Consider the following 40,778-nt stretch of genomic DNA (forward strand, 5'->3'; position numbering starts at 1 on the left):
GACTCATCCACGAGTATCAAAGACTCGTCCACGAGTATCAAAGACTCGTCCACGAGTATCAAAGACTCATCCACGAGTATCAAAGACTCATCCACGAGTATCAAAGACTCGTCCACGAGTATCAAAGACTCGTCCACGAGTATCAAAGACTCATCCACGAGTATCAAAGACTCATCCACAAGTATCAAAGACTCATCCACGAGTATCAAAGACTCGTCCACGAGTAAAAAACGAATTTTAATTTACACGAAATTACAATTACAAATCATTTTCCCCTGCCTCCCCTGCCTCCCTTGCCTCCCTTACCTTTCTTCCTCTACACCTCTAAAATGTAAACTGCGAACCGAGAATCATCGTCCCAATCCCAACATCAGTAAAGATTTCGAGTAACAGCGCATGAGGAATGCGACCATCGATAATATGTGCTGCACGGACTCCTTGAGCAAGCGATCGCACACAACAATTCACTTTGGGAATCATCCCACCGCTGACTATACCATTCGCAATCAACTCGCGGGCTTCGCGGATATCTACTTTCGGAATCAAAGTAGATTGGTCTTTGTAATCTTTTAAAATTCCACTGGTGTCGGTCAGTAAAATTAACTTTTCTGCCCCTAATGCTGCGGCGATTTCTCCCGCTACAGTATCAGCGTTAATGTTATAAGCTTGCCCTGTCTCGTCTGCGGCGACGCTAGAGACTACCGGAATATAGCCATTGCTAGCGAGGGTTTCCAAAATCTTGATATTCACATTGCTGACTTCCCCCACAAAGCCGATGCCTTCTTGACCTTGGGAACGGGCTGTAAATAGATTACCGTCTTTACCACAAAGTCCGACAGCCAATCCACCAGCTTGGTTAATCAGGGAGACAATTTCTTTATTAACTCGACCGACTAAAACCATTTCCACCACATCCATTGTGGCGGCATCAGTGACTCGTAGACCATTCTTAAATTGTGGTTCGATTCCCAGTTTATCTAACCAACTGTTAATTTCTGGGCCACCGCCGTGGACTACAATTGGACGCAAGCCCACGCAGGATAAGAATACAATATCGCGGATAACTTTGTCTTTGAGTGTGCTATCTTTCATCGCTGCGCCACCATATTTGACAACAACAGTGCGACCGGCGAATTGTTGAATATAAGGTAGTGCTTCGCTTAGTACACGCACACGAGTGGCTTCAGCTTGCCTGATGTATTCAGAATCGTTGACCGTCATGAGGAGCCTAACAGAGAGAGTTAAAACCTATTTCAGTCAGTGTAGAAGACTTTGTAACTCCTCACAATCTCTGATGCCAAAGTCGAGTATATTTGTACTGATCAGCCATAGGTGTTTGGTTCAGTTAGGAGTTCACCATCTGGCATAACCGTATTGTAGAAATAAGCCCCATACTTTTCCGCACCGCGCCAGTTAACTTCCAATAAGTTAGCATTTTCAAGATTAACGCCTTCCATACGAGTAACTCTCAAATCAGCACCACGTAAATCAGCACCGCTCAGATTAGCGTCTCTTAAATCAGTACCCCATAACTTAGTTTTACAGAGGATCGCCCCACTCAAATCAGCACCACTAAGATTAATGCCAGACAAGTCAACTTCGCTTAGGACTGCACCACTAAGATCGACTCCTGAAAAATCCTTTTCCCCAGTATCTAAACGACTGAAAAACTCTTCAATATCCATTGAATTTTTTGGTGACAAAGGAGTAAAATTTCAAGCTTTAGAGTCAATCCCATAAATACGACGGATGAGACAGGTTAACTATTCCCACATTACCCCATACAACAAGCAAGCGATCGCTCCTTCAAGCCTCTAGAATTGAAATCATTCGGCTGAAGCTAGGGAATGAAAATGACCACGCTGCTAATACAAACTGAAAGCATACCTTTGAGAGTCAATTTCCCCTCGCTGGTGCAGATGACAAATGAGCAGTTTTACGAATTTTGCCAAGCTAATGGAGATTTGCGAATTGAGCGTACTGCCAATGGGGAAGTCATCATCATCTCCGCAGCTTTTTCAGATACGGGCAACCGTAACTTTAACATTGCTGCACAGCTTGGGAATTGGACTGAACAAGATGGCACTGGCATAGGCTTTGACTCCAGTACAGGTTTTACGCTACCTAATGGAGCGATGCGTTCCCCTGATGCTTCTTGGATTGAACTGGAGCGCTGGAACGCCTTAACAGATCCACAAAAAGCCTCATTTGCACCAATTTGTCCCAGCTTTGTGATTGAGTTACGTTCCTCTAGCGACCGCCTGATAAAATTACAAGACAAAATGCAGGAGTACATCGATAACGGTGCATCATTAGGCTGGTTAATTGATCGGCAAAATCGAAAAGTCTACATTTACCGTCCTAATCGAGAACTTGAAGTTTTGGAAAATCCCGAAGCAGTTACAGGTAATCCAGAATTACCAGGGTTTGTCCTACGGATGGCCAAAATTTGGTAATTAGAGTCTTCCTAATGAGAAACTTGTGTTTTCAGAACGCTAGGAATTGCTTCAAGTATTCGCTGAGAGTAAAGTGATGTTGGTTGTTCGAGGAGCGATCGCATTACGCTACGCCATAATCTGTATACTGACGCTTGTAAGGAGCTTGCAAACCCAAGACAATATTCTCTGGTGGTACTCCCATCATCACTAATTCCTCTGCTGGATTGCGATCGGTTAAGTTCTGTTGCAACCAGATTTTGCCATCTTTAATATCAAAATGGATCACGCATCGATAAATACGATTAAATCCTTGCCAACCGACATTCATCCATTGATAATGATTGCGTTCTGTGTCTAAAATAAGTTGGACTTCGACATTCTTATCCGAGACATCATCACTGGCAGAGTTCGTCAACAATGTTTTAACATACTCTTGATATTTTGTTAGTTTATCCACTCTACAATCACCTCGTCTACTGGATTGTAAACAATTAATAGCACCTGATACTGTTTGATCGCAGTTTGAGTAAACTCCAGTTGAAAAAATGTTTTGTACGTATCCAATGGAACTGCTAAGTATAATACTCGCTCTGGTTTCTATCCTGCTAATGCTAGACGGTAACTCAGGAATTGTCCCAAAGCAGAGTAAAAATCTGTAATGGCCAAGGGGTTTAAAAAGCTTTTGATTTCAATTGCTATTTTTTCATTTCCTTTTTCTGCAACAATTATTTTCTCTACGCCTAAATCAATTTGGAAGTTGACTTCCCCAAATTTAAATTTTATCGATCGCTCGTAATTATCCATTGTTCTTTTTGCAAAGCTTTTTTAACTGATTCATAAAAAATATCTTTTGCAGATACAGTTAGATTAATATTCCCCATTAATGAGAAACAGTTTTTTTTAGTACACCAGGAATTGCCTCAAGTACTCGCTGGGAAACGTCTTCAGGCATATCTCCCTCTTGCTCGGTGATGTGCAAATCGGCTTGAGAGTAAAGTGGTGTTCGTTGTTCGAGGAGCGATCGCAACTTACCTTTAGGATCGGCATCTTGCAACAGTGGTCTTGTGGTATCCTCAGCTAAACGGCTGTAAATTATCTCCACTGGCGTATCTAGCCACACTATCAAACCGTGGTGTAAGTAACCCCAATTTTCTCGCCGCAGTACAATGCCTCCACCAGTTGCTATAGTCAACTTTGTAAAAGCACAAACTTGTGAAAGTACGTCGCTTTCTAACTGGCGAAATCTGGCTTCCCCCTCTTGGGCAAACAACTGATTGATAGATTTACCTGTTGCTTGGGCAATGACATCATCAGTATCTACAAACCCATAACCCAGTTCCTTTGCTAGTAAGCGTCCTACTGTCGTCTTACCAACGCCCATAATACCAATTAAGTACAGGTTGACTCCTTGTAATAAGCTGCTCACCAGTTGCTTTGCTCCAATTATAAGTTTTGAGGCTGAGTCACAGTTTTAAATTATAAACTTAACAACTCAATCTAGGATTTAAAAATACAGAGTTTTGCACCTATCGGGCAACTGGACAAAATTATTTGATTGGCGAGCGCTAATCAGGCGATAATTAAAATATAATTTGTTTTTATAAGAGTGTTTCTTGGATAAAATGTCTAAGATACCAGTAATCTCAGAACACATTGAAATTACTCCAAATGGGAGTAAGCTGCGCATTGCTGGACACCGAATTAGAGTGCAAGATATTGTTATTTGGCACGAACAGATGGGGCTTTCCCCTGACGAAATCGTTTATCATTATCCCAGTATACTTTAGCTGATGTCTATGCTGCTCTAGCTTATTACCACGATCATCAAGATGAGATCAGGCAAGAAATTGCAGAAGGAGAAGCCTTTGTCAGAGAAGTACAGGCTCAAACTCCTTCGATTTTGCAAGAGAAACTAAAGAATCGAAATGACACAAAAAGTTCGATTCCATTTAGATGAAAATGTCAGTAATGCTATATTCGTCACAAGTTAAGGCTGTAAGGTAGTTGTCAAGAGATTTTGAGAAGGCGCTCGGAAGAAAAATTGGTCGCAGCCTCGCTGTTTTTCCGGGAAGGGTACGACAATTAACTGAATGTTCTGTTTTCACTGCCGTTTAACAATACCTAAATCTTGATTTTCCGAAGATGCGAAATACTTAACTGGATCTGTTGCATACCCTTTTTGATGAGCAACATAAAAATGATTTTGACCACGATAAATCATCTCTAAAGAAATGGAGTCAAAAGGTAGAAAAAGCTCGTCAGCTACAGCATCACCTAAATCAACTAACACTGCATAAAACAACCAAGTTCCCCAAATCTGTAGCTGAATTCCATTAATGGACCCTGTCCATAGATAACTGAGACCTAAGAGCCTTTTGATTGTATTAAAAGCATGTTCAATCCGCCACTGTCTTCGATATAAATCAGCTACTACGTAAGGCGGTAAAACTGTTAGATCGAGCACGCTCGTTAAATAAGAGTGCCAAGTTTTTCCTGAATGAATTTCGATGAGACGTAAAGTAACTAATGGGGTGTTCTTCGTGCCAGAACCCAACCTTATTAAACGGTCTTGCAGGGAATAGCTGTCTGTAGATACCCGCTCAACCTTGATTGCAGCCCCTTTCTTTAACCTAGTAACAAAGTGGACTTCTGCTCAATTAATTGTAGCCAAAAGCTAAAATGATAAAATCCTCTATCCAGCAGCAGTAAGGTCTTCGCTGTCACTAAATTCAAAATCTTTGATTCTAATTTAGTATTAGAAGCTCTGGGATTTTCTTGAAACCAAATCTCTACAGGTAATCTGGTCATTAAATCAATGACTGTTGCCATTTTCCCTGCTAATTGTCCAGTGTGAACATCCTCCAAGCTTTTGATCTGACAAAATAATGCCTCTAAAGTTGAACTGTCCACTATCTAAATTCGAGAAAATTTGGTTAGAGTAAATTGAATACTTTCAAGTATTGGTAGTTTATTTCTGCTGTGCCAAGCCGTTATCAAACTGGGTAATAAATTTTTAAAGACTTGCTCAAATAATTCGGCAGGAAAACTCAAAAATCGTTGTGAGATGGCTTGATGAGTGATGGCGGTGGGTTTGCACCATAAAAAACCTTCTCGCACTAACATCCTTGTCAACTCCGTGACTCCCGCCACGTCTCGCCAAAGTAGGGTTAATACTGCTGCAACCATCAATGGTAAGTTGAGGATTCTGCTTCTTAATCCTAGTTTATGGTAGTAGTTTTCTTGACTTGTGATTGCTAGTGTAAGTAATGCGGACAATTGCTCTGCAATGACTTCGTCTTCTACCATCGGTCTTTGAGTCTTTTTGGCATGGTCTCAGTTAGTATTTCGGTTGCCGCTCACAGTTGGTCATCCACAATCCCTTAATTACTTATCTAGTCTGAGTTTCACATGATTTCTCCTCAAGGCGAATATTACTTAAAAAGATATTAATAATGATAATCGCGATAGGAGGGGGAGAGGCAGCCAATGGCTGCCTCTCCCCCTACCCCCTTTTTATGATTATTATTCTCTTATAAATTTATTTCTACATTTAGACGTATTGACAAAATACATTTATTTTAAAATGTGATGAATGTGACTCATCAGACTCTAAGCGATTACTTAAGCTAATAAAGTCGTTAACAATATATCCTAAATTTTCAGAAAATTGGACAGTATAAGAATGAATAAGGTGATTGTCCTAGGTTTAGTAAACCTTAAGTGATATCCCACAAAAACTTTAAAATCACTTCCACAATTTCAATAAAATCGGCAATTGATACATATCCTCAAAGACTAGCTTTGCTCCTGCGGCAATCAAAGCATCGTGATGCGAAGAATTGCCTTGATTACTTCGTGGAGTATAACCAAATACCTGCATTCGGGCGGCAGATGCTGCTTGCACCCCCGTTACCGAGTCCTCGATTACCAAACAATTTTCTGGAGTCTTACCCATTTGGCTAGCCGCATACAGATACACATCAGGAAAGGGCTTAGGACGTTCAACATGATGAGAGCTATATAGCTTGCCATCAAATTGATGCAACAATCCCGTTAATTGTAAAACGAATTGAATATGCCGAGGACTGCTGTTCGATGCTACACACCTTGGCAATGTAATCTGTTCTAAAACGGCAGCAATTCCCTCAGTTGCTTGGAGTTCTTGTTGCAATGCAGCGATTTCTCGTTCCTTACAGCGTTCAAGCAATTTAGCAGGAACTGGTCTTCCGTAGGTTTTCTTAATAATCTCCAAACAAGTTGCCAATGACTTCCCCATAAATTGTTGGGTGACTTCTTCGTAGGTGATTGTCAATCCACTTTCAGTTAATGTTTCGGCAAAAATACGATTCACTATCGGTTCACTATTTACCAACACACCATCGCAATCAAAAATGATCAATTCCAAATTTGTCATAGCTTAACAAACAGTTACTTTTTTCAGTAATCCTAATCTAGACACTTAATTGATTCTTTAACTCAAAACCGCAACTAAATACATCCACTGCAAATATTACCCCACGATTTCTTCAAAATCAGCAGATGATTTCTATCTTTGGAGGTATTGTCAAATTTTCCACAATTTTAACTTGTTACCAATGTGCATAGCTTGCTTCCACGTTTGTGCAGCATCCTGTAGGGAAGGAGTACAGTAAGTTTTCCTGGAAAATGAATGCTACGTGTAGCTTGCTTAAGAGCAGGGATACGCTAACGCATCTTGGGCGGCTCCAGTTTTTAACCTTCATTGAGTAATCTGGTTTGGTTACTCAGCATTTATTCTATGTATTTATATAATTCATTAAAAAGATATACTCTAACAAGATTACTACTAGGACTTTGATGCCGATATTAGCAATTTCTGCAGGAAGACGACTACAAAATAAACCTCTGAGAAATTTATTTTTAACAGATTCAAGGCTTTTCGCGTTGCATTTATCAAATTTACTTATAACTTTCCTAACTTTCAATTATTTTTAAAATCTGCAAATTCATCTTCTATTTAAGAGGAAATAAATGCCAAAATTACTGTTATTAATGTATTTAAAGTAACTTAGGCAATAGATTAAGGATTATTCTGGGAAATTACCATAAGTAATAAACGATGAATTTCTTAGGCATGTAGTGATTTCCCTGAAGTAACTTGGTAATTGCTGCATAGTAATCGCTATGCTTAACCAAAAAATTAAAGTAGCTTGTTTGAAACTTTATCCAAACAATATCTGTCTATCTAAATAACCAGGGTTTTTACTCTGGTGGGTAATTTTAAGTATATACAATACTGTGTTTCTAACATCACATGGTCGTTATTCTAAAAGTTCAGTTATAACAAGACCTGCTCAATTAAATGTTTCTGATAAAGGTGTAAATAATGACTGATTTACCGCGATCGCCCAAAAAAGCTTGCAAAGAAATTGAAGTTTCGACACAAAGACTACTGCATATTCCACCCCGATAAGCCTGAATGAATAAATATATTATGAATGAGGCGTCAACCATGACTCGAATTCGTGACGTTGTAGAAAGAGCTTTAGTAACTGGCTATTTGACAGTTGAAGCTGAAGATCAACTACGACAACTGTTGACTACCCGATATGACTTGGAAGATTTTAATGCTTTCATGACTTTGCAGGAAGCTGCGATGACTGGTAAGGTCAAGCAGGAGTCTAGAGAGCAGTGTGGCATTAAATAGAGATGTAGCCTGCTATATCTCACTTACGGGGGCGTTTACCATCATCTTCAAAATCATCATCATCTTCAAAAAATTCCCAATCATCATCATCCGCTTGATTGGTAGTTGGCGGCTGGTAAGGGGGGATAATTACCCGGTAATCAGCATCGTAAATTGATTCAGTTTTTCCCGCAGCCGTATTTTTTGGTTCGCGGTAGCTGTAGGAGTAAACTGAACCAGACTGAGAACTGCTTTTGGCTTCTGATTGACGTTCGTAAGTTGTTGAGTCTCTAGGTTGTTGAGCTTGAGAATTAGGAATAGGCGCTGACTCTGACTTTTCATCAAAGTTCCAATCATCATCTCTACTGCTATTTGTCTCCCAATCATCAAATCCCTCACTGCTAGACTCTTCATTTTTACTAGCTGGTGGTGGAGAACTCGCAGGGCGAGATGTAAATTCTTCTCTTTGGGTTGCTTTGGCACGAGTTGAAGTGGCGGTTCTTCTGTTAGAAGTTTGGCGTTCTCCTGCCACAAAATAATTGGATAAGTTAAACAAGGTAGCAATCAATATAGATGTGAAAGCACCAGTGGCAGTACTGAACAAAATCCATATCGCTAGTGGTAATGGTTGAGTTCGCACGCCCAAAAATACTAGCGATAGGGCAGGTGAGAAATTTTGGACTAATAACAGTGTTAGTCCTCCCAGTACTGCCACCAATAGAATTAAGCGAATTACAGCCATAGCAATTTTGTCAGTTGTCAGTTATCAGTGGTTAGTAGTCAGTGGTCAGTTATCAGTCTGATTATTCTTAGCTAATTACTGTTCACTGACTACTGACACTATCAGCCATCTCTATCATTACCTTTTTAGGACTATTGTGAGATTTACAATAAATCCACTGAGGGCGTTAGCGACGACCTTGCCACCGCTGAATTGGAATACAGTCAATATCTAGTTGATCTAAAGCACGGGCAACTACAAAATCAACTAAATCCTCAATGGTTTGGGGATTGTGATACCAGGCGGGAATAGCGGGGACAATTCTCACTCCAACTTCTGCTAAAGAGGTTAAGTTACGCAGATGGATGAGGCTAAAAGGCGTTTCACGCGGGACAATGACCACCTTTCGCCCTTCTTTGAGTTGGACATCCGCTGCCCGTTCTAGTAAATCGGAACTCAAGCCAACTGCTAGCTTTGCAACTGTACTCATGCTGCATGGAATAATTATCATCCCCAGAGTGGCAAAGGAACCACTAGCAATCCCGGCTCCAACATCACTCCAAGGATGGCAGCGGAGTTTACCGGCAAGTGCAACTCTAGCTTGCTCTCGCCAAAATTGTTCTTGCCCAGTTGGTTCTGGTGGCATCCGAATTTCCTGTTCTGACTGCCAAACCATGTAAGTTGATTTAGAGGCAACTAATTCAATGCTATACTCCGCTTCTAGCAAAAATTTGATCGCGCGAACAGCGTAAATCAGACCAGATGCGCCCGATACGCCTAAAATTAAAGGTTTAGTGTTATTTGACACGTAAGCTGTAATGGATTTTACTCATCCTCAGAGTAAGGATCTAGGTCATCAGGCTCCATATCATTTGGTAAGTAGAGGTCGGAAAGATCGTCACGGGAATCATTGCCAGTTAAACCTTTGGGGATACCATCGCTGCCGACTGTTACCAGATCAATTTGCTGACGGTAGTAATCGACACTTTTAACTTGGACGGCGACGCGATCGCCTAGTCTATAAGAAGCGCGATTTTTGCGACCAAACAGTGCCTGTTGTCTGGCGCGATATTCATACCAATCATCTTTGAGAGAACTGACGTGTACTAATCCCTCTACCCGCAAAGGCACACCAGGATTACTGCTAGACTCCACCTCAGCCGCGGGCACTTCAATTTCCACAAAGAAACCGTAAGATTGAACCCCGGTAATCACGCCTTGAAATACCTGACCGATGCGTTGCTTCATCAGTTGAGCTTTTTGCAGTCCGGCTAAATCGGCTTCGGCTTCTTGGACTTCTTTTTCGCGGTCGTTGATTTGGACAATTACCCTAGTCAAATCGCTTTGGAGTTCTTGTTGCAATTCTGGGGGTAAAACGTTCCAGTTAATTTCCTCGTGGCTAGAGGAGTGGCGTAGGTTAACCCGCTCTCTGACACGGGTATTGCGGCGATCGCGTCCGTTTTCGAGTAGGGCGTAATACACTCTCTGCATGAGCAAATCTGGGAAACGCCGCAAGGGAGCGCTAAAGTGGACATATTGCGGTAGTGCCAGACCAAAGTGAGATCCTTTGGTGGTACTGTATGCAGACGGCTTCAGTGTATCTTGTAATAAGTAAGTAAGAACTTGCTCAGAGGGAGATTCAGCAAAAGCTGTAGTCAAATGTTGGTAATCTAAGGGTTGGATATCAACTTCTGGATCTAATGTGAGGTCAACGCCTAAATTGACTGCCAATTTCAGCATTTCCTGGACATCTTCAACATCAGGAGTACCTTGGACTCGCCAGATAGCGGGAACACCAAGAGCATTTAAGTGAGTTGCAAACAGTTGATTAACTAATAGTACCAACTCCGTAAGTAGCGATCGCACTGGTAAATCATTCACCACCACAGCGCCAAGAATCCCTTCATCATAATAGGCGTTTTGGCTAGGTGGCAGATTCAACTGGAGGCTACCACGAGTCAAGCGTACCTGTTTCACAGCTGTTTGCAAGGCTTGGAGGTTTTGCAGTATTTGGGAAACCTGTGATGATTGATCTTCAGCTTCACCTGTGAGAATTGCTTGGGCAAGTTCAGTAGTCAGTGCAGTTTCGACATTAATGACGCTGGGTTGAATTTCCCACTCCAGCACTTCTCCCGATTGGGGATCAATGGTAATTAAAAAAGAGATGGTTAAGCGATCGCTCCCAGGTACTAAAGAACAGCGTTCTGCCACAGCTGGGGGCAAAATTGGCAGCACCAATTCTCCTAGATACACTGATTTGCCCCGTTTGAGTGCTTCTCTATCTAGGGCTTCGTCAGGTTGGACATAGTGAGAAACATCGGTGATATGAACGCCCAAAAGCCAATTTCCGGCTAAGTTTTTTTCTAAACTAAAAGCGTTTTCTATAACTTTGGTATCGCCATTTACCCCTTCAATGGTGAAGGTAAATAAATTACGTAAATCCAGCCGATTTTTCAGGTCTGCTTTTAGCAGTTTTTTGGGCAACCTAGCGGCTGCTTCTAGAACATTATCTGGAAAAGTCCGGGAAAGGTCGTGTTTGCACGTAACTAAATCTATATCAGCAGCAGCTTCGGCATCACTACCGAGGATTTGCACCACTCGACCAAGGGGAGGATATTGTGCCAACGGGTAACGCAAAACTTCCACATGAACCAGATGATCGATCGCTTCTTCCAACTTTGCCCCGTTAGGCTGGATTTTGAGTTCAAACAGCAATCGATCATCTAAAGGCACAGCCCGGAAACCAGCTTCCACCTGCTTAATTCGTGCCAGTAAAGTGTGGTTAGAACGTTCTAGAATTAGCTTCACTTCACCTTCAGGAGAGCGACGGCGACTGCCTTCTTTGAGAACTCTTACCAAAACGCGATCGCCATTCCAAGCATTACTCAGATGACTTTCGCGGATGTAAATATCCTCAGCGCCTTCCACATCTTGAATAGCAAAGCAAAAGCCTTTACTAGAACAACGGAGTTTTGCCTCGATTATTCCCTCTTCTGAGACACGCCGATACTTGCCCCGTTCCTTCACTAAAATACCGATTTTTTCGAGAACATCTAAGGCAATGTGAAGTTTTTGTAAACTTTTTTCATCTTCACAGCCAAGTTTCTTTTCTAAAACCTTCCGAGCTACCAATTTATCATCGGTGAAATTGGCAAGGAGTGTAGCGATTGAAAATTCCATGCAGTGAACCGACCTTTGGTCAAAACATCATTTTTGTTTAACAAAACAGAATTCAGGAGTCAGTCGCCAGAATTGAGAATTGAATTCTGTGTTACTGGCGGATAACGCAGCAGTAGCGAGTCCGCAAACGTTTAAATCAAGGAGTTTAAGTCCCCCACAAAAATTTTCTTGTTTTGTGTTCAACTTTTGTAGTGGCGGGTCTGAATTCCCCACTATCTTGATTCTGAATTCTGAATTCTGAACTCTTCTTCAATCTGGTTCTTTCCTGTATACCCTCACGGCTTACAGAAACAAGCTGGAAACTAATTGCCCTGAAGCAAGGCTTCCTAAGTTCTAAGGAAAGGAAGCCAGACCCAGCAAGAGCGGGAAACTACCCCACAGTTCCTTTGCAAAGGAAGCCTACCCACAGACAACTCTGGGCGTCTACGAACTTCTCACTGCACGATGTTCTCAGAGTTCGCCTGCGTTCAAGTCTCTTCACCTAACCAAACTTAGAAAGCACACCTGATTAACATTTAGCCCCGCTAGTTAATTACGCGACGGGTTTTTGAGAAGTTGGGTTTAGAGAATCCATACTGCCCAAAAGCGCTATGCAGGGGAGCCACTGCGGTCTTGGGGTCTCCCCAAGTGGAGCAAGTGGCGTGGAAACTACAGGTGTTTGATTGTCTAGAGAGAAGGTAATTTTACGCCATTAGACTCTGATTGTTAACTAGGAGGAACTGCCGATGAACCCAATTTTCCCACATGTAGAATCGGTAACAATTAGGTAAGCAGCTTAATAAGCAGTGAGGGCGAACCTTATCTCCATTATTGTAGATTTAGAGCGCACTTCCAGAAAATAGTTCTAGATATCGAGTTGGGTAATCAGTATAGCATTGCAAGCAAGACTACCCAGATAAGTTAGCACTGACCAAAAATTTCGTCAAAAAAGAGCTACTGCTACAATTGGGACACCAGGCAAAGCAAGAATATCACCTTGACGGCTCAGAGCAGAGAATTATACCTACTCATCGCCTGCCAAAAAACTGATGACACATAGTGAACAATTAAAAATGAATAAATGCAATCTTGGCAGGCATCCTGGGTATCGAGTGGATGTAAATTAAAGTAAGGGCAGCTGATCTCGCTTGAACATACAGGCAGTATCAACCCCGTTATTAAAAATATTTAGATTGGTAGCAGTATTATGTTGGCTCAATTCCAGAGCTTGTATCCCAAAGGCAGTTTGATTTCTGAATTAGTGCAAATTTTTCAAGGAAAATATATTGTTCGGGCAAGCGTGCAAATTGAAGGCGTAACCCGTGCTACGGGTATGGCAGCAGCAGAAACAGTAGAAGCCGCAGAAGACCAAGCCAGAACTAGGGCGCTGATAGTTTTGGGTATTACAAACGCGCCACCAGAATCAGTGGCGTTGACCTCAAATCCAGTTTCCCCGGCACAGCTAAATCCTTCCTTGAATACTAAAGGTGGATTGAGTGAGCCTACTGCTTATTCCTCTGCAAAAAATGAGGATTTTGTTAGTAGTCAGTGGTCAGCAGTCAGCGATAAAGAAATATCTATACCGCCTTCCAAAGAACGGAACATCAAACCAGAAGTAGTAACAAGCAGTAACGAACAATACGAGTACAGCAATGCTGCGCCTCTAAACGATACCTATAGCCAGGATTTAGGTCAAAACTTTCCGATGACTGCCAACCGGGAGCTAGAATTTGATCCTCCAGTTGAGAACTTGGAAATAAATTTTGATAACCAGCCAGAAAATCAAACCTTTCCGGCAATTTCTGCTAATAATGTCACGCCATTTACACCCCGGAGTTACAGCCCTCAAGAAAATGTCGCTACCCCGTCAGTGACAGGGAAGAGAAAGAAAAAAGCTGAACCCGTGGATTTATCAGATGTAATTGCTAAAACAGATGTCGAACTTCAGCGTTTAGGCTGGACACCAGAACAGGGACGGGAGCATCTGATTGAAACCTACGGTAAGCGCGGGCGGACTTTGCTGACTGAAGAAGAATTACACGGATTTCTCAAATACTTACAATCCCAGCCAGACCCAATAGCAGGATTTTAGTTAGTAATTAGTCATTCGTCATTTGTAATTAGGACTTACGCACACTCTACGAATTCTCGGCGCTCTTCTCTTCGATACGCTGTGCATTGGCGAAAGCCTCTCGCAGAGAAGGCGGTTCGATAAATTAAGCTTTTTAGCAATTTTTGCATAACTTCTAGTAATAACTAATACGAAGTTGCCAAAGATAGTATTATTTGAGCGTAAATAAAAACTGTCATTCACTATGCCTCGTGTGCGAATTGAAATTGTGCCGCACCTGGGCTATCCAGAATTGACTCGTCTAGAACTTATGCATTGACAAAGTAGACAATTAGTGAGTTAGGGTTAACGAGGGAAAAATACCCTCCTGAGTTGAGAAAGATCAAAAGCGCGATCGCGCTTTTAATCGGCGAGTTTACAGGATTGACTACACCCGTGCATCTACACTGACTTGATACTGAACTTTATTTGAGCTAAACTGTCTGCTCCGGATAATGACGAAGTAATTTCCTGCAGCTAGATTCTGGCGTGTAATTTGGTGGGAAAATGAGTCGCGACTTTGGCCAATCACTTCACCTTGATTGCGATCAATTTGACCATTGTTGTTTGAATCCCTAACTAATAATAAATCTGTCTGTCCTCCGTTCGGGGCAACGCCTTCCAGTTTTAAACGTAAGTTAGAGCGCCCCGTGAGTAGCACTTTTCTAAAGTCTTCTAAGTCATCGGTGGTGGTCACATCGCCTTTGATCTGAAGAAATCCTTGACCACTATTCAAATTCCCCTCGAAATCCGCTGCAAAAATGCTATTGTCGTTATCGGGTGTCGCAAAAGCTGGGGAAACCAATCCAAAAGTCAATAAAGTTAGCAACGTTAGCTTGAGGCTCGATTTTAAGTAATTCATGATGTTTCTTCCTGAAGATAAATGATTGATTTTTGGTATTACACACTGTACAAAATGACTTGGTGTCTTTGTAACCTAAATCTAAATTAAGCTTTTAATAAAAAAAGTACAGTCTGAAAAAGACTTTAATAGTATGAAGTTGAAAATAAAATTCAAATTGCTTGGTATTATTTAGTCACAAAAAGTCTGTTTTGATAACATTGATCTACTCTAGCAAACTGGTTTTGAGGCTATTGTAGAGCGACAAATTATGGTTATTCCCAACTTTTGATAATCCTATGTCAGGATGGAAATGTGTATCTTCAGACAATTAAAAGTTGGAATTTCTTCAATATCTGCTACCGGATCAAGACTACCTTCATCTCGACAAATGGGAGCTTGACCCTTTAAAATCGAGTTTTGAAGTTCTAAATCAACTTTTGAACTCAAATAACCCCTCTTCAGTTATGAAGAAGGGTTATTTTTAGGGTTTAAAGAAATTAAAAGTGGTAAATCACCATTTACTATTCGTGACTATTAATTAAGAACAGCAACTGCTGGGCGACTACCAGCGGAGTGACGGTCAATCACTTGGTCAATCAAACCGTAGTCCCTGGCTTCCTCTGGCGACATGAAAAAGTCACGTTCAGTATCTTCAGCAATGCGCTCAATTGGTTGACCTGTATGTTCAGCTAAATAGTCGTTTAGCCGCCGCTTATGGTACAGAATTTCCCGCGCCTGAATTTCAATATCAGTCGCCTGTCCTTGAGCGCCACCTAAAGGTTGGTGAATCATAATCCGAGAATGGGGTAGACTCATCCGCTTACCCTTAGCACCGGCGCTGAGGAGAAAAGCACCCATACTCGCCGCCAATCCGGTACAAATTGTACAGACATCAGGGCGAATATGTTTCATAGTGTCAAAAATGCCCATACCAGCCGTCACCGAACCACCGGGAGAATTGATGTACATATAAATGTCTTTCTCCGGGTCTTCAGCATCCAAATACAGCAGTTGGGCAACAATCAAGTTGGCAATATTGTTATCAACTTGTTGTCCCAAAAAGATGATGCGCTCACGTAACAGCCGTGAGTAGATGTCAAAGGCGCGTTCACCTCGACCCGATTGTTCAATAACGATAGGAATCATGGAAGCGTGTTTGTGGCTACTTTAAATACATTTTATCGGTGACAGCACGAAACTGGGGCTGATCTCTACTATTCCCAGGTAGATATAAGTAAATCTTGGCTATTCTGTCTGATTCAACAAAGGAGCAAAATATGCTTTTGCAATAGATTTATACTCCAAGGGCACTTTTTAGCGACAAAAGCTGTCTAAGAGAATATCCCGATTTAGGGAAGAATAAATCAAAAAACTTCAATTGTCGCCAATCTTATATCTCGGACTTTGCTGCACAACCTTGGCGATGTCATGTATTGATTAGACCGATAACCGAAATCCGACTTGCTTAGGGAATTCTGTTAACTCTCAGTAACATTTTAAACATTTTTTTAGGATTTCCTTCGGCATTTATCAAGTTATTTTTGTTAGATTCGGTAAATCGGGAGTACGAGGTGTATTTAGAATAACTAGTCATAGTTGAAATGCTATCCATTCAGAGAGAGACGTGCCATGCTGGAAAAACTTATACAAGCCGCCATCATCACCTTCTTGCTCCATCTGATAGCAGGACTTAGCCCAAATACTTTAATGCAAACAAAGACAGCAGCACCTATGCAAGAAACGCCACCAAATATTGTTAGCTTGCTATTGCGACCTTTTCAATAAGAATGTTTCAGAGAGTTGCACAGGTATAAGTAAGTCGGCGTAAATAAATTCAATTATATAGATGATTCCCTGACTATAAAACTGCAATTTTTTACACCAACTTACTTAGGCGAGATTAAAAACAAAGGGATAATTCGCTCATTGAGTTTCTTAACCTAATGTACATAGCTGTCTAGGCTAACACTCCTGAGAACAGGGTAGACTGAGCAAAGAAGGCAACTACTCGCGTTTGATCATGACTAATCGCCTTGCTGAAGCTAAGAGCCTCTATCTCCGCAAACACGCCGAAAACCCAATTGATTGGTGGCCTTGGTGTGATGAAGCACTTGCAACTGCAAGGGCGCAAAATAAACCGATTTTTCTCTCCATTGGCTATTCTAGTTGCCACTGGTGTACTGTGATGGAAGGCGAGGCTTTTTCTGATATTGCGATCGCTGACTACATGAATAGCAATTATCTTCCCATCAAAGTAGACAGGGAAGAAAGACCTGACCTCGATAGCATCTATATGCAAGCTTTGCAGATGATGAGCGGTCAAGGGGGTTGGCCTTTAAATATTTTTCTTTCCCCAGAAGATTTAGTGCCATTTTACGCTGGGACTTATTTCCCTGTAGACCCGCGCTATGGTCGTCCGGGATTTTTGCAGGTGTTGCAAGCGCTTCGCCGTTATTACGATACAGAAAAAGCGGACTTACAACAACGTAAAGCCTTAATTGTTGAGTCCCTGCTTACGTCTGCGGTGTTGCAAGACGGTACAACAACCGAGCTTGAAGACCATGAATTACTCCGCCAAGGTTGGGAAACCAGTACAGGCGTAATTACTCCTAGTCAATCTGGCAATAGTTTTCCGATGATTCCCTACACAGAATTAGCACTGCGGGGAACTCGATTTAATTTTGAATCTCGCTATGATGGCAAGCAAATTTGTACCCAACGGGGACTAGACTTAGCGCTGGGCGGTATTTATGACCATGTAGCCGGTGGTTTTCATCGCTATACTGTTGACCCGACTTGGACAGTACCCCACTTTGAAAAGATGCTCTACGACAATGGACAGATTGTCGAGTATCTGGCTTCTTTATGGAGTGCAGGAGTACAAGAGCCAGCCTTTGAGAGGGCGGTTGCTGGGACTGTACAATGGCTGAAGCAAGAAATGACTGCGCCTGAAGGTTACTTCTATGCTGCTCAAGATGCCGATAGCTTCACTGAATCCACGGCGGTAGAACCAGAAGAAGGAGCCTTTTACGTCTAGAGTTACAGCGAATTACAACAACTGTTAACGCCTGAAGAATTAACCCAATTACAACAACAGTTTACGGTGACGCCTAACGGCAACTTTGAAGGACGTAATGTTTTGCAAAGACGCCATTCAGGTCAATTAAGTGCAACGCTGGAAACGCCACTGAGTAAACTGTTTACCGCTCGTTATGGCGTTAATTCTGAGTCACTAGAAACTTTTCCTGCGGCTCGGAACAACCAGGAAGCAAAAACTACTAACTGGCCAGGTCGCATTCCCTCGGTGACAGATACGAAAATGATTGTCGCCTGGAATAGCTTGATGATTTCTGGGCTGGCTAGGGCGGCTGGGGTTTTCCAACAACCTTTGTACCTGGAATTAGCAGCACGAGCGGCGAATTTTATCTTGGAAAATCAGTTTGTCGATGGGCGTTTCCAGAGACTCAACTATCAAGGAGAACCAACCGTTTTAGCGCAGTCTGAAGATTATGCTTTGTTTGTTAAAGCTCTGCTAGATTTACAAGCTTCCAACCCTGAGCATGAGCAATGGTTAGAAAAAGCGATCGCTATCCAAGATGAATTTAACGAATTTCTCTGGAGTGTAGAATTAGGTGGCTACTATAACACATCAAGCGATTCTAGTCAAGATTTAATTGTTAGAGAGCGTAGTTATGCTGATAATGCCACACCATCAGCTAATGGAATTGCGATCGCTAACCTTGTGCGTCTGGCCCTACTCACCGATAATCTAGATTATTTGGATTTAGCTGAACTTGGTTTGAAAGCTTTTAGGAGTGTAATGCATCGCGCTCCCCAAGCTTGTCCCAGCTTGTTTACAGCTTTGGATTGGTATCGTAACTCTACCTTGATTCGCAGCACAACTGAGCAAATCAACGGTTTGATCCCCAAGTATTTACCTGCGGCTGTGTTTGCCATCACAGCTGATTTACCAGAGGGAAGCGTTGGGTTAGTTTGCCAAGGTTTGAAGTGTCTTGCACCAGCAGAAAGTGTAGAGCATTTATTGCAGCAAGTCCAGAAAAGTCTAAATAGGGCATAGGGCATGGGGTAATGACGAGCCGAAGCAAATTAACAGCGATTGTGTTAGCTGGCGGTAAGAGTTCTCGCATGGGTCACGATAAAGCCTTGATTCCCATTCAAGGGGTACCATTGTTGCAGCGAGTTTGTGGGATTGCTCAAAGCTGCGCTGATACTGTTTATGTAGTAACTCCCTGGCCACAACGCTATCAAGATTTACTTTTGGCTGGTTGTCAGTTTATCGAGGAAGTACCTTTATCTGGAGAATCTCTAGCCCACGGGCCTCTAGTTGGGTTTGCTCAAGGATTAGCTAAAGTTAAGACAGATTGGGTGCTGTTGCTAGCTTGCGATTTGCCGAGGTTGCGGGTTGAGGTGTTGCAAGATTGGGCAAGTAAACTTGATAGCGTGGAGGATAATGCGATCGCAGCTTTAGCTTGTCATCCAAAAGGCTGGGAACCTCTGTGTGGTTTCTATCGCCGTAGCTGTTTGCCACAACTTCTAGAGTTTATCAACCAAGGGGAGCGATCGTTTCAGCAGTGGCTTCGGCAATATCCGGTAGAAGTTTTGCCCTTAGCAGAACCCGAAATGCTGTTTAACTGTAATACACCAGAGGACTTGGCTTTAAGTTGAGTTGGGGAATGCGGACTTAATTGTGAACTGAACCTGCGGAAACTCTGGTAATAAAGTCATTTTTCGGATGATTTGAATTCACCTCTATAGTTCAACACAGTTCAGATCAGCCCAAAACCCTGATGTAGAGACGCGATTTATCACGTCTTGGTTGTTTTAGATTTAAACTCATTAAAATTAGTAGATAATAAAAACTTTTATTACATAACCACTAATGCTATTTCCTGAAAATGAAAGCCAAAGGAGTTTTAATTTACTTTTCTCTAAAAATCCCAACCCTATGTGGGTATATAACCAGCATAATCTACAATTTTTAGATATAAATGAAGCTGCTGTTGTTCACTACGGCTACTCACGAGAAGAGTTCTTGCAAATGCGAATAACTGACATTCGCCCTTCCGAAGATGTGCCTATCTTCCTTGAATATTTAGAACGAAAGCACTCTAACTTAGATTTTACTGGGCGATGGCGACATCAGCGAAAAGACGGACAGATTATTGATGTTGAAATTTTCACACAGACAATAGACTATGGCAGTTATAAGGCTTGCTTAGTTCATATACGAGACATCACAGAACACAAACAAATAGAAAGAACTCTTCAACAAAGTGAAGCTAGATTTCGAGTTATTTCTGAAGCAATTCCTGTTCCATTCATTATTTCGCGTGTATCTGATGGGTTGATTTTATACGCTAATACAGAGTTGCTTCAAACATTTCAGTTTTCTCCAGAGTATTTAGTTAATCGCAAAAAATTTGGAGACTTATATCATAATATGACAGATTTAGAAACGCTATTAACAGTTCTTAATCAGCAAGGTTTTATTCATAATTATGAACTGCAATTAAAAAAAGCAGATGGAACTCGTTTTTGGGCGATCGCTTCTTTACAATATTTAGTTTTTAACAATGAATCAGCAATTTTAACAGTTTTTAATGATATTAATGATCGCAAAAATGCCGAAACAAAACTCCAAGAACAAAATGAGTTTTTGCGAATAATTTTTGAGAGCATACCATTGATGATTGCCCTGATCAATACCAATGGTGAACTCCAGTGGGTGAATCAAGAATGGGAAAATATTCTCGGTTGGAAATTTCCAGATTTCCAAACTCGTGATGTCTTGGAAGCGCTATATCCTAATCCTGAATATCGACAGTATGTCGTTAATTTTATTCAGTCTGCCAAACGCAATTGGGCTGACTTTAAAACTCAGGTACACAATGGTCGTTTACTGGATACATCTTGGACTAGTGTTTACCTTTCAAATGGTCAAATTATTGGTATTGGGCAAGATATCACAGAACGTAAGCAAACTGAATTAGCTCTAAAAGCCCAAGCCGAGCGAGAGCAATTGATGCGAACTGTTGCTCAACGGATTCGTCAATCTTTAAATCTCCAAGATATTCTGAATGCAACAGTTCGAGAAGTGCGAGATTTACTTGGAGTTGATCGAGTAGTAGTTTATCAGTTTGACTCAGAGATGATCGGCACAATTATGGCGGAATCAGTGGAACCTGGATGGACGGTTTCTTTGGGTATACAGATTCATGATACGTGTTTTCAAACAAGTGCAGGAGTGGAATCTTATCAGGGAAGCAAACGAGCGATCGCTAATATTTATGAAGCTCGACTAACTGATTGCCATATTAGCCTGTTAGAACAGTTTGAGGTGAAAGCAAATTTAGTTGTGCCTATTTTACTAGAAGTAAGCTCTCAAAACCCTGGCTCTCACATTTGGGGTTTACTGATTGCTCACCAATGCTCTGGTTTTCGTGAGTGGGAAGAAAATCAATTAGATTTGCTCGATCAAGTGACAGTCCAATTAGCGATCGCAATTCAACAATCCAGCATCTTAGCGCAAGCTCAAACTGAACTATTTCAAAGACAAAAAGCTCAAGTCAAGTTAAAAACTGCCTTAGCTGAAAAAGAAGTTCTTTTAAAAGAAGTTCATCATCGAGTTAAAAATAATTTGCAAATTGTCTCCAGTTTATTACAACTTCAGTCTCAAACACTCAAAGACCCGGAAATAATTAAAGTTCTTCGAGAGAGTCAAAATCGAATTGAGTCAATATCTCTAATTCACAAAAATTTATATACTTCCGCTAATATAGGACAAATTGATGTTGCTGACTATATCAGTAATTTAGCAGCCAGCTTGCTCATTTCCTATCAAATATGCCCTGGTAAAATTTCTCTAGAAACTGATATAGATTCAGTAAGCTTGAATGTCGATCAAGCTATTGCCTGTGGATTGGTGATTAACGAATTAATCTCCAATGCCCTCAAACATGCTTTTCCCAATCAACAAGTAGGCACAATCAGTATTGCTTTACACAATGCTGGCAATAGTATCGAAATGACTATCCGAGATAATGGGATTGGTTTACCAGATAATTTAGATTGGAGAAATACTGATTCTTTGGGTCTGTCGTTAGTACATGACTTGGTTACAGAACAACTAGAAGGCGATATTACTCTAGAAGGCAATTATGGAACAGTATTCAAAATAAAATTTACGCAGTTAACTTTGCATTAATAAATATCAAATGGATCAAGCTAGGATTTTAGTCGTTGAAGATGAAGTGATTGTGGCTAGAACTATTGCTAGTCAACTCAGTCAACTAGGATACATTGTTACGGGTACAGCTTCATCTGGAAAAGTTGCCATTGCCAAGGCATCAGAAACTCAACCAGAACTAGTATTAATGGATATTATTCTTAAAGGTGATATGGACGGTATTGTTACCGCCACTCAGATTCGTGAGCAGTTAGATGTACCTGTAATTTATTTAACCGCTTATGGCGATGATCATACTTTAGAAAGAGCCAAAATTACCCAACCTTTCGGATACATCGTTAAACCATTTACTACAAAAGATTTAAAAATCGCGATCGAGATCGGTCTGTTAAAACATCGGTTAGAACGTGAACTGCGGGAGAATCGAGATCAGTTAGCAACCCTTTTAAACTCAATGAGTGATGCTGTAATTGCTGCAAATGAGCAGGGAAAGATGACATTTATGAATCCTGCAGCGGAGGCGCTGACTGGCTGGCAGCAAAAAGATGCTTTAGGAAATGAGGCAGCGAAGATTTTTCATATTGTCGATGAAGTGACAGAGACAACATTAGAAAACCCTATTACAAAAGTGCTGCAGGAGCAACAAGTTGTTTATTTAGAGGCATTCACATCTCTAATTACAAAAAACGGCAAAAGAGTTCCAATTGGCGACAGTGCTTCACCACTAAAGCGAGGTTCTGACCACATAAATGGTGTAGTAGTTGTTTTCTGGGATCTCAGCGAACGACGCCAAACAAAATTGCTAGAGCAAGCATTAGAGAAGGAGCAAGAACTTAACCGTCTCAAATCCTTATTTATCTCTACTGTATCTCATGAGTTCCGTAATCCCCTAACTGTTGTTCAAACCGCAGTAGAACTCATGGAAATGAAAGGAGCAAATTTGACAGATACAAAAAGAGGCATCTATTTAAAACGAATTCAAGGTGCTGTGCAATCAATGGAAAAACTTATGGAAGAAGTACTGTTTATGGGTCGAGCGGAAGCAGAAAAACTCATATTCAACCCTGCTCCTTTTAACCTAGAGCAATTTTGTCGAGAGTTAATCGAAGATTTTTTGATTGTTAAAAGCAGTGTGTGTGAAATTGTTTTTACCTGCCATAGTGAGAATACGTCCGCTGTCATGGATGAAGGACTTTTACATTACTTGTTTGCAAATCTTCTCTCAAATGCGGTTAAATATTCTCCCAAAGGTGGCAAGATTCAATTTGATTTAATATGCGACCCAATTGAGAAAGTAGCAATTTTTTACATTCAAGATCGAGGTATGGGCATTCCCAAACCAGACCAAGCTCGACTTTTTGAATCATTCTACCGAGCCTCAAATGTCAAATCAATTCAGGGTACTGGGTTGGGGTTAGTAATCGTTAAAAGGTGCGTTGATGCTCACAGGGGTCAAATCAGTGTCACAAGTGAAGTTGAAGTTGGTACTAAATTTACAGTAATTTTGCCCTTAAATTCCGAATTATCCTTGACTGAAGCTTCTGAATTATAAATTGCAAATTCTTCTTCAACTCACATCCTGATTTTTGTTACCAACTTGAGTTTGGTAGTGGCGCCATTTTTCCTGCTGACGCGCTCTTTTGTCTTCGTTAAGGCTATCAAAACAATAGGGACAGGAGATACCTTGCTCATATTCGGGAGACGCTTTATCTTCCTCAGAAATCGGACGCCCACAACTGAAGCACCGCTCACAACTTCCTTCTTCTAATCCATGACTAACGGCTACCCGCTCATCAAAGACAAAACATTCTCCTTCCCATAAACTTTCTTGTGCTGGAACTTCCTGCAAATACTTAAGAATGCCGCCCTTGAGATGATAGACTTCTGCAAAGCCTTGGGCAAGCATGAAGGATGAGGCTTTTTCACAGCGAATGCCACCTGTACAAAAGAGAGCAACCTTTTTGTGTTTAGTTGGGTCGAGATGGTGGCGCACATAATCGGGAAATTTGCGGAATGATTCAGTTTGGGGATTTTCTGCTCCTTGGAAAGTACCGATATTCACCTCATAATCATTGCGGGTGTCAATCACGGTTACTTCTGGATCGGAAATTAAATCATTCCATTCTTGAGGATTGACATAGATACCAACTTGCTCACTAGGGTCAATTTCTGGCAACCCCAAAGTGACAATTTCTTGCTTTAACCGCACCTTCATCCGCTCAAAAGGTGGGGTTTCGGTATAGGACTCTTTGGATTCTAAGTCTGCTAAACGGGGGTCAGAACGCACAAACCAGAGAACTGAGTCAATCGCCTGACGCGAACCGGCAATTGTACCGTTAATCCCTTCAAGTGCCAGCAAAATCGTCCCCTTGACACCTTGCGCTTGGCAGTAAGACAGCAGAGGATCTCGTTTATCGGCAAAATCTGGCAGCTTAACAAATTTATACAGTGCTGCGACAACTTGGATATTTTCTGGCTTCATCCCTTCGGTAATAGAACAATATAAGTTACAATAACAACGGTAATCAAAGTTATCTACTATTTTAATTTTATGGGGGTTTAGCTCAGTTGGTAGAGCGCCTGCTTTGCAAGCAGGATGTCAGCGGTTCGAGTCCGCTAACCTCCATTGGAAATGTTTGATTAAATGGGAATGCATCCATTACACCAATTCAAAGCCGTACTGAGTTAGAGGAATCTTTGGATAAGGAGGTAAACTCTGATTTGACAGCACTCAGGTAATTTTGCTCGTTCAAAATTTGACTTATCTATACTTAGGGGGTTATTTGGAAAAGCGTCCATTGGGGTTAGTGGCAATTGTTATCTACAAATCATTTGCTGCCTTGCTGCTTATGGTTACTTCGATCGCTTTATTATTGACATTAAAAAATTATCAAACTCTAGAGGCGTTTTCAGAAAATTATGTTTTAGAAGGTAAATCGATAATTATTGATTGGCTTTTAAAGAAAGTTGTCAACTTAAATCCTACAACTCTAGGATTTAGCGGCATCGGAACCGGAATCTATGCTATCGTTACTGCTATTGAAGCCGTTGGTTTATGGTACGAAAAGCGTTGGGCACATGTCTTAGTATTGGGACTTGTCGGTATCAGTATTCCACCAGAGATTTATGAATTAATTCGGGGAATATCTCCGATCAAAACATTAGTGTTTGTGTTGAATTTAGCTGTATTTGGCTATTTACTCCGAAACTTTCCTAAACATCCAAACTAATTTTTGATTCGATACTTAGGATCTATCGTTGAAAAGTTAAGGAGTGCTGAGGAACCAACAGAGCGAAACGTAGTGATTAAAAAGCTTAACCACAAAAGGCTCAGGGTTTACGTAAAACCAAGACCTCACGTTGTACAATCGCTAGAAATACAATCTGGAGAGCAACTTGCCTAGATCGATTCAGTCTACCCAACCACCACTAAAATTTATTCCCCAACGATTGAATCCTTTGGTACTCCAGATTGTTCGGTGGTTACTGCCGATCGCACTACGGTTTCGTACTCGCCCTTGGCTCCCGGCTGGGATTGTCAAGATTGAAGCCAAGAATGTTGAAGTATTAGCTGAACTCTATCAACAATTTCAGGCTGGAAAAATTCGCTTTTTGTTGGCATTTCGCCACCCAGAGGTGGAAGATCCACTCTGTATGCTGTATTTGCTTTCTCGGATTGTGCCACAAGTTGCCCGTCAAAAAGATATTACACTAAAATCCCTCGTTCACAGCTATTTTCTTTATGACCGAGGTATGACAGTTTGGGCTGGAAAGTGGCTAGGTTGGCTGTTCTCTCTGCTGGGGGGTGTGCCGGTTCGTCGTGGTAGGCGACTAGATCGGCAAGCTATCCAAAATGCACGGGAGTTGTTTGCTAATGGCGCACTACCGATCGCAGTAGCGCCGGAAGGCGGTACTAATGGTCATAGTGGCATTGTTAGCCCCTTAGAACCTGGTGTTGCTCAAATGGGGTTCTGGTGTGTAGAAGACTTAGAAAAAGCTAACCGTTCTGAGACTGTGATCGTTGTACCAATCGCTATCCAGTATCGCTACGTTGAGCCACCTTGGTCTAAGATAGATTGGCTTTTGAGTAAGTTAGAAGCTGATAGTGGCTTGAAAGTTTTGGAAATTGATTCGGGCGATGCCTGCGGCGGGCAAAGCCTACGCGAAGAAATTTACCATCAACGCCTCTGTAGGTTAGCTGAATATCTGATTACCGAGATGGAAGAGTTTTATCGTCGCTTCTATCATCAAGATATCCCCAAAACCATCTCAACTGATGAATCTGCTAGTGCTAATCAGGTATTAATTGCCCGACTCCATCGCCTACTGGATAAGGCTTTACAAGTTGCCGAGCAATATTTTGGAGTTCAAGCACAGGGTAATTTTATTGACCGCTGTCGCCGTTTGGAAGAGGCTGGCTGGAGTTACATTTACCGAGACGATTTGCCAGATATCAATGCTTTAGCACCCTTCAAACGCGGTTTGGCAGACTGGATTGCTGAAGAAGCCGACTTGCGAATGCGGCACATGCGGATAGTGGAAAGTTTTGTTGCAGTCACAGCTGCTTATATTCAGGAACAACCAACGGCGGAACGGTTTGCAGAAACAGTTTTACTTGTATTCGATATGCTTTCTAGAATTCAGAATACAACACTTCCGGGGCGACCTCGGTTAGGTTTGCGACAGGCACAAATCACTGTGGGGGAGCCAATTTCAGTTACAGAACGCTTCAGAAATTGTCAGGGCGATCGCCAAGCCTCTAGACAGGCTGTGAGCGATTTGACAAAAGATTTGCAAATCGCTTTAGAGAAGATGATTAGATAACGGAAATTCTAAGACTTTTTCGCTCGAATTTTGTCAAAGATTGCACCTTCATCAAAGAATTTTTTCTGAATTTCGTCCCATCCTCCTAAATCTTGAGCTTTGAATATCGTTTTAATTTTAGGAAATTTGCCTTCCGTTTCTTTTGTAATAGTCAGGTCAACGGGACGAAATCCTAATTTAGTAAACTCTCGTTGCGACTCTGGGGTGTAAAGAAATTTGATAAATGCTTCGGCAATCGGACGAGTACCATGTTTATCAACATTTTTGTCTACAACAGCAACAGGATTGTCGATGGAGATATTAATATCAGGTACAATATATGAGATTTTTTTACCATTTTTTGCTAGTAAAATCATCTCGTTTTCGTAGTTGAGCAGAACATCACCTTGATTATCGTTGAAGAATAGTTCAGTGGCATTTCGAGCCGTTTTAGGTAACAAAGGTGCATTGTTATAGACTTTGGAAGTAAAGTCTATTGCTTGATTTTCATTTTTGCCAGTTTCTATTACAGAACCCCAGAGACTAAGGAAGTTCCAGCGAGCACCGCCAGAGGTTCTAGGATCAGGTGTAACCACATTTACGCCATCTCGTGCCAAATCTGCCCAAGTTTTGATATTTTTGGGATTACCTTCACGAATAGCGATCGCGTTTAGAGATTTGGTAACAATTGCATCATTAGGCGCTTCTTTTTCCCACGCCGATTGAATAAAACCTGCCTGAACAAGTTTATTAATATCAAGAGCAAGTGACAGGTGTACCACATCAGCTTCTTTACCGTCAATCACAGCAAGAGTCTGGGAACCCGATCCATCATAGCTTTGATTGAAAGTGACATTTTGATTATGTTCTTTCTTCCACTGTTCGATAAATTTGGGAATGATCTGCTGGTATGCTGCACTAGTAACTGAGTAAGAAACAAACGTTAGTGTGACATCATTCTGGGAAACTGCGCCAGTATTACCAGTATTATTGATATCACGTGGAGAGCAGGCAGCCATTATTACACTCAAGCTAACTCCGACTAAGAATAGGAACGCAACACCCAATGAAGAATACTTGTACAACCAATTTCGTATTAGTTGTACGCGCCACTGTCTTCTAGCATGTAAAGCTTTAACAATATAAGTCTGAACTAATTCAGTCAAATATCTCCTTGATTTAAAAGTACGTTGCCCCTGGTTCATCAAATTTTTCCCTTAATATGCGGTAACTTGATCTGGATGCTGTAGTTAAGGGGCATTATAAAACAGTGGTTAAGGATAAATAATTTTTTATTAACCTAAATTTAAACAAATTATCTCCGTACCGAAATCAACCAGCCAGAAGCGGACGCTGTTCAACTAACCTTGATGCGACAACAAGCATCAATTGACTTGCGTCAAACTCTTCAAATCGTGACTATACGCAATGATCTTCAGTTTTTGACATTGCTAACTTGGTCTGAACTACTCCCGTCTAGTAATTTGCTTCGTTCTATTAGAGCTTGGTGCCCAACTTGTTATGAAGAACGACGCACAACTAGTCAATTAGTTTTCGAGCATTTACTTTGGTCGCTGGATGTAGTTAAAGTTTGCCCGCATCACCATCAAAAGTTGAGTCAAAAGTGTCCTCATTGCTGTCAGACAAATTACCTTTTGGCTTGGCGATCGCGGCCAGGATAGTGCTCTAAATGCTTGAAGTGGCTTGGAATGCCATTGGACACTCAAATAAGCGACAAAATCTAGAAGCAGTGCTTGAGAGTAATGATTCCCCATCACCATAAATGGAAGAGGTTGCTAGAACACCGATTCAGTAATCGAAGAACAAAAGAAAAATCAGCTCATAGTGAAGTAAATAATCAATGAGAAAATAGAGTAGACGCTTACCAGCTAATGCTTCTAGCGACAAGCAAGCCTTGAGAGATATTTAACAAAGTCTCAAGGATAGGTGCAACCTGAATTGAGGTAGATTCAGGTAATAAATATGCTAGTCAATTAACCCCTGCTGGTCGTGCCAAGCTCCGAGAACCTGTTGCTGCCCTTGCTTCCTTATCTCATATTGGTCGCTGGCAAGGAGATCAAGTTCGTTACGTTGGTTATCACAAAAATCTATTTGATCTCTGCCGTACCGCTGTCGTTCATAATCTTCATGTCCTTGCAAAAACTTTTACTCATGCTACTGAGAAGTCTGCTACTCCATCCTGATTACTGAATCGGTGTTCTAGTGCTTGTTGTCGCAGACAGGTTTTGAGTAAATAGGTTTTAATAATGGAGCTAAGCGGATTCGAACCGCTGACCCCCTCAATGCCATTGAGGTGCGCTACCAACTGCGCTATAACCCCAGAACTCTTAGTACGCAAGCTAAAAAAGCTTACTAATTGGTTCTATAAATTGTATTAGCTTAATTATTATGCAAGTTTATGCAAGTTAAGTCAAGACAACTATATTAAGTTATATACCAGCTAGTAAGCTAAAACACATCTAATTTGCATATTAAAATTTTCTTAATATCTTGTGGGGTGGACATATTATCCGCTCTGATTATGCAACTTGAATGCTGATTAGTTTATGTCTAATTCAGCTGGACGTACCTTAATTTCAATAACTACTCTATTTTCAGCAGTGTCAGCTAAACTTAAAGATAAGTATTTCTGATTGCCATTGAATAAAAGTTTATAAAATTTTAATCTTAAACGACCTTTCAGGGCTTCAATTCCAACTTTCATGACTATCATGCTGTTGAATAAGCATAGTCATTTGATAGTAAAAAGAGCCTTATAGATAAATTAAGCTCCTTAGCAATATTGATGACTAGAAGCTGAAAGCTTTATTTTATCCTACTTTTAAAGTGGCTCAGGTCGGAGTTGAACCAACGACCCCAGGCTTATGAGTCCCGTGCTCTAACCAACTGAGCTACTGAGCCAGATTTATTTAAATCATTAACTAGTATAGCATACAAATTTGCTCAATACTAAGCCCTTTTGGAATTTTGTTATAACTTCTATTCCTATTGAAGTAATAGGAATCAGAAAAGGGAGGTAAACTCCCTCAACTAACAAAGCAATGATTTAGTTAAAGACAACTAAGAATTACAGGCGTTGTGGTAGAAAGGCTATTGGGTTAACAGCACCCTTGCCTGATGGATGAATTTCAAAGTGGCTGTGTGGGCCAGTGCTGTGACCAGTAGTACCCATTAAAGCAATTGTTTCTCCTTGATGTACCTGTTGACCCGGTTGCACCAGAATCTTGCTGTTATGAGCATAGCGAGTACTACTGCCATCAGGATGATGGATTTCGACGAGGTTGCCGTAGCCACCATTGTTCCAGCCAGCTTTCTCTATTGTACCGTCAGCTGAGGCAACAACTGGCGTGCCAGTGGAGTTAGCAATATCAATTCCCTTGTGCGGTCTTCCCCAGCGCATACCAAAGCCAGAAGTGAGAGTACCCTTCGTCGGCCAGATATAAGCCAAGGTTGAAGTAGATGGAGGAGGTGTAAGCTCGTCAATGGGTCTGGGTAGATATTGATCCACTGCTGCTAAAGGCGGCATTATCTGTGGAGAAACTGTAGTTCCTCGCATCTTTCCTAAAGAGTCAGAGGCATTTACTCTTCTAGAAGGCGTTGCAACCCTTGTGGCAGATTGAGTGCGAGAGGGAGTCCACTGACTAGCAGAACCTAGATTAGGCAAGAACTCTGGGTTTACTGCTTCGGTAGCACGTACAGTAGTCTGGAATTGGGGCTTAACTGGCTGAACGCTATAGTTACCTCGAATCGGTGTCGGAACTGGAATTGGTATTGCTATACTATTTGGTCTAGATGCAGGGTTAGGTACACTGAAATTATTGGGCGTAGAAATAGGAGTGAGCATAGCAGCATTATTAGCTTCAATCGCTGCTGCTGGCACAACTAAATTACCAGACTGTTGAGCGCGATATTTCTGCTGTAACCTCTGAATTTCCGCTTGTAAGCCCCGCAAACGGTCATTATTACTATTGTTTACCCTTGCTACCCTATTTGCTGGTGTATTAGGCTGTTGCATTTCGGCAAAAGCTTGTGGCGCTGGAATATCACCACCGACGCCATAAGACTTAGCTGTAGGGGGGGCAGTTTCTAAGTCAGTCGCACTGTTTGCCTGAATCTTTACAGTTACTGGTGTAGGGACGGCAACACTACTGTTGTCAGCAATAGTTGGTGATTCTGAACTAGGTAGATATGAGTTGGCACTACCAATATTCAAAGGGGAGGTGGCAACATGAGGAGTTTTGCTAGACTCTACAAAAGTGGGCTGACTCGCTACAGTTGCCTCAACTTTAACAGCAGGAATTTGAACAGCAGGAATAACTAGTTTTTGACTAATTTGCAGCTCATTGGGATTATTGAGGTTATTTGCTTTAACTAGTTCTGATACTGAAGTATTGTATCTGCTAGCGATCGCTGCTAGTGTATCTCCAGGTTTCACTTCGTAGGCTGTATGTGTCGAGGAGGCAATCACTATTGGCGCCGCTGCTACAGATGCACTTGTCTGTGTCTTCTGTTTTAACCTCGATATCAGGTTCGCTTGGCTTGCATCGCTAGAAGTGTCTGACTGGGCTGCTAATGCAGTCTTCTCAACCACAGTTATCGGCTGCGCCAATTCTATATCAGCTTGTGATAAATTTTTGGTTTCTCCAGACTGTAACTGCGCCAGACTCTTTCTTAAACGGTTCGATTTTTCTTGTAAGCGATTTAGTGCGAACTCTTGTTGCGCCTTAAGTTGTGCATTTATTTCACTGTTGACTGCGCCAGATGTTGCCACTATTTGTGGCTGGGCAGTTAGTGATGCATTTGTACTATCAACACTATAGTCAGACAGATTATTGACTGTTGGAAAACTAGTTTCGGCTAAGGTATTGTTCAATCCCTGTGCCACTTTGGGCTTTAGGTAAGTGGAATTTTTATAACCTGCGTTTGTTTGAGAAAACGTGTTTGATGCAGGAACTTGCAAAGATATTCCACTTGCCGCGACTTGCCATTTAGCTTCAAGCCCAGGCACTTGTGAGACTGCCGTTGGTTCCACGATTACAGGATTTTCCGGCACGCTCGCTGATGAGACTGCTTGGGACTCCAGCTTAGTGGAGGCGAATTTCACCTTGGTGTCAGGAACAGCAGGAATTGTTGAAGTTGCCTTTTGGCTGCCTACTGGCACCGCTGCTTGGGCTTGATCGCTTTGTCGAGTCACCAAAAGGCTGGTTGCTCCCATAGAGATTGCCAAGCCAATCATCGCCGCTTTTGTCCGCACCCGGCTGTTAACTTTTGGATTCATCACATTTAGCAGTTCTACCGGGGCATCATCGCTGCTGGGGGTATTGTTCAACACAGCTTTTACTCTCTTTTTCAATGCTCGTTTCAAAGACGACCTCCTATGATCACTAGCGCTTAACTGACCTCGATTTTTCAGTTGGATACTAGTCAATGATTTAGATCACAACAAACGATAGATCGAGATCACATTCACCAGAGATGCTTACGCAAGATTAACCTGCTTCTCTGATTTAGACAAGTTCACATCTGTTAGCAAAACTTAAATTTTGCTGTGTTTACTTATCCGAACCACTCCTAACACCACTTAGGATGATTTGACTCTTTACCATTATCCGCGCTTGTCTTGCGTCAATCGCGGGGATTGGACAAACTATTTGCCAAGTCCAAGTCGCTGCTGAAAATTAAATTGCGGCGACTTCTGGAAAAGTTATGCCCCCTGCTGTAGATATCTTCAAGATATTTCTACCCCATCCGTCTTCTCAACACGAGACTTTACGTTGATTATTCCCTAAAAAACAACCGTATTAACTATCGACTACTTTTGGGCTGATTTCTGTCCTTTATTGAGCCAAAATAGCTCAAATGTAAGACATGACTGGATTTTAGCAATTTCGTTCCTAGTTTAGGATGTTTTAAATTCATCAAAATCTATCATTCAAATTTGGCAATATCCCAAGTTTCATATACAAATTTCTTATAATAACCTTACTATACTTGTAAGTATCTTCCACTACATTTTGCGAATAAATCCAATTTTTGGTATATTGTTTTACACATTTTTGCTGTCACAAAGAAAATTTTTGTAGTCACAAATAATTTGTCTAATAGGTTTCTGAACAGGTTATAAGTAAATACACTTATTCTCATCAATGTAAACAACTATTGTAAATAGCCTAACTGACGACGGGTTTCAAATAAGCCAATTGCTACACTTACTGACAGATTCAAGCTGCGAACCCCCGGTTGGCTCATGGGAATATAGAGAGTAGCATCGCAATCGGACAGAATTGCTGGTGGTAAGCCCGTGGTTTCACTACCAAACAGTAGCCAATCATCAGATTGAAACTGAAAGCTTACATAATTACAATTTCCACCAACCGTATAACCCAACCATCTGCCGCCACGCTCCTGATGTACGGTTTTAAAGGCTTCGAGGGATTCGTAATAGTGTAGTTTGACATAAGGCCAGTAATCCAAGCCTGCTCTTTTGAGGTAGCGATCGCTAATTTCAAACCCCAAAGGCCCCACCAAATGCAACTCTGTATCCGTAGCTGCACAAGTACGGGCAATATTACCTGTATTAGGAGGTATCTGCGGGTTAACTAAAACTACCTGAGGCATTATCCGTACAATTTACGTATTGTATAAAACAATTTATTGTCAATGTTAAATCTACCAAAAGGTAGAGGCTATTCATAGGTTTTGTTAATAATAATCAAACATCATCTATCGATTAGATTTTTAAAACGAAGTACAAACTATCCCAGAGCAATGCCTGAGTGGATATTTGGCTACAATCGGTAAATATTAAGTTTTGTGTAGAAAAAGTAAGTACTTGTGTCTTTTACGGCTGGTAGTACCTGCAATAAAATCTACCATTTGTATGAAGACAAGAGTGAGAAGTGGGAAGTAATAAGTGGGGAGGTGAGGGGACAAGGGGATAAACAAAGTGTTTTCTCAATGCCCAATCCCCAATGCCTTTTGAGTTAACCCAGCAGAGACGAACATAATTTGTCTTCGAGTTCAATTTCGCGCTCTTGGGTGGCGACAATAGCTTGAGTGATGACGCGCTGGCTGTCAAAACCGACTGTGTGTAATTGCAACCACTGTTGAGCTTCATTGCCTTCACGGAGGATTTTGTGCAAAGGGGAAAGGAAACAGCTAAAACCTTGTTGCTTGGCGATCGCCCAAACATCTTGGTACATTTGAGCAATCCAATCTCTCGCTACAATGCTTCTACCATCTTGCCAATGCCTCAACTGAGCATCGAGACTACTAGCAGCAGCAGCAGCTTCATTGTCAGTAGTGAGGGTGACGAGTTCTTCAGGAGAAAAGGTACTTTGGGTTAACGGATCGATGCTAGGATTTTCGATTATTTGCAATAGACGCGCTTCTAATAAGGCAGTAATAGCTAGCAAGGCAATGGGATCTGTGACTAAATCACAAATTCGCAATTCTAGGCGATTTAGGTCATAAGGACGGCGATCGCCATTTGGTCGCACTGATGCCCACAAATGCCGCACGTTTTGCATGGTTCCGGCAACAAGTTGATCCTCCACCCACTGGATATGATCGGCGTGGCTGGCAAATAAGGGGACATGACTAGGCGTTTGTGGGAAGACGCCCCAACGGGTGGAGTGATAGCCAGTAGTTTTGCCATCCAAGAAGGGAGATGAGGCACTCAAGGCGAGAAATAAGGGTGCTTCCATACGGATCACCCGACAGGCCCGCATTAATACTTCTGGGTCGTTGATGCCTACATTGATGTGTACGCTGGCGGTGACTACTTTTGTCCCGTAGGTGTTCTCAATGTAATCATGATAGGGGTTTGCTGGATCGGAACGGAGAAAGCGATCGCCCCCACCTAAAGATAAAGTACTCCCTGGTATTAAGGTGTAATCGCCCAAACGATTGAGGTAGTTTCGCAACTCCCGCCGGGGACGCAGCAAGGCACACAATAAATTTTCATAATTAGGGGATGGTTGAGTTATGTATTCAACGTTGCGGCTATCTGGTTCTCGCATAAATCCATCTAAAGCCGCAACAATTTTGTCGGAGAGACCGACGATTTCACCTTGAGGCGTGCCAGTATACATCTCAATCTCAAAGCCTTTTAATAAGACCACCTTGTTCTCCTCGCCTCTCTCTACCTATAAATTGTATCGAACAAGACGAATCTCTGGATCTATCTTTAAGTCAATCAAAGGTTAAGAATCATTTAATTGCCAATCCCTGCAAAATCAAGACGGCATATTTCTGGGCTGTCTTCCGATAACTTATTACTATTGAAGTATGAAAAATATCCTAGTGTAGGTTAAATACGGTACAAAATAAAATCATTGGCTGAATCACTCTCTTGAACAATCTTAAGACGTATAAACTGCGCCCATACTTGATCACTAAGTAAGTTTAAAGCAGTTTCGGGATTGTTAATTGCGATCGCGCCGATAACTTTACGCCATTTTTCTTGTAATGACTCAATAAAAACTTCTTCAAGAGAAACTTGACTCAGCAACGAAAGTGCTGTTTTAAAACTTGCTGAATCAGGTTGTATATTCTTCGATCTTAATCCTTGAAGTGCTACATTCAACCATACAGGCAGAAGTTCTAGCCAGTTATTTTGCTCTATCTTTTGGAGTGCAATATCTTCCATACCTAGCGCACCCCACACACATAAAGACTCTACAGCCAGTTTATAATCGCGGTTTGCTAGAGCATTTTGCCATAATTTTTTAGCGTGATTTTGGAAGCGATTAGCAAGAAATTCATAAGCTTCCTGGACTTGATGGGGAATTGTAACTTTATAAACTGACTCGCCTCGTGGTAGGTAATCACCGCGATAAGATAGCCAGTTATGAGATCCGCAAATATGGATTTCTTTATCAACTATTACTTCTTTAACATGGGAATCTCCCAACCAAAAAATCTGTACAGATGGTAAACCATCAGGCGTTTTTATCGCTCGAAGTTTTTTCTCTACTTCTGGTGTAATTGATTTATCTTCATCTTCTTGTCGCTGCAAAATTCCATGTCCAATTAAAATCCAAACTCCGCGATTCGCTAATTTCTGTAATAGAGCTATAAAATTTTCATTTACAACAGCCTGATTCACCCACGGAGAATAAATTAGAAGCTGACTTTTAGCCAAATTTAAAATTTCTGAAAAAGCTTGGCTAATTTGTCCATCTCGTAACTGTACGGCTTCACCTAGCGCTTTATATTTATCTACTTCACCACTGGCTTTTGTGGCAGTTTCTAGCGCCTTTTTACGAATATTTTCGAGTCTAGCCTCTATTTCAGTATTTTTCTGCAAGAGATTGGCTTCACGTTCCAAATGGATGGTTTCAATTGATAATTTGCATAATGATTGCAAGGATATTTTACCTTCAGTGTGTAGAACTTCTAACCAATTTGATGCTGACTCTAAAATTTGCTTTCCATTTCTAATTTGGATACTCAACTTATCTTCAAGGGCATCGAAGATAATGAAAAGAGATATTTTTCTCCAAATTTTTTGAGTCAAACTTAGTACCTTAAAAGAAGTGACGATTTTTCCCTCTTCTGGTACATGAAGTGCTAAACCTGAAGCTTGAAGACTTTTTTTGATTTCCTCAAGTGGTAAGGAAGCAATATCAGCAATCGTATTATCAATAGTTATAAAGTCTGCTAAATCAGGCAAAGTTATCGGTGTTTCATTTAAGGATTCAGATTGAAAGGTTATCTTGTCGCTTAAAGGGTCTATGATAGCATTAATTTGTATAGGATATGGCGGCTGTGGTACAGACCCTTTTTCATAAAATGAGCGACCTTCAGGAGTAACTGTTAGTGGCGATGTTGCTGATAGAGTTTGTAAGGAACGAAGAGTTGCAGTAGTAGTTTTAATAAATACAGAATCAAGCCCAAGTACAGAGGCTAATTCATCCTCTGTTGGCGAAGGTTGAAATTCAATAGCAGCGCGGATAATAAATTCTTCGAGTACGTTAAACTGGCGGGGTTCTTTTATATTTACTTCTACCTGAGTTTGACGCAAACTATAACGGAATTGACGCGCGGCTAAAACTGACAAACTAGGACTATGTGCTTCTATTTCGTCTACCAATTTTTTGAGATTGTCATCAATAGGTTTAGTAGAATAGGCGAGAAACATCAACAAAACCTCCATGTAAACGCACGATGTTTGAAACATTGGAGTACATACTCCCAACTTGTCCACGCTGTTGAGTAAATAGCGAATGACAACCCACAATTATTAGTAATTCTTGAGCGTGTGAAAATGCAACGTTAACTCGTTCTGGTTTCTTGGCAAATCCCACATCTCCTCTACTATTATTGCGAACCATACTCACAATTACAAGAGGTCGTTCCATGCATTGAAATCGGTCTACTGTACCAGTGGTGATTTGCAGCGATGGGAAAAGTTTAGATTGCAGGCGTTCATCAATTTTTCTGAGTTGAGCGCCATAAAAAGTAATCACAGCGATTTATTTTTTTGGTTCACCATTAGTAACTCTAGAAGCCCAAGTAGTCTCGAACTGCTTACACAAAATTTCAATGGCATTAATTTCTGGAATATTATAGAATGAAGTTCCTGTACGTTTCTCTTGAAACTCATTAGCTTCAGGCGTTTTTACCTAGATAAGATGCTTAGATTGTTGGATGATTTCGCCTGCTAAATTATGTTCGCGTTTTGTATCCGGCTCTAAAATACCACATTCTAGTTTACCATCATAAAACTGATTTATTGCCCCCATAATTATGGGGTACATTCGATATTGAATATTTAACATTCGTTTGATGCTATCATTAGCGGTTTCAAACTGAATTTTGAACAGTGACTCTTGCAATAATTATAGTTCTGTATTTGTGCTGCCAATCTCTTGAGAAACTTCCTCTAAAGTCTTAGTATCAAGCATGGGTGGTAATTGTCGATGGTCGCCTACCATGACTATTTTTTTGCCTTTCAAGGCGGGGATTAATAACTCTGGAAGAGTACATTTACTAACTTCATCAATAATGACGACATCAAAATATTTGAATTCTTCAGAAAAATCTCTTTTTGCAGCTTGAACACAGGTGATACCAACGACGTTGGCATTATTTAGATAAATCCTCTTTAAATCAGTGCGTAGGCATAGCCCAGTGCAGGCATCGCCTTCCGTTGGCTGTCTTAATTTTCCTATCCAATCTTGGACAAAGTGCTGATATCGATTGAGATAAATTTCTTCATTTTGAAGTTGCTATTGCCAAGATTCAAACTGAGTCTTGATATTGCGTAACGATTCCAGATTAAATAAGTCTGTAGAATCAATTTCAGGCTTGAATTTACCAGGAATAGCTTCCCAAATTGACTGCCACCAAGTTCGCTCATTTGAGATATATTCTAATTGCTGCTGTAAATGTTCAACAATATTCTGGATTTTACTTTGAATTTCTATAAACTTGCTTTTGTATGTTTCAGTTGTTGTCTGCAAGCTATAAATGCGAATTACCAGCAGGTCTTTGATAGTCGAAAGTGTAATAAAAGGATCGATTAAGGAAATCAAACTATCAAGTTGTTCTAGCCGATTTTCCCAGTTCCGTATTTTTGCTGTAAATTGTGGGGATTCAGTCAGAATATTTGATGAATTATTGAGGTATCGTTGCACTAAAAGTCTTAATTCATTCGGTAAGTGGGGAAATGATGAAAGTTCTTGCAAGAGTGCGATCGCTCTTTGAAATTTGAAATCAGCCTGACTGCGATAAGTTTTTAGCTGCTCTTGATTAGCAGATATTTTTTGCTGTTTATTAGTCGCCAACCTTGTCTGTTCATTTAATTCAACATCAAGCTGCTTTTGCTCTTTTTCTGTTTCAGCCTGTAGTTGCTTCAGCCATGTATGCGCACTCGTAATTATACCATTAACCACTTCATCTGTAATTTGGGAGATAGCGGATTCACTTTCAACAGGTTGAACTCTTTGACATATAGTCTGGGCTTGTCTCCTAATAGCCTCAAGAGTTCCCGCCGCACCATAACGGCGGCTATACGGACGTAATTTTTGAGCTATGGAATCCAAACTTTGCTGGTTGACAGCAACCGCAAGTATCCATTCGATAATCCGACCCCAGATCCCTAATGGTTTCTCAATGTCATCGATACTATTTTGTGCTACTTGCTTCAGCTTTATGAGAGATTCCACAGGGTCTAGCGGGTTACTAACGCTCACCTGAGAAATGGCAGCTTCATCAATTGAGCGATTACCTAGTATATTTCGTCCCCGCACGAGTAAATCTCTGATTTCAGTAACCCGACTGCGTACCCTATCCCATTGGCGATAATTTGGAATTAATTCATTGACTTTCAACTGACACTGATCAATACTCTGTTGCCAGGGTAGATATTGATCTGCGATCGTCATGCTTCGTAATCCCGAAGGTAATGAGATTAAGTTAACTGTAAAGTCTTGACGATTTTGTAAGCACTGTGTCAATACATTGATAATATTTAAATTAGCTGTAGATAGCCATATATCAAGGTCATTTATTGCTAAACTGACTTCAGATTCACGGTTGTGTAGATTTCTAACTCTTGATTGGAAGCTTTGCTGGTTAGCAAGCAATTGTTGGTGATTTGACTTTAAGCGAGCAAGAGATTCTGAATTTTGCGTGTAACTTTGTGCAGCTAACTCCGCTTCGGTCATTGCCATAGCTATATTACTAGCGTAGGCTAATGCTGTGCGGACTTCAGCAATCCAAGAAGCTACGGTGTTCTGCAACCAATCAGCTAAACCAAATAAACTATGATTTGGTTGAACCATACCAAGTTCAGAAGCCAAATTAATTGCTAACCGAAGATTTGCAGCAAAGTTTCGCAATGAAGCGTCTGTAGATATGTATTTATTCAGACCAGCCCACAAATTAAGAAGTGCTGGATCTTGCCAGTCTACTGAAGGTGCTTGATTCAGCAATTCCTCTAAAGCAGTTTTCAGAGATTCAACCTCGCCTAGTTGAGATGCAGCTTGATTGTATTCATTTTTTTGGGTCGTACAAGCTGACTCTAAATTTGCTTTACGTGTCTGTAATAAATTCTGCTCTCTATTAAATACCTTTTCTACTTTCAGGTATGCTGTGAAACGTTGTGATGCTGACAGCAATTCACATAAAACTCTTACGTTATCGAGGTGCTGGGTAAGATTTTTTTCGCAGTTAGTAGCAGTATTTTCTAACCATGTACCAATCACTCGATCTTTTAGAAATGGCTGTCCTTCTTCCCCAACTCTTTCGGCGTTTCCCTTTTGCACAGGTCGGATTATAGGGTTATGAACTAATCGACTCAGGGCATTATCTACTGCTAAATTGGCTTGAGAAGTAATTAGAGTGCGTCCACCCCGTAGAGCAACTTGATAGCAAATCTCGGCAATTACAGTAGTTTTCCCAGTACCCGGTGGCCCTTGAATTAAAACTAAATCTTCAGCTGCCAGCACCATTTCTACTGCTGCTTTCTGGCTAGGATTAGCTGAGGATAACAACAAATCTTCTGGTCGCAATTCGACGGTTTTTTGTATAGGTCTTGCTTGGGAAGCGTCGAATAAAAAGTTTCCTAAATAGGGATTTTGAGTATGTCCCTGTTTTAATTGTGTCAAGGCTGCTTTTTTGCGTCGAATCTGTTGGATGTCACCAACTGCCTCGAAAAACAAAAATCTGGTAGCTGGTAGCTGATAACGTCCTGCTGCCATGTAGTCGCCCCTTCTACCCACACCTAAAGGATTTTGGCATGCTGTAGAAGTAGATTTACGAGAAATTTTGAATGCCATTTTCTACGTGTAACGGACTGGAT

The 40,778-nt window shown here is 41.2% G+C and carries 34 protein-coding genes, 3 tRNA genes and 6 pseudogenes; 14 read left to right on the forward strand and 29 right to left on the reverse strand.

What is annotated here, in order from left to right:
• The 3 genes and pseudogenes from V7K60_RS29245 to V7K60_RS29255 all read right to left on the reverse strand — a co-directional run.
• A pseudogene (locus V7K60_RS29245) lies at positions 1 to 221 on the reverse strand (hypothetical protein); the annotation flags it as partial.
• Positions 222 to 324: 103 nt separating this feature from the next.
• Positions 325 to 1,221: an acetylglutamate kinase gene (gene argB / locus V7K60_RS29250; RefSeq protein WP_334930874.1), complete on the reverse strand. Its 897-nt coding sequence runs from the start codon at positions 1,219 to 1,221 to the stop codon at positions 325 to 327.
• 101 nt (positions 1,222 to 1,322) lie between these two features.
• On the reverse strand, positions 1,323 to 1,685 hold the full coding sequence (locus V7K60_RS29255; protein WP_334930876.1) for a pentapeptide repeat-containing protein: 363 nt from the start codon (positions 1,683 to 1,685) through the stop codon (positions 1,323 to 1,325).
• 168 nt (positions 1,686 to 1,853) lie between these two features.
• Here V7K60_RS29255 and V7K60_RS29260 point away from each other — a divergent pair, with 168 nt between their 5' ends.
• Positions 1,854 to 2,456, forward strand: a complete 603-nt coding sequence (locus V7K60_RS29260; RefSeq protein WP_334930878.1) for a Uma2 family endonuclease — start codon at positions 1,854 to 1,856, stop codon at positions 2,454 to 2,456.
• A 103-nt stretch (positions 2,457 to 2,559) separates the two neighbouring features.
• On the opposite strand, the gene V7K60_RS29265 is transcribed toward V7K60_RS29260, so the two are convergent.
• The 3 genes and pseudogenes from V7K60_RS29265 to V7K60_RS29275 form a co-directional block, all read right to left on the reverse strand.
• Positions 2,560 to 2,895 carry a XisI protein gene (locus V7K60_RS29265; protein WP_334930880.1) on the reverse strand — a complete coding sequence of 112 codons (336 nt, stop codon included), beginning with the start codon at positions 2,893 to 2,895 and terminating at the stop codon, positions 2,560 to 2,562.
• Positions 2,883 to 3,319 (reverse strand): annotated as a pseudogene (locus tag V7K60_RS29270) (XisH family protein). Before V7K60_RS29270 ends, V7K60_RS29265 begins: the two are co-directional and overlap by 13 nt.
• A complete protein-coding gene (locus V7K60_RS29275; protein WP_334930882.1) occupies positions 3,319 to 3,864 on the reverse strand; it encodes a shikimate kinase in 546 nt (181 codons plus the stop codon). Before V7K60_RS29275 ends, V7K60_RS29270 begins: the two are co-directional and overlap by 1 nt.
• A gap of 196 nt (positions 3,865 to 4,060) precedes the next feature.
• Between V7K60_RS29275 and V7K60_RS29280 the strand changes: the two genes are divergently transcribed.
• Complete coding sequence (locus V7K60_RS29280; protein ID WP_334930884.1) at positions 4,061 to 4,225, forward strand: DUF433 domain-containing protein; 165 nt, start codon at positions 4,061 to 4,063, stop codon at positions 4,223 to 4,225.
• Between the two features lie 200 nt (positions 4,226 to 4,425).
• On the opposite strand, the pseudogene V7K60_RS29285 reads toward V7K60_RS29280, so the two are convergent.
• The 3 genes and pseudogenes from V7K60_RS29285 to V7K60_RS29295 all read right to left on the reverse strand — a co-directional run bounded on the left by V7K60_RS29285 (position 4,426) and on the right by V7K60_RS29295 (position 7,931).
• Positions 4,426 to 5,744, reverse strand: a pseudogene (locus tag V7K60_RS29285) (IS4 family transposase).
• 439 nt (positions 5,745 to 6,183) lie between these two features.
• On the reverse strand, positions 6,184 to 6,852 hold the full coding sequence (locus V7K60_RS29290; protein WP_334930886.1) for an HAD family hydrolase: 669 nt from the start codon (positions 6,850 to 6,852) through the stop codon (positions 6,184 to 6,186).
• Between the two features lie 923 nt (positions 6,853 to 7,775).
• Positions 7,776 to 7,931 carry a hypothetical protein gene (locus tag V7K60_RS29295; protein WP_334930888.1) on the reverse strand — a complete coding sequence of 52 codons (156 nt, stop codon included), beginning with the start codon at positions 7,929 to 7,931 and terminating at the stop codon, positions 7,776 to 7,778.
• On the opposite strand from V7K60_RS29295, the gene V7K60_RS29300 reads away from it, so the two are divergent.
• A complete protein-coding gene (locus tag V7K60_RS29300; RefSeq protein WP_334930889.1) occupies positions 7,930 to 8,124 on the forward strand; it encodes a hypothetical protein in 195 nt (64 codons plus the stop codon). The two genes, V7K60_RS29295 and V7K60_RS29300, sit on opposite strands and share 2 nt — an antisense overlap.
• A 19-nt stretch (positions 8,125 to 8,143) precedes the next feature.
• Here the strand turns inward: V7K60_RS29300 and V7K60_RS29305 are convergent, their stop codons facing one another.
• From V7K60_RS29305 to V7K60_RS29315, 3 genes are all read right to left on the reverse strand, one after another.
• On the reverse strand, positions 8,144 to 8,845 hold the full coding sequence (locus V7K60_RS29305) for a LapA family protein (RefSeq protein ID WP_334930890.1): 702 nt from the start codon (positions 8,843 to 8,845) through the stop codon (positions 8,144 to 8,146).
• Between the two features lie 166 nt (positions 8,846 to 9,011).
• A complete protein-coding gene (locus V7K60_RS29310; RefSeq protein ID WP_334930891.1) occupies positions 9,012 to 9,632 on the reverse strand; it encodes a flavin prenyltransferase UbiX in 621 nt (206 codons plus the stop codon).
• Positions 9,633 to 9,649: 17 nt separating this feature from the next.
• Positions 9,650 to 12,004 (reverse strand): ribonuclease R family protein, encoded by a 2,355-nt coding sequence (locus tag V7K60_RS29315; RefSeq protein WP_334930893.1) that lies wholly within the window; start codon positions 12,002 to 12,004, stop codon positions 9,650 to 9,652.
• 1,186 nt (positions 12,005 to 13,190) lie between these two features.
• Between V7K60_RS29315 and V7K60_RS29320 the strand changes: the two genes are divergently transcribed.
• Entirely contained in the window at positions 13,191 to 14,075 is an 885-nt protein-coding gene (locus tag V7K60_RS29320) for a hypothetical protein (RefSeq protein ID WP_334930895.1), read from the forward strand.
• A 406-nt stretch (positions 14,076 to 14,481) separates the two neighbouring features.
• Here the strand turns inward: V7K60_RS29320 and V7K60_RS29325 are convergent, their stop codons facing one another.
• The 3 genes from V7K60_RS29325 to clpP all read right to left on the reverse strand — a co-directional run bounded on the left by V7K60_RS29325 (position 14,482) and on the right by clpP (position 16,083).
• Positions 14,482 to 14,955 (reverse strand): hypothetical protein, encoded by a 474-nt coding sequence (locus tag V7K60_RS29325; protein ID WP_334930897.1) that lies wholly within the window; start codon positions 14,953 to 14,955, stop codon positions 14,482 to 14,484.
• A gap of 276 nt (positions 14,956 to 15,231) precedes the next feature.
• Positions 15,232 to 15,384: a hypothetical protein gene (locus tag V7K60_RS29330; RefSeq protein WP_334930899.1), complete on the reverse strand. Its 153-nt coding sequence runs from the start codon at positions 15,382 to 15,384 to the stop codon at positions 15,232 to 15,234.
• 87 nt (positions 15,385 to 15,471) lie between these two features.
• Positions 15,472 to 16,083 carry an ATP-dependent Clp endopeptidase proteolytic subunit ClpP gene (gene clpP / locus V7K60_RS29335; protein WP_292873561.1) on the reverse strand — a complete coding sequence of 204 codons (612 nt, stop codon included), beginning with the start codon at positions 16,081 to 16,083 and terminating at the stop codon, positions 15,472 to 15,474.
• A gap of 483 nt (positions 16,084 to 16,566) precedes the next feature.
• Here clpP and V7K60_RS29340 point away from each other — a divergent pair, with 483 nt between their 5' ends.
• The 5 genes and pseudogenes from V7K60_RS29340 to V7K60_RS29360 all read left to right on the forward strand — a co-directional run bounded on the left by V7K60_RS29340 (position 16,567) and on the right by V7K60_RS29360 (position 23,696).
• The gene (locus tag V7K60_RS29340) at positions 16,567 to 16,722 is read left to right on the forward strand and encodes a hypothetical protein (protein ID WP_334930901.1); all 156 of its coding nucleotides are present in this window, start codon (positions 16,567 to 16,569) and stop codon (positions 16,720 to 16,722) included.
• Positions 16,723 to 16,957: 235 nt separating this feature from the next.
• A pseudogene (locus V7K60_RS29345) lies at positions 16,958 to 19,015 on the forward strand (thioredoxin domain-containing protein).
• An 11-nt stretch (positions 19,016 to 19,026) separates the two neighbouring features.
• On the forward strand, positions 19,027 to 19,623 hold the full coding sequence (locus tag V7K60_RS29350; protein ID WP_334930903.1) for a molybdenum cofactor guanylyltransferase: 597 nt from the start codon (positions 19,027 to 19,029) through the stop codon (positions 19,621 to 19,623).
• 214 nt (positions 19,624 to 19,837) lie between these two features.
• On the forward strand, positions 19,838 to 22,162 hold the full coding sequence (locus V7K60_RS29355) for a PAS domain S-box protein (protein ID WP_334930905.1): 2,325 nt from the start codon (positions 19,838 to 19,840) through the stop codon (positions 22,160 to 22,162).
• 10 nt (positions 22,163 to 22,172) lie between these two features.
• Positions 22,173 to 23,696 carry a hybrid sensor histidine kinase/response regulator gene (locus V7K60_RS29360; RefSeq protein WP_334930907.1) on the forward strand — a complete coding sequence of 508 codons (1,524 nt, stop codon included), beginning with the start codon at positions 22,173 to 22,175 and terminating at the stop codon, positions 23,694 to 23,696.
• A 15-nt stretch (positions 23,697 to 23,711) separates the two neighbouring features.
• Here the strand turns inward: V7K60_RS29360 and trhO are convergent, their stop codons facing one another.
• On the reverse strand, positions 23,712 to 24,626 hold the full coding sequence (trhO, locus tag V7K60_RS29365; protein WP_334930909.1) for an oxygen-dependent tRNA uridine(34) hydroxylase TrhO: 915 nt from the start codon (positions 24,624 to 24,626) through the stop codon (positions 23,712 to 23,714).
• Between the two features lie 71 nt (positions 24,627 to 24,697).
• Here trhO and V7K60_RS29370 point away from each other — a divergent pair.
• The 3 genes from V7K60_RS29370 to V7K60_RS29380 all read left to right on the forward strand — a co-directional run bounded on the left by V7K60_RS29370 (position 24,698) and on the right by V7K60_RS29380 (position 26,968).
• A tRNA-Ala gene (locus V7K60_RS29370) sits at positions 24,698 to 24,770 on the forward strand.
• Between the two features lie 157 nt (positions 24,771 to 24,927).
• Positions 24,928 to 25,374: a DUF2127 domain-containing protein gene (locus V7K60_RS29375; RefSeq protein WP_334930911.1), complete on the forward strand. Its 447-nt coding sequence runs from the start codon at positions 24,928 to 24,930 to the stop codon at positions 25,372 to 25,374.
• A gap of 166 nt (positions 25,375 to 25,540) precedes the next feature.
• Positions 25,541 to 26,968: a lysophospholipid acyltransferase family protein gene (locus V7K60_RS29380; protein ID WP_334930913.1), complete on the forward strand. Its 1,428-nt coding sequence runs from the start codon at positions 25,541 to 25,543 to the stop codon at positions 26,966 to 26,968.
• 8 nt (positions 26,969 to 26,976) lie between these two features.
• Here V7K60_RS29380 and V7K60_RS29385 read toward each other — a convergent pair whose 3' ends face one another.
• A complete protein-coding gene (locus V7K60_RS29385) occupies positions 26,977 to 27,966 on the reverse strand; it encodes a sulfate ABC transporter substrate-binding protein (protein ID WP_334930915.1) in 990 nt (329 codons plus the stop codon).
• 351 nt (positions 27,967 to 28,317) lie between these two features.
• Here V7K60_RS29385 and V7K60_RS35455 point away from each other — a divergent pair.
• Positions 28,318 to 28,503 (forward strand): annotated as a pseudogene (locus V7K60_RS35455) (TniQ family protein); the annotation flags it as partial.
• A gap of 6 nt (positions 28,504 to 28,509) precedes the next feature.
• Here the strand turns inward: V7K60_RS35455 and V7K60_RS29390 are convergent.
• On the reverse strand, positions 28,510 to 28,722 hold the full coding sequence (locus V7K60_RS29390; RefSeq protein ID WP_334930916.1) for a hypothetical protein: 213 nt from the start codon (positions 28,720 to 28,722) through the stop codon (positions 28,510 to 28,512).
• Positions 28,723 to 28,938: 216 nt separating this feature from the next.
• On the opposite strand from V7K60_RS29390, the pseudogene V7K60_RS29395 reads away from it, so the two are divergent.
• Positions 28,939 to 29,151: pseudogene (locus V7K60_RS29395) on the forward strand (hypothetical protein); the annotation flags it as partial.
• A gap of 64 nt (positions 29,152 to 29,215) precedes the next feature.
• Here V7K60_RS29395 and V7K60_RS29400 read toward each other — a convergent pair.
• From V7K60_RS29400 to V7K60_RS29450, 11 genes are all read right to left on the reverse strand, one after another.
• Positions 29,216 to 29,288: transfer RNA gene (locus tag V7K60_RS29400), tRNA-Ala, on the reverse strand.
• Between the two features lie 219 nt (positions 29,289 to 29,507).
• Positions 29,508 to 29,672, reverse strand: coding sequence for a hypothetical protein (locus V7K60_RS29405; protein WP_334930918.1), 165 nt, complete (start codon positions 29,670 to 29,672; stop codon positions 29,508 to 29,510).
• Positions 29,673 to 29,795: 123 nt separating this feature from the next.
• A tRNA-Met gene (locus tag V7K60_RS29410) sits at positions 29,796 to 29,869 on the reverse strand.
• A 166-nt stretch (positions 29,870 to 30,035) separates the two neighbouring features.
• Positions 30,036 to 32,333, reverse strand: a complete 2,298-nt coding sequence (locus V7K60_RS29415; protein WP_334930920.1) for a peptidoglycan DD-metalloendopeptidase family protein — start codon at positions 32,331 to 32,333, stop codon at positions 30,036 to 30,038.
• Positions 32,334 to 33,124: 791 nt separating this feature from the next.
• On the reverse strand, positions 33,125 to 33,586 hold the full coding sequence (locus V7K60_RS29420; protein WP_334930922.1) for a tRNA (cytidine(34)-2'-O)-methyltransferase: 462 nt from the start codon (positions 33,584 to 33,586) through the stop codon (positions 33,125 to 33,127).
• A 365-nt stretch (positions 33,587 to 33,951) separates the two neighbouring features.
• Positions 33,952 to 35,091: a glutamate--cysteine ligase gene (gene gshA, locus V7K60_RS29425; protein WP_334930924.1), complete on the reverse strand. Its 1,140-nt coding sequence runs from the start codon at positions 35,089 to 35,091 to the stop codon at positions 33,952 to 33,954.
• A gap of 188 nt (positions 35,092 to 35,279) precedes the next feature.
• Complete coding sequence (locus V7K60_RS29430) at positions 35,280 to 37,112, reverse strand: hypothetical protein (RefSeq protein WP_334930926.1); 1,833 nt, start codon at positions 37,110 to 37,112, stop codon at positions 35,280 to 35,282.
• Complete coding sequence (locus V7K60_RS29435) at positions 37,090 to 37,440, reverse strand: AAA domain-containing protein (RefSeq protein ID WP_334930928.1); 351 nt, start codon at positions 37,438 to 37,440, stop codon at positions 37,090 to 37,092. Before V7K60_RS29435 ends, V7K60_RS29430 begins: the two co-directional genes overlap by 23 nt.
• 156 nt (positions 37,441 to 37,596) lie before the next feature.
• Complete coding sequence (locus V7K60_RS29440) at positions 37,597 to 37,809, reverse strand: AAA domain-containing protein (protein ID WP_334930930.1); 213 nt, start codon at positions 37,807 to 37,809, stop codon at positions 37,597 to 37,599.
• Between the two features lie 3 nt (positions 37,810 to 37,812).
• A complete protein-coding gene (locus V7K60_RS29445; protein WP_334930934.1) occupies positions 37,813 to 38,184 on the reverse strand; it encodes an AAA domain-containing protein in 372 nt (123 codons plus the stop codon).
• An 18-nt stretch (positions 38,185 to 38,202) separates the two neighbouring features.
• Complete coding sequence (locus tag V7K60_RS29450) at positions 38,203 to 40,677, reverse strand: AAA domain-containing protein (RefSeq protein ID WP_334930932.1); 2,475 nt, start codon at positions 40,675 to 40,677, stop codon at positions 38,203 to 38,205.
• Between the last annotated feature and the right edge of the window lie 101 nt (positions 40,678 to 40,778).

Origin of the sequence: Nostoc sp. (genome assembly GCF_036917555.1) — a bacterium.
Classification (GTDB): Bacteria; Cyanobacteriota; Cyanobacteriia; order Cyanobacteriales; family Nostocaceae; genus Nostoc.

Coding starts and splice junctions, on each gene's coding strand:
- argB (WP_334930874.1), bottom strand. CDS start 1,221: ATGACGGTCAACGATTCTGAATACATCAGGCAAGCTGAAGCCACTCGT.
- V7K60_RS29255 (WP_334930876.1), bottom strand. CDS start 1,685: ATGGATATTGAAGAGTTTTTCAGTCGTTTAGATACTGGGGAAAAGGAT.
- V7K60_RS29260 (WP_334930878.1), top strand. CDS start 1,854: ATGACCACGCTGCTAATACAAACTGAAAGCATACCTTTGAGAGTCAAT.
- V7K60_RS29280 (WP_334930884.1), top strand. CDS start 4,061: ATGTCTAAGATACCAGTAATCTCAGAACACATTGAAATTACTCCAAAT.
- V7K60_RS29290 (WP_334930886.1), bottom strand. CDS start 6,852: ATGACAAATTTGGAATTGATCATTTTTGATTGCGATGGTGTGTTGGTA.
- V7K60_RS29300 (WP_334930889.1), top strand. CDS start 7,930: ATGACTCGAATTCGTGACGTTGTAGAAAGAGCTTTAGTAACTGGCTAT.
- V7K60_RS29295 (WP_334930888.1), bottom strand. CDS start 7,931: ATGGTTGACGCCTCATTCATAATATATTTATTCATTCAGGCTTATCGG.
- V7K60_RS29305 (WP_334930890.1), bottom strand. CDS start 8,845: ATGGCTGTAATTCGCTTAATTCTATTGGTGGCAGTACTGGGAGGACTA.
- V7K60_RS29315 (WP_334930893.1), bottom strand. CDS start 12,004: ATGGAATTTTCAATCGCTACACTCCTTGCCAATTTCACCGATGATAAA.
- V7K60_RS29320 (WP_334930895.1), top strand. CDS start 13,191: ATGTTGGCTCAATTCCAGAGCTTGTATCCCAAAGGCAGTTTGATTTCT.
- V7K60_RS29325 (WP_334930897.1), bottom strand. CDS start 14,955: ATGAATTACTTAAAATCGAGCCTCAAGCTAACGTTGCTAACTTTATTG.
- clpP (WP_292873561.1), bottom strand. CDS start 16,083: ATGATTCCTATCGTTATTGAACAATCGGGTCGAGGTGAACGCGCCTTT.
- V7K60_RS29340 (WP_334930901.1), top strand. CDS start 16,567: ATGCTGGAAAAACTTATACAAGCCGCCATCATCACCTTCTTGCTCCAT.
- V7K60_RS29350 (WP_334930903.1), top strand. CDS start 19,027: ATGACGAGCCGAAGCAAATTAACAGCGATTGTGTTAGCTGGCGGTAAG.
- V7K60_RS29355 (WP_334930905.1), top strand. CDS start 19,838: ATGCTATTTCCTGAAAATGAAAGCCAAAGGAGTTTTAATTTACTTTTC.
- V7K60_RS29360 (WP_334930907.1), top strand. CDS start 22,173: ATGGATCAAGCTAGGATTTTAGTCGTTGAAGATGAAGTGATTGTGGCT.
- trhO (WP_334930909.1), bottom strand. CDS start 24,626: ATGAAGCCAGAAAATATCCAAGTTGTCGCAGCACTGTATAAATTTGTT.
- V7K60_RS29385 (WP_334930915.1), bottom strand. CDS start 27,966: ATGGCTGCCTGCTCTCCACGTGATATCAATAATACTGGTAATACTGGC.
- V7K60_RS29390 (WP_334930916.1), bottom strand. CDS start 28,722: ATGGGGAATCATTACTCTCAAGCACTGCTTCTAGATTTTGTCGCTTAT.
- V7K60_RS29405 (WP_334930918.1), bottom strand. CDS start 29,672: ATGAAAGTTGGAATTGAAGCCCTGAAAGGTCGTTTAAGATTAAAATTT.
- V7K60_RS29420 (WP_334930922.1), bottom strand. CDS start 33,586: ATGCCTCAGGTAGTTTTAGTTAACCCGCAGATACCTCCTAATACAGGT.
- V7K60_RS29430 (WP_334930926.1), bottom strand. CDS start 37,112: ATGTTTCTCGCCTATTCTACTAAACCTATTGATGACAATCTCAAAAAA.
- V7K60_RS29450 (WP_334930932.1), bottom strand. CDS start 40,677: ATGGCAGCAGGACGTTATCAGCTACCAGCTACCAGATTTTTGTTTTTC.